Source organism: Aequorivita todarodis, from assembly GCF_028561335.1.
Classification (GTDB): Bacteria; Bacteroidota; Bacteroidia; order Flavobacteriales; family Flavobacteriaceae; genus Aequorivita; species Aequorivita todarodis.
The window spans coordinates 1-54,014 of the sequence record NZ_JAQQTG010000008.1 but is presented as its reverse complement, the minus strand read 5'-3'; the positions used below and the strand labels follow the sequence as shown (position 1 = coordinate 54,014).

44 protein-coding genes and 5 tRNA genes are annotated in these 54,014 nt (G+C 41.6%); 42 read left to right on the top strand and 7 right to left on the bottom strand.

What is annotated here, in order from left to right:
• Positions 1-180: 180 nt before the first annotated feature.
• Together POV26_RS03905 and POV26_RS03900 are read left to right on the top strand one after the other, a co-directional pair.
• Positions 181-1,290 carry a glycosyltransferase gene (locus POV26_RS03905; RefSeq protein WP_272855177.1) on the top strand — a complete coding sequence of 370 codons (1,110 nt, stop codon included), beginning with the start codon at positions 181-183 and terminating at the stop codon, positions 1,288-1,290.
• Positions 1,277-1,696, top strand: coding sequence for a sugar 3,4-ketoisomerase (locus tag POV26_RS03900; protein ID WP_272855175.1), 420 nt, complete (start codon positions 1,277-1,279; stop codon positions 1,694-1,696). Before POV26_RS03905 ends, POV26_RS03900 begins: the two co-directional genes overlap by 14 nt.
• Here POV26_RS03900 and POV26_RS03895 read toward each other — a convergent pair.
• The 3 genes from POV26_RS03895 to POV26_RS03885 are packed head-to-tail and all read right to left on the bottom strand — an operon-like array spanning position 1,679 to position 4,225.
• The gene (locus POV26_RS03895) at positions 1,679-2,611 is read right to left on the bottom strand and encodes a glycosyltransferase family 2 protein (protein ID WP_272855174.1); all 933 of its coding nucleotides are present in this window, start codon (positions 2,609-2,611) and stop codon (positions 1,679-1,681) included. The genes POV26_RS03900 and POV26_RS03895 overlap by 18 nt on opposite strands.
• Complete coding sequence (locus POV26_RS03890; protein WP_272855173.1) at positions 2,604-3,500, bottom strand: glycosyltransferase family 2 protein; 897 nt, start codon at positions 3,498-3,500, stop codon at positions 2,604-2,606. The genes POV26_RS03895 and POV26_RS03890 overlap by 8 nt, the downstream gene beginning before the upstream one ends.
• A complete protein-coding gene (locus POV26_RS03885) occupies positions 3,497-4,225 on the bottom strand; it encodes a methyltransferase domain-containing protein (RefSeq protein ID WP_272855172.1) in 729 nt (242 codons plus the stop codon). Before POV26_RS03885 ends, POV26_RS03890 begins: the two co-directional genes overlap by 4 nt.
• A gap of 65 nt (positions 4,226-4,290) precedes the next feature.
• Here POV26_RS03885 and POV26_RS03880 point away from each other — a divergent pair, with 65 nt between their 5' ends.
• Positions 4,291-5,979 (top strand): S8 family peptidase, encoded by a 1,689-nt coding sequence (locus POV26_RS03880; RefSeq protein WP_272855171.1) that lies wholly within the window; start codon positions 4,291-4,293, stop codon positions 5,977-5,979.
• Positions 5,980-6,131: 152 nt separating this feature from the next.
• On the opposite strand, the gene POV26_RS03875 is transcribed toward POV26_RS03880, so the two are convergent.
• Complete coding sequence (locus POV26_RS03875) at positions 6,132-6,815, bottom strand: cell division ATP-binding protein FtsE (protein ID WP_272855170.1); 684 nt, start codon at positions 6,813-6,815, stop codon at positions 6,132-6,134.
• Positions 6,816-6,893: 78 nt separating this feature from the next.
• A complete protein-coding gene (locus POV26_RS03870; protein ID WP_272855169.1) occupies positions 6,894-7,364 on the bottom strand; it encodes a tail fiber protein in 471 nt (156 codons plus the stop codon).
• 418 nt (positions 7,365-7,782) lie between these two features.
• Between POV26_RS03870 and POV26_RS03865 the strand changes: the two genes are divergently transcribed.
• The 7 genes from POV26_RS03865 to POV26_RS03835 all read left to right on the top strand — a co-directional run bounded on the left by POV26_RS03865 (position 7,783) and on the right by POV26_RS03835 (position 16,132).
• Entirely contained in the window at positions 7,783-10,797 is a 3,015-nt protein-coding gene (locus tag POV26_RS03865; protein WP_272855168.1) for a tetratricopeptide repeat protein, read from the top strand.
• Positions 10,798-10,899: 102 nt separating this feature from the next.
• A complete protein-coding gene (locus tag POV26_RS03860; protein ID WP_272855167.1) occupies positions 10,900-12,726 on the top strand; it encodes a porin family protein in 1,827 nt (608 codons plus the stop codon).
• Positions 12,727-12,768: 42 nt separating this feature from the next.
• Positions 12,769-12,999 carry a type II toxin-antitoxin system VapB15 family antitoxin gene (gene vap15 / locus POV26_RS03855; protein WP_272855166.1) on the top strand — a complete coding sequence of 77 codons (231 nt, stop codon included), beginning with the start codon at positions 12,769-12,771 and terminating at the stop codon, positions 12,997-12,999.
• Positions 12,980-13,405, top strand: a complete 426-nt coding sequence (locus POV26_RS03850; RefSeq protein WP_272855165.1) for a putative toxin-antitoxin system toxin component, PIN family — start codon at positions 12,980-12,982, stop codon at positions 13,403-13,405. The genes vap15 and POV26_RS03850 overlap by 20 nt, the downstream gene beginning before the upstream one ends.
• A 112-nt stretch (positions 13,406-13,517) precedes the next feature.
• On the top strand, positions 13,518-13,700 hold the full coding sequence (locus POV26_RS03845; protein ID WP_045081559.1) for a hypothetical protein: 183 nt from the start codon (positions 13,518-13,520) through the stop codon (positions 13,698-13,700).
• Between the two features lie 223 nt (positions 13,701-13,923).
• On the top strand, positions 13,924-15,564 hold the full coding sequence (locus POV26_RS03840; protein WP_272855164.1) for an amidohydrolase: 1,641 nt from the start codon (positions 13,924-13,926) through the stop codon (positions 15,562-15,564).
• Between the two features lie 76 nt (positions 15,565-15,640).
• The gene (locus POV26_RS03835; RefSeq protein WP_272855163.1) at positions 15,641-16,132 is read left to right on the top strand and encodes a YkgJ family cysteine cluster protein; all 492 of its coding nucleotides are present in this window, start codon (positions 15,641-15,643) and stop codon (positions 16,130-16,132) included.
• Between the two features lie 146 nt (positions 16,133-16,278).
• Here POV26_RS03835 and POV26_RS03830 read toward each other — a convergent pair whose 3' ends face one another.
• Positions 16,279-17,520, bottom strand: coding sequence for an exo-beta-N-acetylmuramidase NamZ family protein (locus tag POV26_RS03830; protein WP_272855162.1), 1,242 nt, complete (start codon positions 17,518-17,520; stop codon positions 16,279-16,281).
• Between the two features lie 9 nt (positions 17,521-17,529).
• On the opposite strand from POV26_RS03830, the gene POV26_RS03825 reads away from it, so the two are divergent.
• From POV26_RS03825 to POV26_RS03675, 31 genes are all read left to right on the top strand, one after another.
• Positions 17,530-18,765: an ABC transporter permease gene (locus POV26_RS03825; protein WP_045081563.1), complete on the top strand. Its 1,236-nt coding sequence runs from the start codon at positions 17,530-17,532 to the stop codon at positions 18,763-18,765.
• Between the two features lie 139 nt (positions 18,766-18,904).
• The gene (locus POV26_RS03820) at positions 18,905-20,263 is read left to right on the top strand and encodes a pyridoxal-phosphate dependent enzyme (protein WP_272855161.1); all 1,359 of its coding nucleotides are present in this window, start codon (positions 18,905-18,907) and stop codon (positions 20,261-20,263) included.
• Positions 20,264-20,352: 89 nt separating this feature from the next.
• Complete coding sequence (locus POV26_RS03815) at positions 20,353-20,733, top strand: DUF202 domain-containing protein (protein WP_272855160.1); 381 nt, start codon at positions 20,353-20,355, stop codon at positions 20,731-20,733.
• A 55-nt stretch (positions 20,734-20,788) separates the two neighbouring features.
• Positions 20,789-22,093, top strand: a complete 1,305-nt coding sequence (locus POV26_RS03810; RefSeq protein WP_272855159.1) for a DUF2851 family protein — start codon at positions 20,789-20,791, stop codon at positions 22,091-22,093.
• A gap of 56 nt (positions 22,094-22,149) precedes the next feature.
• On the top strand, positions 22,150-22,380 hold the full coding sequence (locus POV26_RS03805) for a PspC domain-containing protein (protein WP_272855158.1): 231 nt from the start codon (positions 22,150-22,152) through the stop codon (positions 22,378-22,380).
• A complete protein-coding gene (locus tag POV26_RS03800) occupies positions 22,377-23,384 on the top strand; it encodes a potassium channel family protein (RefSeq protein ID WP_272855157.1) in 1,008 nt (335 codons plus the stop codon). Before POV26_RS03805 ends, POV26_RS03800 begins: the two co-directional genes overlap by 4 nt.
• Positions 23,385-23,486: 102 nt before the next feature.
• The gene (locus POV26_RS03795; protein WP_272855156.1) at positions 23,487-25,112 is read left to right on the top strand and encodes an alanine/glycine:cation symporter family protein; all 1,626 of its coding nucleotides are present in this window, start codon (positions 23,487-23,489) and stop codon (positions 25,110-25,112) included.
• A 12-nt stretch (positions 25,113-25,124) separates the two neighbouring features.
• On the top strand, positions 25,125-26,009 hold the full coding sequence (locus tag POV26_RS03790; protein ID WP_272855155.1) for a ComEA family DNA-binding protein: 885 nt from the start codon (positions 25,125-25,127) through the stop codon (positions 26,007-26,009).
• A gap of 47 nt (positions 26,010-26,056) precedes the next feature.
• Positions 26,057-27,223, top strand: coding sequence for an acyl-CoA dehydrogenase family protein (locus POV26_RS03785; protein WP_272855154.1), 1,167 nt, complete (start codon positions 26,057-26,059; stop codon positions 27,221-27,223).
• Between the two features lie 26 nt (positions 27,224-27,249).
• Complete coding sequence (locus tag POV26_RS03780; protein WP_272855153.1) at positions 27,250-28,668, top strand: carboxypeptidase-like regulatory domain-containing protein; 1,419 nt, start codon at positions 27,250-27,252, stop codon at positions 28,666-28,668.
• A gap of 120 nt (positions 28,669-28,788) precedes the next feature.
• Positions 28,789-31,377, top strand: coding sequence for a response regulator (locus POV26_RS03775; protein ID WP_272855152.1), 2,589 nt, complete (start codon positions 28,789-28,791; stop codon positions 31,375-31,377).
• 180 nt (positions 31,378-31,557) lie between these two features.
• Entirely contained in the window at positions 31,558-31,782 is a 225-nt protein-coding gene (locus POV26_RS03770; RefSeq protein ID WP_272855151.1) for a hypothetical protein, read from the top strand.
• Complete coding sequence (locus POV26_RS03765) at positions 31,779-33,410, top strand: ELWxxDGT repeat protein (RefSeq protein ID WP_272855150.1); 1,632 nt, start codon at positions 31,779-31,781, stop codon at positions 33,408-33,410. The genes POV26_RS03770 and POV26_RS03765 overlap by 4 nt, the downstream gene beginning before the upstream one ends.
• Positions 33,411-33,828: 418 nt before the next feature.
• Entirely contained in the window at positions 33,829-34,023 is a 195-nt protein-coding gene (rpsU, locus tag POV26_RS03760; protein ID WP_062622795.1) for a 30S ribosomal protein S21, read from the top strand.
• Between the two features lie 151 nt (positions 34,024-34,174).
• Entirely contained in the window at positions 34,175-35,059 is an 885-nt protein-coding gene (locus tag POV26_RS03755) for a tyrosine-type recombinase/integrase (protein WP_272855149.1), read from the top strand.
• A gap of 64 nt (positions 35,060-35,123) precedes the next feature.
• Entirely contained in the window at positions 35,124-35,426 is a 303-nt protein-coding gene (gene hpf, locus POV26_RS03750; RefSeq protein WP_272855148.1) for a ribosome hibernation-promoting factor, HPF/YfiA family, read from the top strand.
• Positions 35,427-35,539: 113 nt separating this feature from the next.
• A tRNA-Thr gene (locus tag POV26_RS03745) sits at positions 35,540-35,613 on the top strand.
• Positions 35,614-35,698: 85 nt separating this feature from the next.
• Positions 35,699-35,780 (top strand) — tRNA-Tyr (locus POV26_RS03740).
• A gap of 267 nt (positions 35,781-36,047) precedes the next feature.
• Positions 36,048-36,120: transfer RNA gene (locus tag POV26_RS03735), tRNA-Gly, on the top strand.
• 104 nt (positions 36,121-36,224) lie between these two features.
• A tRNA-Thr gene (locus tag POV26_RS03730) sits at positions 36,225-36,296 on the top strand.
• A gap of 135 nt (positions 36,297-36,431) precedes the next feature.
• Positions 36,432-37,619 carry an elongation factor Tu gene (gene tuf, locus POV26_RS03725; protein ID WP_272855147.1) on the top strand — a complete coding sequence of 396 codons (1,188 nt, stop codon included), beginning with the start codon at positions 36,432-36,434 and terminating at the stop codon, positions 37,617-37,619.
• Positions 37,620-37,830: 211 nt separating this feature from the next.
• A tRNA-Trp gene (locus POV26_RS03720) sits at positions 37,831-37,903 on the top strand.
• Positions 37,904-38,011: 108 nt separating this feature from the next.
• Entirely contained in the window at positions 38,012-38,200 is a 189-nt protein-coding gene (gene secE, locus POV26_RS03715) for a preprotein translocase subunit SecE (RefSeq protein WP_272855146.1), read from the top strand.
• 3 nt (positions 38,201-38,203) lie between these two features.
• A complete protein-coding gene (gene nusG, locus POV26_RS03710; RefSeq protein ID WP_068761369.1) occupies positions 38,204-38,758 on the top strand; it encodes a transcription termination/antitermination protein NusG in 555 nt (184 codons plus the stop codon).
• A 64-nt stretch (positions 38,759-38,822) separates the two neighbouring features.
• On the top strand, positions 38,823-39,260 hold the full coding sequence (gene rplK / locus POV26_RS03705; protein WP_272855145.1) for a 50S ribosomal protein L11: 438 nt from the start codon (positions 38,823-38,825) through the stop codon (positions 39,258-39,260).
• 21 nt (positions 39,261-39,281) lie between these two features.
• On the top strand, positions 39,282-39,980 hold the full coding sequence (rplA, locus tag POV26_RS03700; protein ID WP_272855144.1) for a 50S ribosomal protein L1: 699 nt from the start codon (positions 39,282-39,284) through the stop codon (positions 39,978-39,980).
• A gap of 12 nt (positions 39,981-39,992) precedes the next feature.
• Entirely contained in the window at positions 39,993-40,514 is a 522-nt protein-coding gene (rplJ, locus tag POV26_RS03695) for a 50S ribosomal protein L10 (RefSeq protein ID WP_272855143.1), read from the top strand.
• A gap of 96 nt (positions 40,515-40,610) precedes the next feature.
• Entirely contained in the window at positions 40,611-40,988 is a 378-nt protein-coding gene (gene rplL, locus POV26_RS03690; RefSeq protein WP_272855142.1) for a 50S ribosomal protein L7/L12, read from the top strand.
• 134 nt (positions 40,989-41,122) lie between these two features.
• The gene (rpoB, locus tag POV26_RS03685; protein WP_272855141.1) at positions 41,123-44,935 is read left to right on the top strand and encodes a DNA-directed RNA polymerase subunit beta; all 3,813 of its coding nucleotides are present in this window, start codon (positions 41,123-41,125) and stop codon (positions 44,933-44,935) included.
• Positions 44,936-45,013: 78 nt separating this feature from the next.
• Complete coding sequence (rpoC, locus tag POV26_RS03680) at positions 45,014-49,312, top strand: DNA-directed RNA polymerase subunit beta' (protein ID WP_272855176.1); 4,299 nt, start codon at positions 45,014-45,016, stop codon at positions 49,310-49,312.
• An 88-nt stretch (positions 49,313-49,400) separates the two neighbouring features.
• The gene (locus tag POV26_RS03675) at positions 49,401-49,721 is read left to right on the top strand and encodes a DUF3467 domain-containing protein (protein WP_272855140.1); all 321 of its coding nucleotides are present in this window, start codon (positions 49,401-49,403) and stop codon (positions 49,719-49,721) included.
• Between the two features lie 114 nt (positions 49,722-49,835).
• On the opposite strand, the gene POV26_RS03670 is transcribed toward POV26_RS03675, so the two are convergent.
• Positions 49,836-51,449: a peptide chain release factor 3 gene (locus POV26_RS03670; RefSeq protein WP_272855139.1), complete on the bottom strand. Its 1,614-nt coding sequence runs from the start codon at positions 51,447-51,449 to the stop codon at positions 49,836-49,838.
• Between the two features lie 482 nt (positions 51,450-51,931).
• Here POV26_RS03670 and POV26_RS03665 point away from each other — a divergent pair.
• Positions 51,932-54,014: SprB repeat-containing protein (locus tag POV26_RS03665; protein WP_272855138.1), on the top strand; the 2,083-nt coding region annotated here is incomplete at its 3' end.

Below are 54,014 nucleotides of genomic sequence, written 5' to 3'. Positions count from 1 at the left end.
CTTCCAATATTCTTTCGTAATTTGCACTTAAGTTGTTCATATATAATGTTTTATGGCTAAAACAAGATACTGATTATCAGTAATATGGACAACTTTTTTCTTTTAAATCATAATGCACAACGGGTTACTCTTATAAAGTTATCTTTGCCAAGTTCGTTCAAAAATACACAATAATAATTGATGACTTCCCAAAGGAAATTTAAAGTATGCCTGGTTTCCATTTCGCTTGCAAAAGGCGGTTTGGAGCGGTCGTGCGCTATGCTTTCGCAGATGTTGGAGGCGAAGGGCCACGAGGTGCATTTGGTAATTTTGAACGATGAGGTAGATTACCCTTTTAGCGGTAAAATGCTGAATTTGGGAAAATTGAAGACCGAAAACGATTCGATGGTGAGGCGATTGCTGCGCTTTCGGAAATTTCGAAATTATTTAAAAAAGGAAAACTTTGATGTAATTATCGATCATCGTCCGAAAAATAATTTTGAGCGCGAGCTGTTCTATTCCAAATTTATATATCGCGAGCTGAAGAAAATTTATGTAGTGCACAGTTCCAAAAAGACGGAGTATCTCACGGAAAATCCATCGGCATTTTCAAAAATCTGTCAAAAAAACCTGTTGAACGTGGCGGTTTCCGAATATATTGAAGCTGAAATTTTAAGGAAAGAAGGCATTTCTAATTCAGTAACCATCCACAACGCTTTCGACCCTGCTTGGGCTGAACAAAATGGCGAGTTTCCCGAAATACTCCAAAACAAAAAATACATACTTTCCTACGGCAGGCTGGACGATTCCATAAAGGATTTTTCGTTTTTGATGGAAGCTTTTTCGCGATCCAAAGTTTGGGATAACGATGTGCACCTCGTCATTTTGGGGGACGGAACGGATAGGGAAAAGCTTCAAAAACGGGCTGCTTCCAAGGAGGGTGCGCGGCAAATTATATTTCTCCCCTTCACCAAAAATCCTTTCGAAATTATTAAAAATGCCCGTTGCGTTACGCTCACCAGCAAATACGAAGGCTTCCCGATGGTGCTTGTGGAATCGCTCTCCTTGGGAACACCCGTGGTTTCGTTGGACATAGTTTCGGGCCCTTCGGAAATCGTACAGCACCAAAAAAATGGTTTGCTGATTGCCGAAAGAAGTTTACCTTTATTTGCGGAAGCGCTGCGGAATTTATGCTTTGATAATAAACTTTATGAAACGCTGAAAAAGCACGCAAAATCTTCCGTAGCAAAATTTTCAATGCAGGCCATTTCTGAAAAATGGAACCAAACTTTACACAATGCAATACGTTGATTTGGATAAAATAGAACTTAAGGAAATCCCGAAAATTAGCGATCCGGACGGTCGCGGAAACCTTTCGGTGGTGGAAAAGGATTTTTTGCCCTTTACCATAAAACGGGTGTATTATCTGTACGATGTTCCTAGTTCCTCCACCCGTGGCGGCCACGCCCACAAAGAACTGCAGCAGTTTTTAATTGCGCTAAGTGGCAGTTTTGACGTTGTTTTGGACAATGGCAAAACACGCAGGACCATAACGTTGAACAAACCCGATAGGGGTTTGCTGATTCCCAATGGGGTTTGGCGGGAATTGGAAGATTTTTCTTCGGGCGCCGTTTGCCTTTCCTTGGTAAGTGCAGAATACAACGAAGACGATTACATCCGTGAGTACGATGAATTTAAGCTATTTAAAGGTGCCTAATCGCAGGCCGAGCTTTTCCAGATTATTTTTTGTCTTTGACAAATACTTCAAAATGGTTTTGTTTTGGCGGAGCAAAAACTGTTGTTTTTTGCTGAGATTTTCGGGGTCTATTTTTTGAAAATTTTTCTGAAAAGCTTCTTTGTTTCCTTCTATTTTGGCCAGTATGCAAAGCGAATACCTGTTTAAATCCAAAAACTTTTTAAGGGCGGGATTGTCTTTTTCAAATGGTTCGTAATTTTCAAATGAAGCTTTTTGCGATACTTTTAATGTTGAATTGGAAAGACTTGCTATCGCATATCGGTAAATTGCGCAAGATTTATTCAAAAAAACAACGGGATATTTTAGGCCTATTCGAATCCACAAATCTGTATCCTGCCCGCTTTTTATGGATGGATCGTAGTACCCTACTTTTGAAAACACATTTTTGTGAAGAACGGTACTGCTGCTGGTAAGTATTGAATTTAAAAAACTCGCTGAAAAAAAGTTGACAATATGAATCGCGTTTGGTTGTAAATTTCGCACTGAATATTCAGAAGGATAAATTTTACCTTTTTTTTCAATTTTGATTGCCGTAGCAAAAACAGATTCGTTGGGAAATTCGGCAATCAGCCTTGCTTGTTCTTCCAAATAGAAAGGCAATAAAAAATCATCTGCGTCCAATAGTGCTATATAGTCATATTTTGCTTCATTAATAACAAAATTTCGCGCCGCACCGGCACCTTGGTTTTCCTTTGAAAAATACCGGATACGGGGATCGTCAAACTTTAAGATTTCAGCCTCGCTATTGTCCGTTGAGCCATCATTCAGAATTACTACTTCAAAATCCGTAAAGGTCTGCGCCAATACACTTTTTAAGGTGTCAGCAATGTATTTTTCTTTGTTGAAGACCGATATGACGACGGAAAATTTAGGCATCTTTTGGTTTTAGACAACTAAGATACCCCAAGCGGTACAAATCAAAAAGGAAAAGTGAAGGTTTTGGGGAATGTAGGTTTTTAAGTAGGGGTCTTTCAAAAATTTTAAAAAATCCGCGCACCGCAAACAACATGTTCCATTTTTTTAATTTTGAATGGGTTTTTAAAATTTTTACGGTTTCACTATCAATAGCACCGGTTTTGTAAAAATTCATCAAATTTTGAAGTGCCAACTTTGATTTTTTTATGAAAACTTCATTTGTTTCCAGATTCAAATGCACCACGGGATTATCGATATGCAGCAATGGAACGTTGTTTTTTTGAAGTCCATACCCAAAAACGGAATCCTCATAGCCATAACCGGCAAGCTTTTCGTTGAATTTTATGTTTTGGAAAACTTCCCTTTTTATGGCAAAGCCCATCGTTATAAAGCTCCGGTACGGATTTTTTCGGCGTTCGGCAAGCGACAGGCTTTCGCGTTCGGTGCCGTATTTATAGCGCAAACTGAAATTTTTAACATTGTTTTCTGGATATTTTATTCCCCCAAAAACCACGGAACTTCCTTCCGAAAAGGCCGCCAAATAGTCCGCTATAAATTCGGCGTTGGAAGGATAAACGTCAGCATCCAAAAAAAGCAACCAATCATACTTTGCCTTTTCAGCCAAAAGATTCCTTATTTTACTTCTGCCGATATTTTCGTCCAAAACCTGAAACCTGCAATTTTGAAATGTATTTATTTTTGAATTTTCCTCAACTAAGCTATTTTCGGTTGAAGCATCGTCAAAAACCAATATTTCATAGGCAATAGCTGCGCTTTTGCATTGTTTATTGAGGTTTTCAACCAATGAAACTACACTGTAATTGTATGTTGGGATGAGGATTGAAATCATTTTTTGCCGATCAGTACAGTTTCTTCCATAAACCCGTAACGCCTATTTGCCGGAAAAGTTTTGATTTCCACCTTCTGAAAACCGTTTTCTTTCAATCTTTGCCGCAATCCTTCCACCGAATAGATGCGCACATGGTCTTCCTGCCCGAAGGCTTCCAAGCGTTCTTCGGGAGTTTTTTTTGAAAAATCTTCGTAGATACTACCTTCTTTAAAAGGAGTTTGAATGATGCAAGTTCCATTAGGTTTTAAAACTCGGTACAATTCCTCCATTGCTTTTTTATCGTCTTCAATATGCTCTAAAATATGATAGCAAATTATCAGGTCGAAAAAATCGTTCTTTAAAGGAATCTGGGTAATGTCGTACCTATAATCCGCAAGAAATTCATCTTCAAAATCGGTGCTGAAATAGGTAATGTTCGGGTTTTTCTTCAGCAATCTGTAAACACTTCGCGAAGGTGAAAAGTGCAGCACTTTTCCGTGGATTAAATTATTTTCATTGAGAAAGGAATAAAGTCTTCTTGTTCGCGATCGGCTACCACAAAAGGGACAGAGCAGGTCGCCATCGGGTATTTCGATAAACCTCTTAATTCCGTTGCCGCAAACCTTGCATTCGTATTCTTTTCCGCGAAGGTAGAATGAAAAAACAGACCTAAAAAAAACCTCATTTTTAAAAAGGATTTTTTTGGGAATCACGGAAAGCGCTACTTTTTTCAGGCTTTGGTACATGTTGCTAAAATACAGGAAAGTTTTTGGATGCGGGAAATTTGTGTTTCTATTTGATTTAAAAAAATATGGATCATTCACTAATTTCAAAAAAGATGTATCTTGTAAAAAAAGTATCAGCCGTGCGGACTTCCTTCATTTTAGCTTTTGTTGTTTTTTCTACCTTTTCTGTGTACGCCCAAGAGGAGGCTTGGTTTTACCTTCGTGCACGTGATACTTCCTTTGTGCCGAAATTCATAAAGAATGGAGACTATCTGAACTATACTGGGGATGATGCAAGGTTAGAAGCAGCTTTGAAAAATTATAAAATCAAAATCTTCAAAAAAACTTGGAAACACGCCAAAAAACAAAACTTAAAAAAAACCTTTTTCGTGATTGCCGATAAAGAAACAATGATGACGGATTTGCTACAGAATGCTTCCCATCTCTTTGAGTTTGGCGAATTGATAGCTGAGGAAGACAAAAAAATTTTTGAACCTAATGATTACGGATTGACCAGTACGGTTGGTGATAATTTGGGAGCGCAAGTAAATCTGGACTATCTTGATGTAATGGAGGTCCCAAAAGCTTGGTACTATACAACAGGCTCACGTGATATTATTGTTGGAATTTCGGATGGTTCCATAAAAACTGACGATAAGGAGTTTGCTGGAAAAAGTAAGATTATTAGGGAATCCTTTTTGGCAAAAGGTCATGGTTTTTCAGTAGCTGAATCTGCGGCGGGGCAAGGAGACAATGCATATGGTATTCCGGGAGTGTGTTATGATTGTAGCATTTATGCCACAAATTATAGACATCTAAATACTTTAGAGCAATTAGTGGAACTTTCTGAAATGGGAGTGAAAGTTATAAATTGTAGTTGGGGCACCTCTCGGTATTATGAAACTGCGCAACAAGCTGTTTATGAGATGATGGACAATGGCACTGTTGTGGTTGCGATAGGCCATAATCCAAACTTTACAATTACTAAAGGAAAGAAGCCTTATTATCCCGCATCTTATGACAAAGTGATTGCGGTTTCCTCTGCTTCTCATCGCTATCAGCATTTTACTGAAAATATTCAATATTTGGAAAAAGAGAAAATTTACTATGTTGAAAATGTTCGATACTATATAGGGCGTACTGCAGGATTCAAAAATAATGATACTACAACGGTGCCTTTTATTTATCCAGTAAGTATTAGAAACATAAATAGTGCAATAGACATTGTAGCTCCTTCAACCGGGATTTTTAGGTATGGTGAGCTTGCCTTGAATGGTTTTGTTGACGTTAGCCAATTCAACCAAACTTCGGGAGTGGCGCCATTGGTAACGGGCACTATCGGCCTCATGTTTTCACTTTATCCCTGTCTTCCCGCGGAAGAGGTTGAAACAATTATAAAATTCACTTCTACCAATATAGACGACGTAGAACCCAACAAACCCTATGCGGGAATGTACGGTGCGGGAATGCTGAATACAGGCCGGGCGGTAAAAATGGTTTTCGATATGTTTGCTGAAAGAGAACCTGTAAAAATTGAGAACCAACGGTTCAGTCGCTGGGATTTTAAACTGACTTCCATTTCTGAAGTCGTTATGCAAAATCAGAAATTTACTGAAGAAGCAACCTTAAATCTTACCTCAAAAAAGCGAATCGTAATTTCTGAAAATACGGTTCTGAAACCGAACGCGAAAGGAAAAATTCATCTTAGCATTGACCCAACGCTAAAAAAGGAATGCGAACTGCAACTGCGCGACCCGAGCATTTTGAATGATTGAAAATGAATTGGACGGTTTTGGACAATGACTTTTGGAACCAGAGTTTCTGTAAACTGCGACTGCGACTGAAAACTGCGACTGAAAACTGCGACTGAAAACTGCGACTGAAAACTGCGACTGAAAACTGCGACTGAAAACTGAACTACTTATTTTCAAACCGTTTTCTGTACGACTTCAAAAATTTGGTTTTCATCGCACTTCAATGTTTTTGAAGGGTATTTCAGCAATAATGCGTAATCGTGGGTTGCCATTAAAATGGTATTGCCGTTTTTATTTATCTCACGTAAAACTTCCATCACTTCCACACTCGTTTGGGGGTCTAGGTTTCCCGTGGGCTCATCTGCGAGAATAAGTTCGGGATCATTCAAAAGCGCGCGGGCAATGGCAACACGCTGCTGCTCCCCGCCCGAAAGTTGGTAAGGGTATTTAAAGGCTTTGGTTTTCATATCTACCTTGTCCAATACCTCGTTTATCTTGCTTTCCATCGCGGCTTTGTCCTTCCATCCCGTTGCGGTAAGAACAAAACGCAGGTTATCGCTCACGGTTCGGTCGTTCAGCAGTTTAAAATCCTGAAAAACCACACCTAACTTTCGTCTTAAAAAAGGAATGTCGTTTTCTTTTAAGGTAGCCAAATCGTAGCCCACAATATTGCCCTCGCCTTCTTGAAGCGGAAGATCGCCGTAAAGCGTTTTCATGAAACTACTTTTTCCCGTTCCCGTTTTTCCGATTAAATAGACAAATTCGCCTTTTTCCACTGAAACGGAAACATCGGAAAGCACTAAGTTGTCGCCTTGATAAATGGAAGCATCTTTTAAAAATAATACGGTATCGGCCATTGGGATTATAGATTTACGATTTCGATTTCAAAAGTAATTTGAATTACTTCAAACTGCAACTGATTATTGCCAACATATTTATTTTTCTGAAATTTTTTCTTTCAATGCATCAATCTCCTTTTGCTGCTGAAGCGTGTAGAGCGTCAATTCCTCAATTTTTTGCAGCAAAATCAAGTTCATTTCTTTTAGTGAAATTCCCTCCGTCCGCATCGTTTCGGCAGAAGGTACATTTGGCAGATGGTTGTTTTCCTTTAAAAACGCTTCCAGTTCTTCCAAGGAAATCAAACTGTAATTTGGCATCATTTCGGAAAAACCGTTATAATAGGTTTCAAACACATAATCGGGCGCAACGGCACCGTCCATATCTACCAGAACTTCCTGGGTGTGTATTTTTCCTTTTACGGTCAACAGTTCGTCGGGATTTGTGGTGCCGATGCCTATTTTTCCATCTTTCTCCGAAAGGTTTTTGAATGGGTTGCGTTGGGCGGTGGCTGAAAAACAAAACAGCAGAACAATTGCAATTACGATTTTGGGTAACAATTTTTTCATGACAAATAATTTTTATAAAAATAGGGGTTATTTTTTGAATCAAACGGTTTTGATTTTTACCATCGCAAACGCAAACGCAAACGCAAACGCAAACAATAACAATAGGTGCAAATGGTTATAAAATAGGTACCGTTCCAACCGTAGTCCCACTATTGTGCGCGGATGGGTTCAATCTATATTTTCCCCTAAATTTCGCCACTTTTCAATTGACATTCAAATCTTTGAAATGAAATTCTAATTCTTAAAAATAAAGAATATTTGCATAAAAATCTGAAATGTAATTTATTGCCATTTGTAGCGTTATATTCCTAAGAAAATCCACCAAAAAATCATTCGTTAATTAAACCTTAAAAATTTACAGTATCGCCAAAAGCTACATTTAAAGTTAAATATCTTTACGCCACAAAAACTGTAAATAATGATAAAGAATTTTCTTGTTTTTTCACTTTTCCTATTCCTTTCATTTTCGTCCTTTTCACAGCAAACAGCGGTCTTTACAAATGACCTTGCCGATTTCAACCAAGCGCTGGAACTCTACAATAACGGGCAGTTTTTGGCCGCGCAAAGTCTTTTCGACAAAATAAAAAACAGCAGCGAGGACGAAACCGTGCAGAGCGATTGTGCCTATTATATTGCGAATGCGGCGGTGAGGCTCAACCAGCAAAATGCAGATCAATTAATGGAGGAATTTGTGGAGAAATATCCCACGAGTTTAAAGCGGAATTCTGCATTTATAGATGTGGCGAATTTTTACTTCGAAAACGGAAAATATTCGCACGCCCAAAAGTGGTACGATAAGGTTGATACTTCAAATTTAAGTCGAAGTGAGCAGGAACGTTTCAATTTCAATAACGGATACGTCTATTTTAAGGCGAAGCGATATGACGAGGCGAAAAGTTATTTCAACAAGGTTTCCACTTCGCAGAAATATGGCTCGCAGGCAAAGTATTATCTGGGTTTTATCGCTTACGAAGGCGACGATTATGAAGAAGCCAACAAAAATTTTGAGGAAGTAAAAGGCGAGGAGCGCTATTCCGAAGACCTCAGTTATTACCAAGCCGATATGAATTTCAAGCTTGGAAATTTCGAAAAAGCAATCACGATGGGGAAGGAGCAGTTTGATAAATCCAGCCCCGCTGAAAAAAGCCAACTTTCAAAAATTATTGGCGAAAGCTATTTCAATCTTGAAAAATATGCCGAAGCAATTCCATATTTAAAGGAATACAAAGGTTTTCGCGGCAAATGGAACAATACCGATTACTACCAATTGGGCTATGCCTATTACAAACAGGGCAATTACGAAAGCGCCATTGGCGAGTTCAACAAAATTGTGGACGGAAGAAACGCCGTGGCCCAAAACGCCTATTACCATTTGGCGGAAAGTTATCTGAAACTCGACAAAAAACAGGAAGCGTTAAACGCTTTTAAAAATGCTTCGGAAATGGATTTGAGTACCGAAATTCAGGAAGATGCTTATTTGAATTATGCCAAACTGAGCTACGAGATTGGCAACAGCTACAAAAGCACACCGCAGGTTTTGCTTTCGTTTATTGAAAAATATCCCGAAAATCCAAACAATGATGAACTGAAAAGATTGTTGATCGACAGTTACATCACTTCAAAAAATTATAAGGAAGCGTTGGATTTGCTCGAAAACAACAAAAACTTTGCTGATGAAGCCGCCTATCAAAAAGTTGCTTTTTACCGCGGCATTGAATTGTACAATGAAGCCGATTACAACGAAGCGATTTCGTTTTTTGAAAAAAGCCTGAAATATCCCAAAAACCAGGATTTTAATGCGCGCGCGACCTATTGGAAGGCCGAGAGCGACTACCAACTTTCCAATTTTGAAAAATCGTTGGCGGGCTATAAAAAGTTTGTGCAAATGCCGGGTGCACAGAACACTTCGGAATATAAAAATTTGAAATACAATTTGGCCTACAACCAATTCAAACTTAAAAATTATAACGAAGCCATTTCAAATTTCAAAAGTTACGTAGGTTCTTCTTCCGCAGAAAAAGTGCGCAAAAAGGATGCGTATCTGCGTTTGGGCGACAGCTATTTTGTGACCAGCCAGTATTGGCCGGCAATGGAAAACTACAACGCCGCAATCGATTTAGGCGGCGATAACGATTACGCGCAGTTCCAAAAGGCAATCAGCTATGGTTTTGTGGACCGCAGCGAAAAGAAAATTGAGGAACTGATTGCCTTCATAAAAAAATATCCAAAATCCGTTTACCGCGACGATGCGCTGTACGAATTGGGAAATACCTACGTGGCGCAAAACAAAACAAACGAAGCTATTTCGGCTTACGATCAATTGGTCCGCGATATTCCAAACAGCAGTTTCGTTTCAAAAGCATTACTAAAAAAAGCGTTGATTTATGACAACACCGGAAAGAGCAACGATGCGTTGGCAATTTTTAAACGGGTCGCGAAGGATTTTCCTTCAACGCCCGAAGCGTTGCAGGCTGTTTCTTCCGCAAAAATAATTTACATAGACCAAGGAAATGTTGACGAATACGCCCGTTGGATAAAAACATTGGATTACGTACAAGTGGGCGATACCGAACTTGACGATGCCACATATTTGGCGGCGGAACAACCGTATTTGGAGAATAACCAGAGTCAAGCCAAAGGCAGATTTGAGGATTATTTAAAACAATTCCCGAATGGGCAGCACGCTTTAAACGCACATTTTTATTTGGGTCAGATTTATTTCGCTGACGGAAAAAACGATCAAGCCATTCCGCATTTTGAATATGTTGTGAACCGTGAGCGAAGTGAATTTACTGAACAAGCTTTGGCGCGGGTTTCAGAATTGTATTTAGGCAAGAAAGATTATCAAAATGCTCTAAAATATTTGACACGTTTGGAAACCGAAGCAGATTTCCCGCAGAATATCATCTTCGCGCAGACCAACAGTATGAAGGCTTCATATGAATTGAAACAATATGCCGAAGCTGTAAACTATGCCGAAAAAGTGCTTCAGAATTCTAAAATAGACAATTCAATTAAAAGTGATGCGCAGGTAATAATTGCCCGTTCGGCCATGAAAACCAATAATGAAGCAAAAGCCAAAACCGCTTATGCCGAAGTTCAGAAAATCGCAACCGGCGCCCTTGCCGCCGAAGCGCTTTATTACGATGCCTATTTCAAAAATAAGGAAGGAAATTTTGAAGGCTCAAATGCTTCCGTACAGAAATTGGCGAAGGATTATTCGGGCTACAAATTATACGGCGCCAAAGGTTTGGTGCTGATGGCGAAGAATTTTTACGCTTTGAAGGATGCTTACCAAGCAACTTACATTTTGGAAAGTGTGACCAAAAACTTTACCGATTTCCCAGAGGTAGTTGAAGAAGCAAAAGCCGAGCTTGCAGTAATCAAAAACGCAGAGGCAAAAACCAATTCTTCCGTTGAAACCGGAAACTAACCCAAAACCTTTGCGCTCTCTGCGGCTTTGCGGTAAAATATTCCACCGCAGAGGCGCAGAGGACACAGAGAAAACTATAAAAAAGACTCAAAAATAAAAACTATGTTCAAGACCCTTAAAACAGGATTTTCATCAGACATAAAAAACATCCCACCCCAGCCCTCACTTCAAAGGGAGGGAGCTACTTCCCCCTTTGAAGGGGGATTGAGGGGGATGTTCTTCCTCATTGCCTTATTTGCTGTGGGTTTTTCCGTAACCGCCCAAGAAAAGGAACTGGATCCCGAAGTAGTAAACATCGTAAAACCATATACGCCCACAATTTCGGACGCCTTTAAAGTAAAGGAAACCCCTGAATTGAACGATTCCATTTCAACCACAAAAAAGGAGGTGAAGTACAGTATTTTCTCGGTTCCGGTGGCTTCTACTTTTACACCTGCGAAAGGCAAGGCTACTACGGTTGAAAAGACAAAACCCATAAAATTATACGATAATTACGCAACGCTGGGCTTCGGAAACTACACTTCCATTTTGGGCGAATTTTACAGCAATTTTGAAATCAGCCGAACTGATAACGCTGGTTTTTTCTTTCGGCACAATTCTTCGCAGGGCGATATAAAAGATGTGAAATTGGACAATAAATATTACGATACCAGCCTTGATGCGAATTATACAAGCAGACAAAAAGATGCAACCTACAGGCTTGATGCTGGCGTGGAGCATCAAATATACAACTGGTACGGTTTGCCCGAAGATTACGTAACGTATCCCGATAACGTGATTGCTGATATTGATCCGTTGCAAATGTATTTCAGCGGTTACGCGGGCGGAAGTATTGCGTTGGACGATTCGTTTTTTGAAAAGGCGGCTTTGAACATTCGCTATTTGGGCGATGCGTTTTCTTCTTCGGAATTTAATGCTACTTTGAAGCCTGAGTTTTCATTTCCGTTGGAAAATTTGACTTTTAATATTGACGGCGATATCGATTATTTAAGTGGAAGTTTTGACAGAAATTACACAAACACTTCAGAAATTAAATACAATTATTTAAACGCAGGCTTGGCACCGTCTATTACTTTTATAAATAATGATCTATCGGTTTCATTGGGCGTTGCGGCAAACGTGAGTTTGGATTCCGAAAACAGCGACACGGACTTTTCGCTATACCCCAGGTTGAATACATCGTATCGTTTATTGGACGAAACCGTGATTGTTTACGGAGGGGCAGAAGGTGGGCTTCAACAAAATTCCTACTATAATTTTAAGGAAGAAAACCCATTTGTTTCGCCTACCTTAAATATTGCTCCAACTAAAAAACTCTACGAAGGTTTCGGCGGAATTAAAGGGAAAATCTCTAATTCTGTGGCCTACAATGTTCGGGCTTCTTACGGAAAAGATGAAAACCGTGCGCTTTTTCAAATGAATCCTTTAAAGATTTACAACGCAAGTTTTGAAGGATATGAATACGGAAATTCCTTCAACGTGGTTTATGACGATGTGAATACACTTGCTTTCTTCGCGGAGCTGAAAGTGGAGGTTTCAAATACATTCACATTGGGAATAAACGGAACGTATAATAGTTACAGTACAGATTTGCAAAACGAAGCGTGGAACTTGCCCGATTTAAAGGCTTCGGTGTTTTCAGATTTCAACATTACCGAAAAATTATACGGTGGCGCTTCCTTGTTTTATGTGGGCGAGCGTAAGGATTTGGTTTATAATAATGATCCTTTCGGGAATTCCGTAGGTCAAGAGGTAACTTTGGATGGCTACGTTGATGCCAATCTTCACTTTGGGTATAGATTCACGGATAGACTTTCAGCATTTGTGAAGGTTAGCAATCTTTTTAGTGATAATTATGAAAAATGGCTTAATTACCCTGTTCAAGGAATTCAAGGATTGGCGGGGGTTACCTATAAGTTTGATTGGTAATTAGTTGTCAAAATTTTCAGTAACTTTGAAAAAAAGCAGAAAATGAAAGCCGCACTTCAAATAGAAATAACCTTCGAGCAAATTCTTGCTTTGATAAAAAGTTTGCCAAAAAGGGAAAGAATTAAACTTTCAAAGGAATTGGAAAGGGAGATTATAGATTCAAAATTGTCAAAATTGCTTGAAACCTTTAAAACCGATGAGCTTTCACTTGAAACTATAGATGCCGAGGTGGAAAAAGTTAGACAAGATATCTATGACGAACAAAAACGTTAAGGTTATTTTCGACACCAATGTTTGGATAAGTTTTTTAATAGGAAAAAGACTTGGAAATATAAAGAGTCTCATTGTAAATGGCAACATCCGGATTGTTTATACTGCACAATTAATTGAAGAAATAGAACGAGTAACCAAAAGGCCAGCACTTCAAAAATATTTTCCCGAAGAGAAGGTGTCTGAATTAATTGAATTTCTTGAAGCAATTGGAACAAACGTTCAAATAAGGCCAATCCATTTCATAAATCGCGACCCAAAGGATAATTTTTTATTGGATTTGATAAACTTTTCCAAAGCGGATTATTTAGTAACGGGAGATAAGGATTTGTTACTACATAACCCGTTCGAAACTGCAAAAATTTTATCCCCAGCTGAATTTGAAAAAGTAATTGCGGAAATTGATTAATTATTAAAAATGGCTGCAATATTCGATTCAGGGAATTCAAGGATTGGCGAGGTTACCTATAAGTTTGACCGGTAAGTTTTTCAGTTGTATCTTCGTTTTAAATATTTGCAATATGTTGACCAAAAAGATAGTACAATCACATTTATCTAAATTACCTGACGAATTTTCCATTGATGATTTAGTGGAAAGACTTATTCTTATTGAGAAAATTGAAAAAGGAATTTCACAGTCTAATAATGACGAAGTAATTTCGGACGCGCAATTGGATATCGAACTGGAAAAATGGTTCAAATAAATTAGACAAAACAATCCAAGGATGATTTAAAGGACATTCTTGATTATATTTCCAAGGATTCAGTAAAAGGAAATTATAGAATTATTTACAGGATAGTTTCCAAAAAACGTATCGATATTCTGACGGTCCATCATTCTTCCCGCAATCTATCAAAGCGAAAAATATATTAAAACATCCGTCTTTGGCGGATGTTTTCTATTTTTACACCTCAATAAAATCAACCATGAAAAAATTATTACTCTTATTACTGACTACGACAGCTATTGCATCCTGTGCCCCAGATAAACTTCCGGCAGACTTATTGATTAAAAATGCAACAATTTATACGGTCGATAAAGATTTCAGCACGGCAAATGCACTTGTGGTAAAAGATGGAAAAATCCTCGAAATAGGCCTAAAACCCGAACTCGAACTGAAATATAATATTAAGGAAACTTACGACGCCAAAGGCAATACCGTGGTTCCCGGGCTGATTGATGCCCACGCCCATTTGTATGGCCTTGGCCTCGGCCTGCAGAATGTGGATTTGGTCGGCACTACCAGTTATGAAGAAATTTTGGGGCGAGTGGTGGCATTTCAGGAAGAAAAGAATATGCCCTATATCATTGGCCGCGGGTGGGACCAAAACGATTGGGAGGATAAAAATTTCCCCACTAAAAAAGAGCTAGATTCCCTCTTTCCCGAAACCCCGGTGGCGTTACAACGGGTTGATGGCCACGCGTATTTGGTAAATTCAAAAGCATTGGAACTTGCCGGAATTACTGCCAAGACGAAAGTGGCCGGAGGCGAAGTTGTTTTGGAAAACGGCGAACCCACGGGCGTAATCATCGATGCCCCAATGGCTTTGGTGAGAGAAACTTTTCCCGAAATTACCAGTGAAGTTTCAGCCGAAGCCCTTTTGGAAGCCGAAAAAATCTGCCTGCAATATGGTTTGACAACGGTAGATGACGCTGGCTTGGGAAGAATTATTATCGAATTGATCGATACGCTTCAAAAACAGGGAAAATTCAAGCTCCGGATGTATGCGATGGTCAGCAACAATCCAAAAAATCGCGACTATTATTTGAACAAAGGCATCTATAAAACCGACAGATTGAACGTCCGTTCCTTTAAAGTGTATGCCGATGGCGCGCTGGGTTCCCGCGGTGCCGCGATGCGCGAGCCGTACAGCGATATGCCCCATCATTTTGGGGCGATGATTACTACGGCAGATAGCTTGAATTATTTAGCTGAAAAAATTGCCGCATCCGAATTTCAGATGAACACCCACGCCATTGGCGATTCCGCGAATATTGCCGTGCTTCGAGCGTATAAAAAAGCGTTGGAAGGCCAGACCGATAGACGTTGGCGCGTGGAGCATGCGCAGATTATCTCAGCGACGGATTTCGATTATTTTAACGACAACAATAACATTCTTCCGTCGGTACAGCCCACGCACGCCACCAGCGATATGTATTGGGCCGAGGATAGAGTGGGGGCCGAACGGATGAAGGGCGCCTATGCCTATAAAAAATTGCTCGATGAAGCAGGAATGGTTGCCTTGGGAACCGATTTTCCGGTGGAACACGTTAACCCGATGTACACCTTTTACGCCGCCGTTGCCCGAAAGGATTTAAAAAATTACCCCGAAAACGGTTTTCAAATGAAGGATGCCTTAACTCGCGAGGAAGCCTTAAAAGGAATGACCATTTGGGCGGCTTTCGCCAATTTTGAAGAGAATGAAAAGGGAAGTATCGAAGTAGGAAAGTTTGCTGATTTCACCATTCTCGATAAGGACATTATGAAGGTAGAAGAAGCCGAATTGCCCAAAACGAAAGTAGTGGCAACATTCATTAACGGCGAATTGGTTTACGAAGCCAAATAAATAAACTCTGTGTCCTCTGTGCCTCCATGGTTATTTTTTACCACAGAGCCACAGAGAGCACAGGGAAAAATCAAAGATGGAAAACATCCTAAAACAACTTCCCCAAAAAGCAAAGGAAGCCGAAGCAGAAAACAAAAAGTTTTTCGCAAAGCTGAAGAAAAAACCGCCCAAACACCTCGACAGTTTGATGCGGGAGTTGCACGAAGCAGAATTTAAAAGAACAGATTGTCTCACCTGCGCCAATTGCTGTAAAACTACCGGGCCGCTTTTCACGGATAAGGACATTGAGCGGATTTCAAAACATTTCCGGATGAAGCCGCAGCAATTCATCGAAACCTATTTGCGGATTGACGAAGATAAAGATTACGTGCTGCAAAGCGTTCCCTGTACTTTTTTGGGAGCCGATAATTACTGTAGCATTTACGACGTACGCCCGAAAGCTTGTCGCGAATTTCCACATACAGACAGAAAAAAGTTTCAACAGATTTCAAACCTAACGATGAAAAATGTCGCCATTTGCCCAGCGGCTTATAATATTGTGGAGGAGATGAAACGAATAATTAAGTAGGCAGTCGCAGTCGCAGTTTTCAGTTGCGGGGAATTCTGCGACTGAGGGTAAATTCCAAATAACGAATTCCAAATTCCAAAAAAAATCAATTAGTTACTTTGGAATTTGGAATTTGAGATTTGGTGCTTTGTCGAAATTTTAATTTTTTACTCATAGAGCAAATATTTTACTCGAATCTTTTTAAAATTCGCCAAGCCTTCCTTCCAAGAATCCCGAATTTCTTCCGCAGATAAACCTTGCTCAATTTGTTTTTGCAATTTGTCAGTTCCGGCGAGTTTCACAAAAAACGAATTGAAAAAATCTTTTTTTCCTGTCTTGCCGGCAGGCAGGTTCCCGTTGGCGTTGTAAGCATCGATCAACCATTCCAAATTGATTTTGCTCAAGCGCGGTTCGTTTCTAAGATCTTTTCCGTTGCAAAGCTGCCCTTTAAATTTTGGGTTTTTTGCTCCTTCATTTGCTTGGGGCGTGTATTCAAAAGTATATTTTGAAGCAGGCAAACTGGGCGCCCCAAAAACCTGAAATTGCATATCCGTGCCGCGGCCGGCGTTTATAAATGTACCTTCAAAAAAGCATAGGCTGGGGTAGAGGTTTATGGATTGGGCGTTCGGCAAGTTGGGCGATGGTTTTATGGGAAGTGCATAAGGTGTTTCGTGCGTGTAGTTTTGCATTTCAACCACAGTCAATTTGCATTTTATTTTATCTTTTAACCAGCCTTCGCCATTTATCATCTGTGCATATTCGCCAATAGTCATTCCATGAACTACTGGAATTGGATGCATTCCTACAAAACTTTCGTTTTCAGGTTCCATAATTGGACCGTCAATATAATGTCCGTTGGGGTTTGGGCGGTCCAAAACAATAACGGGAATTCCAGCTTCCGCGCAGGCTTCCATTACGTAATGTAGTGTAGAAATATATGTGTAAAATCGCGCGCCCACATCCTGTATATCAAAAACCACGACGTCAATTCCCTTTAACTGTTCCTGCGATGGTTTTTTGTTGTTTCCATACAATGAAATCAACGGAACGCCAGTTTTAGAATCCACGCCATCCTTCACGTGCTCGCCGGCATCGGCAGTGCCTCGAAAACCGTGCTCTGGCGCAAAAACTTTTTTTACCGAAACTTTTTTCGAAATTAGGAAATCTACTAAATGTTGCTTTTCATTTTCTAAAAATGAAGTTTGGTTCGCAACCACACCCACATTTTTACCCTCTAACAATTCAGAGTAAAGTTGAAATTGTTCCGCGCCAACAACAATTTCCTTTTCGCCATCTTTCATTGTGTTTTTAACCTCATTTTCCCCATTGGGGGTTAGGGGGCCATTTCCGCACGAAATAATTGTCAAAACAACCAATAAAACTGTATTTTTGAAAAAAGTTAAGCCCATAAAATCGTAGTGAATTTCGAATTTTTCATCGCTCGGCGCATCATTGCTTCCAAGGACTATAAAAGTAGTATTTCGGCGCCGATTATAAAAATTGCAATCACTGCAATTGCACTCGGCATTATTATGATGCTCGTTTCCATTGCCACGGGCGTGGGGCTCCAAAAAAAGATTCGCGAAAAGGTTTCTGCCTTTAATGGCGATATAATTATTACGAATTTCGACACCAATTTTTCCAACGATTCCCAAAACCCAATTTCGAAAAACCAGGATTTTTATCCAACTTTCAAAAATATTGAAGGAATAAAACACGTGCAAGTTACCGCTTCAAAAGGCGGCGTAATCCGCACCGAGACCGATTTTGAGGGCGTGGTGGTAAAAGGCGTTGGCGACGATTATGATTGGGAATATTTCAAGGATTATTTGGTTGAGGGAAAACTGCCCGATTTTAAAGGCGATTTAAATGAGGACATCCTGATTTCGGAATATTTGGCGAATAGGCTACATCTGAAACTGGGCGATAAAGTAACTACTTTTTTTCTGAACGATGAAGTTTCCAAAACTCCTCGCAGCCGTGGTTTTGATATTGTGGGAATTTACAACAGCGGCTTTCAACAGTTTGACGAACAATTTATAATAACGGACATTCGCCACATTCAGCGACTGAACAAATGGGAAGCCGACCAAATCGGCGCCTTTGAGGTTTTTGTGGATGATTTTGATGAAATAGTCCCAATTGGCAACGAAGTTTACAACGAAACCGGGAGCACGCTCGACACCCAGACCATCCGCCAAAAATATGCCTCTATCTTTGAGTGGCTCGATCTTTTCGACTTCAACATTATAATGATTATTGGAATAATGATTTTGGTGGCGGGCATCAATATGATTACCGCTTTGTTGGTTTTGATTTTGGAGCGAACTCAAATGATTGGAATTCTAAAAGCCTTAGGCAGCAGCGATTGGAGCGTGCGGAAAGTGTTTCTTTATAACGCGATGTATTTGATTGGTGTGGGGCTTTTTTGGGGAAATATTATAGGGATTGGTTTACTTTTAATTCAGAAATACGGTAAAATTTTCAAACTAAACCCAGATACTTATTACGTAAACGAAGCCCCAGTTTATTTGCATTGGGACTATATTTTAATATTGAACGCAGGTACATTTTTGCTTTGCCTTTTGATGCTTTTGATACCTTCTTTTATTATTTCAAAAATTTCTCCGGTGAAGGCCATTCGGTTTGAGTAACGAACTTAGACCCCAAAGGTCTCAAAAATCTTTGGGGTTTTTTTTTTAATCGATAATTTATCAAGCTCATAAAAATCTCCCTTCCTTTGGAGGGGCTGGGGGAGGACTTTTTTATACCTTTGCACTTCTAAAATTTGTTATGGAATACGCAGAAAATATATTGGGAACCATCGGCAATACGCCCATGGTAAAAATCAACAAGATAATTGGGGATATTCCCGCTTTGGTGCTCGCCAAATACGAAACTTTCAACCCGGGAAATTCGGTAAAGGATAGAATGGCCGTAAAGATGATTGAAGACGCCGAGGCCGACGGAAGATTGAAACCCGGCGGAACAATCATCGAGGGAACCTCCGGAAATACGGGAATGGGCCTTGCGCTCGCCGCAATCGTAAAAGGCTACAAAATGGTCTGCGTAATTAGCGATAAGCAGAGCAAGGAAAAGATTGATATTCTAAAAGCCGTGGGCAGCAAAGTGGTGGTTTGCCCAACCAACGTGGCCCCCGAGGACCCGCGCAGTTATTACTCCACTTCAAAAAGGTTGGCGGAGGAGACGCCCAACAGTTGGTACGTAAACCAATACGACAATCTCAGCAACACCAAGGCACATTACGAAAGCACGGGCCCTGAAATCTGGAAGCAGACCGACGGAAAAGTAACCCATTTTGTGGTAGGTGTTGGTACCGGGGGAACAATTAGCGGCGTAGGGAAATATTTAAAGGAACAGAACCCAAATGTAAAAATCTGGGGAATTGATACCTACGGAAGTGTTTTCAAAAAATACCACGAAACGGGGATTTTTGACGAAAACGAAATCTATCCCTACATCACCGAAGGAATTGGCGAAGATATCCTTCCGAAGAACGTGGATTTCAGTGTGATTGACGGTTTTGTAAAAGTAACCGATAAAGACGCAGCTATTTATACCCAAAAACTCGCCAAGATGGAAGGTTTCTTTTTGGGGAATTCAGCGGGAGCGGCAATAAAAGGCTTGCTTCAACTGAAGGATAAATTCACGAAAGATGATGTGGTAGTCGTTCTTTTCCACGACCACGGAAGCCGCTACGTTGGCAAAATGTACAACGATGAGTGGATGCGCGAGCGCGGCTTTGTGGAGGACGAGGCAAAAAACGCTTCCGATTTGATCAAGGAGCACGAGGACAAACCGTTGATTACCGTAAAGACCGAGGAATTGGTGGGCCACGCCATTGAGCGCATGAAAAAATACCACATCAGCCAGATTCCCGTGGAAGACACGACAGGCTTTGTGGGCGCTTTGGACGAGGCCGATCTGCTTCGGAAATATCTGGAAAACAAAAACGTGGCAAATCTTCCTATAAAAGAAGTAATGCACAAACCTTTCCCAATTGTAAAAAAGAGCACCTCAATTGAAGAAATTTCAAAATTGATCCATAAAGAGAACAATGCCGTTTTGGTCGATTTGGGCGATGGAAAATACAATATAATCACAAAGCACGATATAATAAGCGCCTTGTAATTTTTCACCACGAATTCACGAATTATATATAATTATTCGTGAATTTGTGGTTACAATCTCCAATAAATAATTCGTATTTTTATGCTACTATGAAAAACGAAGCCAAAAAATTATTTCGATTTCTTCGCACCAAGCCAGTACCCGCAAATACCAATGAAATATTGGCACTTGAGCGTACCAAACTGGCCAACGAGCGCACGCTGCTGTCCTATATCCGATCCTCGCTTTATTTGCTTTTGGGCGGTATTGCCATACTTCAGCTCAAGGATTTTAGGGATATTCATTGGTTGGGTTACATCGCATTGGTGGTTTGCGTTATTTTTTTGGTGGTCGGCATTTTTCGCTACGTGCTGCTATCGCGCAGACTTTACAAATGGAACCGTATTCTTTTTGTGGATACCATTTCGGAAAAAGTTCAAAAACAGGCAGATACGAAGGAAAAATTGCAAAAGGAAGAGGTCGAGGCATAATATTTTTTGCTATATTTATCTCACGGTTTAAGACTCCCCACTAAAATAGTTTCAAATGAAAGAGGATTTTCTGCACTACGTGTGGAAATTTCAGAAGTTTGACGTGGGCGGTCTTTACACTTCAAATGGCGAAATTTTACACATCAAAAACCCCGGGAGCCATAACCAGAACTCTGGCCCTGATTTTTTTAATGCCCAGATTGAGTTGGACAGCCAACTGTGGGCCGGCAATGTTGAAATTCACTTAAAGTCTTCCGATTGGTATGCCCATGCCCACGAAACCGACTCGGCGTATGACAATGTAATCCTCCACGTAGTATGGGAACACGATGCTGAAATTTACAGAAAGGACGGCTCCGCGATTCCCACTTTTATTTTGAAAAAACACGTTCCGAAAACCACCCAGGAGCGGTACCAAAAGCTGTTTTCACAGGAAAAAAAATGGATCAACTGCGAAAATGATTTTGCTTCAATAGACGAGTTTACTGCGGAAAATTGGTTGGAAAGACTGTATCTGGAACGGCTTCAAAGAAAAGAAAAGATACTTCTGAAGGAGTTGAAAGAAACTCAAAACCACTGGGAAAGTCTGCTCTTCAGAATGCTTTGTAAAAATTTTGGGTTGAAAGTAAATGGCGATTCCTTTTTCAGCGTTGCCAAATCGATTGATTTTTCGGTAGTAAAAAAATGTAGCCAGGAACGGCAGGATCTGGAAGCGCTGTTGATGGGACAAGCTGGATTGCTGGAAGGCGATACGGAGGATTGGTATTTCAAAACGCTGAAAACCCGTTATGGATATTTAAAGCATAAATTCCAACTGGAAAATTCAAATGTAATTGCCCCGAAGTTTTTCAGGCTGCGTCCACCGAACTTTCCCACGGTGCGCCTGGCACAATTTGCGATGCTCTATTTTGAGCAGGAAAACCTGTTTTCCAAAGTAATTGCCGCACAAAATGTGAATGCGCTTTATAAGCTTTTCGCAGTATGCGGAAGTGAGTATTGGGATACCCATTATAACTTCGGAATTGGTTCGCTACAGCGAAAAAAGCGCATCAGTAAAAGCTTTATGGACCTTTTGGTAATCAATACGATTATCCCCCTAAAATTTTGCTATGCAGTGCAGCAGGGCAAGGATATTTCTGAACAAATATTGAGGCTGGCCTCTGAAATTTCTTCCGAAGAAAACACGATTGTGAAGAAATATAATTCTTTAAAAAATATTTCGAAAAACGCGTGCAATAGTCAGGCCTTGCTTCAACTAAAAAGTGAATACTGCGATAAAAACAGGTGTTTGCAATGTGCGATCGGAAATTCCATTATCGGTTCCGAACGAAAAACAGCAAAGGTCCAACAACTTCAATAATGATTTTTCTATTTGTGAACGTACAGATTTATACCGAAAAAGTGTAATTTGCAGCTATGTTGCAAGCTGTATATTCATTGCGCCACTATCTTGAAAAACGGGGCTTTTACGTGTCCTCCCGCTTTGCCGAAAGGCTGGGGATGCGCGCCAAGAGCGTCCGCCTGTTTTTCATTTATGTTTCCTTCGCCACCTTTGGGATAGGCTTTGCCATTTATCTTACCCTGGCTTTCCTATTGAAGCTGAAGGATCTTGTGAACACCAAACGAACCTCGGTCTTTGATTTATGAAGCAACTCTTCAGCTCCAAAATAACGGTCGCGATTCTTCTTTTGCTCCTGGTGTTTATGACCGGAGTGGTGGGCTTTCATTTTTTCTCCGATTACTCGTGGATAGACGCTTTTTACATGACGGTAATTACGGTTACCACTGTGGGCTATGGCGAAGTGATGCCCTTGAGCCCGCAGGAAAAAATATTTGTGTCGCTTCTTATCATTTCCAGTATCTTTATCGTTGGTTATGCCATTTCGGTTATCACGGAATATATTTTAAGTAAGAACATTGGAAGTTTAAGACAGAAAAAAGTGCAGAAAAAATTGGAATCCATGCACGGCCACATCATAGTTTGCGGCTATGGCAGAAACGGAAAACAGGCGGTCCAAAAATTGGCGGCCTACAATCGGCCATTCGTTATTATTGAAAAGGACGAGGAGATTATCGAGCGGTTTTCCGATGAGAAGAATCTTTTCATCCTCGGCAATGCCATTGAGGACGAGGTCCTGCTAAAAGCCGGCATAGAGAGAGCGGCAACGCTTATCTGCGCCACCCCGAACGATGCCGACAATCTTTTTATCGTGCTCTCGGCCCGGCAGATGAACAAAAATCTTAAAATTATAAGTCGCGCCAGCGAAGAGACCAGCTATAAAAAACTGAAACTCGGCGGTGCGGATAATGTAATAATGCCCGATAAAATTGGCGGCGACCATATGGCTTCCCTGGTGGTAGTGCCAGATCTGGTTGAGTTCTTGGATAACTTGACCGTTTCTGGGCAACAGGACAGCATCAATGTAGAGCAGATCCCTTTTGAAAAAATGTGCCCGCACGGAAGGGAACAGGCCATAAAGGATTTGGACGTCCGTAAAAAAACAGGTTGCTCCATCATAGGTTATCGTGGCCCAAAGGGAGAATACATCGTGAACCCCGAACCTTCGCTCATCCTTCAAAAAAACTCAAAACTTATTTTGATTGGGCGCCCCGAACAAATAGAAAGCCTGAAAAGGGAATACGGTGTTTAAGGAAACGTTAACAAATTTCCTTTTAATTTTTTGAAATTGTAGTTTTTTTTAAGCATCTTGCTTCGTTTTATTTTTTAAAACGTTAAATCTTAAAATTCCACTATGAAGAAATATCTTCTTTCGCTAATCACTTTTTTAATTCCAATTTTCACTTTTGCACAGGAAACCACCGCTTCCGAAAAAGTTGATGCAATATTCCAAAAATATACAGGTTGGTTTGTCAACTTGATTTTTTATGAAATTCCGTTTTCGGAATCTTTCCAGATACCGTGGGTGCTCATAGTATTGATTGGAGGTGCGCTGTATTTCACCTTTTATTTCAAACTTATAAATATCACGGGTTTTGGCACTGCCCTTCGTGTAGTAAGAGGGAAATACGAAGATATTGAAAAACACGGTGCCGATACGCTATACGGCGATGTAACGCCCAACGAACAGGAAAATTTGATCGAGACCATCCGCGATGACAGTGCCGATGGGGAAGTTTCGCATTTTCAGGCTTTAACGGCGGCACTTTCCGCAACGGTAGGTTTGGGAAATATTGCCGGGGTTGCCGTAGCCCTTTCCATTGGGGGGCCCGGAGCTACCTTTTGGATGATTCTTGCAGGTATTCTGGGGATGGCATCAAAATTTGCCGAATGTACTTTGGGGGTAAAATTCCGTGATGTTGGTCCCGATGGAACTGTTTACGGGGGCCCGATGTATTATCTTAAAAAAGGCCTTGGCCAAAAAGGAATGGGCGGTCTGGGTAAAGTACTCGCTATTCTGTTTGCCATATTTGTAATCGGCGGCTCTTTCGGCGGCGGAAATATGTTTCAGGCAAACCAGGCCGCAGCCCAGTTTGTGCAGCTTTTTGAATTGCAGGGTACCAGTGCCTCAATTTGGTTTGGTATTATTATGGCAATTATTGTTGCAGTGGTAATTATTGGAGGTATTAAGCGTATTGCCAAAGTGACCGAAAAAATAGTGCCTTTTATGGCCGGTATCTATGTTTTGGGAGCGCTTGTTATTTTGGTTGCCAACTATCACCACATAGGCGATGCCTTCGCCTTGATTTTTGAGGGAGCTTTCAGCGGTCTCGGAATTGCCGGCGGTTTGGTTGGAGTAATGATACAAGGAATTCGCCGTGGGGCATTTTCAAACGAAGCCGGGGTTGGTTCCGCAGCTATTGCCCACTCGGCAGTGCGCACCAAATATCCCGCTTCCGAAGGAATTGTGGCGCTTTTGGAACCTTTTATTGACACGGTAGTGATTTGTACAATGACGGCTTTGGTTATTGTAATAACTAATTTCGACAATAATATCATCCAATATGGAGTAGAAGTCAAGGAAGGGGTAGAACTTACCGCAACGGCATTTGATAGCGTGATTCCGCATTTCTCGATAGTACTTACGGTAGCTGTTATCCTCTTTGCCTTTTCAACCATGATTTCGTGGTCCTATTACGGAATGCAGGGCTGGGTCTATCTCTTCGGAAGAGGAAAGGTTACCGAGCTTATTTATAAACTGTTATTTTGTATCTTTATATGGGTTGGATCGGTTATCAGTCTGGGTTCGGTCATCAACTTCTCCGATGCCATGATTTTTGCAATGGTCGTGCCTAATATTATTGGGGTTGTATTATTGACGCCAGTTGTAAGAAAGGAATTGAACCGCTATATGAATGCGATCCGCACCAAACACGATGCGATTGACGACGGTTTGGAAGATATGCAGAAACATATGTAAAAACGAAACAATATGGAATTAAAATCCCACTTCACGTTCAGCAGGCAACAACGGAGTGGGGTTTTGCTTTTGTTGCTGCTCGTCATTTCATTGTTATGTGTTTATTGGTTCGTTGATTTTTCTGAAAAGGATACTTTCGATGTTTCTTCCGCGGAAATTGTCTCGATGCAAAAAGAACTGGATTCACTTCGGCTTGTTGAAATTGAAAACAGAAAGCCAAAAAAATATCCTTTCAACCCAAATTTCATAACAGATTACAAAGGTTATGTTTTGGGAATGACAAACGAGGAAATTGACCGTTTGCTCCAATACCGAAAAGAAGGCAAATGGATCAACTCAGCGGAAGATTTTAAAAGGGTTACCGGAGTTTCAGATTCGTTGTTGAATGCATTGAGTCCGTACTTCAAATTTCCCGATTGGGTTACCAATCCGAAACCAAAAAGCAATTTCAAAGATTATAAAAACGATAAAGGTTTTGCGGAAAAGCCCTTTGGGCAAAAGATAGACTTGAACAAAGCCACCGAAGAGCAATTGCAGCAAGTGAGCGGCATTGGCGAAGCATTGAGCAAGCGGATCCTTTCCTATCGCGAAAAGTTGGGCGGCTTTTCAGATGATATTCAACTTTACAATGTTTATGGATTGGAACCTTCAGTTGTGCAACGCACCTTAAATATGTTCACTGTGAAAACGCCGAAAGTAATTTCAAAAATAAATATCAATACAGCTTCGGCCTCCGATATTTCTACCATTCCCGGCATCTCTTTTGAAATGGCAAAGAAAATTTGGGAATACCGAAGACTTCACGAAAAAGTAAACAACATTCAAGAATTGGACAAAATTGAGGGAATGACGGAAAGAAAGTTACAGCTAATTCAGTTATATTTGTCCGTTGAGTAAATTAAAAAAATTGCCGAAAGGCCTATAAATATTAGTATCAGAGCAGCATGAGTAAAATGTATTTTACAGAGGAACACGAATTTTTCAGAAAGAGTTTTCAGGATTTTCTTCAAAAGGAAGTAGTGCCACATATTGAAAAGTGGGAAAAAACGGGACATATTGAACGTTTCATTTGGGAGAAGTTTGGCCAGATGGGCTACTTCGGAATCTATCAGCCCGAGAAATATGGCGGCTTGGACCTCGATCTTTTTTACACCGTGATTTTTTTGGAAGAGCTCCAAAAAATAAACAGTGGCGGTTTTGCCGCGGCAATGTGGGCACACGCCTATTTGGCGATGACGCATCTTAAAAAGGAGGCAAACCACGAGCAAAAGGAAAAGTATTTGGCACCAAGCATTACCGGTGAAAAAATAGGCTGTCTTTGCATCACGGAACCATTTGGCGGCAGCGATGTTTCCGGAATGCGCAGTACTGCCGTAAAAAAAGGCGATAGTTATATTTTAAATGGTTCCAAGACATTTATCACCAACGGAATTTACAGCGATTATCTGATTGTTGCCGCAAAAACAGCTCCCGAATTGGGCAACAAAGGCATCAGCATTTTTGTGGTGGACCGCGAGGCCAAAGGCGTTTCCGCAACCAAACTCGATAAATTGGGCTGGCGCGCCAGCGATACGGGGGAGATAGCCTTTGACAATGTGGAAATTCCCGCAGAAAATTTGATGGGCGAGGAGAACAAAGGTTTTCCGTACATTATGCAACATTTCGCTTTGGAACGCTTGATTATGGGTATCAACGCCCACGCCCGCAGCGAGTTTGCTTTGGAATATACCATTCAATATATGAAGGATCGTTTTGCCTTTGGCAAGAGTATTTCAAAATTTCAGGCCTTGCGTCATCGCGTGGCACAGCTTGCCAGCGAAATTGAGGTCTGCAAAACCTTTAATTACGTTACCGCAAAACGCTTGAACGACGGCGAATATGTAGTGAAGGAAGCCACGATGAGCAAACTCATTTCCACCAAAGTTGCCGATGAGGTAATGACCGAATGCCTCCAGTTTTTGGGCGGCTATGGCTATATGGAAGATTATCCGTTGGCGCGTTTGTTGCGAGATAGCAGGCTTGGGCCCATCGGTGGTGGAACTTCCGAGATTTTACGTGAGATAATTGCGAAGATGGTTATTGAGGGCAAGGAGTATAAGCCGGCTACATAATTTATTCATAATTCTAATTTCAGGAAATGAAGCATTTCACTTTAAAAAGTTTTTTCACCTTATTTATTTTTTTCATCACCGCAACCACCTTCGCCCAAACCGAGCTAAAAGGTAAAGTAGCCGATTTCCTGACCTTCCAGCCCATTGAAAGCGCCAGTGTTTATATTGAAAACACAACTATCGGCTCCATAACCAATGCCGATGGCAATTTCGTTTTGAAAGTGCCGCAGCAACATCTGCAGGATACGTTGGTAATTTCTTCCATCGGGTATAAAAGCTTTAAGGTTGTCATTAGCGAATTTGAAAACGGATCCGATATTTTTTTGGAAGAAGACGTCGCTTCCCTCGATGAGGTGGTGATAGTTGCAGATCCGCGGCCCACGACCGGAAATGGCATTGTTGAGAAAGCCATTGAAAAACTTCCGAAAAACCTTCCCGAACAACCCTATCTGCAAAAAGGGTTTCTTCGCCACAAAGAGCGCAACAAAAAGGAATATAAATGGCTTATTGAAAGCGCCATCACCTTATACGATTCCAGCTATGCTTCCGGAGCCAAAAACAACTTAAAAATAAATGTGGACGAAACTCGAAAGAGTTACGATCTACGGGATATCGACAGCGTTTTTACCTTTGCGGCATTTCTTAAAAGCAAAGGGATAAAGACTGAAACCATAAACAGGAATTTAGTAAAAACTTCGTCATTGATTGAAGCCATAAAATGGAACGACAGCCGCGTGAACGGTTTGGAAAATCTTTTTAAGGGAAAACTCAATTTGGTCCGCAATTCAAATGTTACGGGCGCTTTGTTGGGAAAAAATATGTTGGAAAAACATCAGTTTGAACTCGACACTATTTTGGTCGACAACGGAAGGAAGCTCTATAAAATTAAAATTGAAAAAGGTGCTGATTTTGTTGGGCTGAACACGCCAAACATTTACAACGAGGGTTTTGAGCCAAAGGGCTGGATCTATATTTATTATGACAACTACGCCATCAAAAAAGTGGAATACGAATTGGTTGCTGCGTCCGATGTTCAGAAAAAGCGCAGCAAGAGCCTTTTTGATACGCAGACCATCCACAAGCTCGTGATGACCTATAAAGATTACGACGGAAAAATGTACCCGAACTATATCTATTACGAAACACCAAAACTCGTAAACACGGGCGACCGCTCTTCCGATAGGATAAAGACCGAAGCAGAACCGGGTTTTGACAAGGATGAGCAGTATTACTACACCATTCAGGAAATTTTATTCAGCGACATCATCCAGGATCCGGAACTCGTAAAACAGGAACTGGAACAAAACGATTGGTCCGCAGATATTTTTTCGAGCAAGCCTTACAATGAAGCTTTTTGGAAAAACTACAACGTGTTGCTGGAAAGCAAAGAGGAGGAAAAGCTTATTTTGGATTTGAGCAAACGGGCAACCTTGTTCAGGGAATAACCTTCATATCCGCGAGATTTCTACTTAATAAACTATTGAAGCAATACCCATAAAATCCCTATCTTTAAGGGTATGGATGCCGGGAGTTTCAATTTCATCAGGATTGGTACAGAACCTTCGATGCCTTTTTTGGAGTCGCAAAAGGTAAGGCTGGCCAATCTCTATACGCTACTGTCCGTTTTCACGGCCTTGCACTATTTGTTTTTTTTCATTGGCAAACCTTTTTACGGTTTTGGTATTGCCCTTTCTTTTGTATTTCTGTTTCCCCTTTGTTGGCTCTTTAATCATCTGGGATATCCAAAACTGGCCCGAGGCTGGCTTTATGTATTGTCTGTTTTGTTTCTCTTCTGGCTCGCCTCATCTTTGGGCAAGGATGCCGGGATACAACTGATACTGGTTTTGGTGCTGGTAAGCGGTATCTTGATGTTTGAATTGGAAGAAAAAGGTGCCCTTGTCTTGTTGATCGTTTTAGGCACTTCTGCCTTTGTAGGGCTGGAACTTACTGACTATTCGCTGTTTCCACAGACCTTTTCCAAGGGACAATTGCACTATTTCCATTTTGTAAACATCTTCATAACATTGCTTGGCAGTATTGTCCTGGGTGTTTTTTATGCATCCCGATTATCAAGGCATTTAAAGCGGGAAAGGCTGGCCGTGGAAGAGGCTGCCGAAATTGAGGATACCATACACTACTTTTCAAATTCCCTTTTTGGGAAGAATACCGTGGACGAGATTCTCTGGGACGTTACCAAAAACTGCATTGGCCGTTTGGGTTTTGTGGACTGCGTAATCTACCTGATTGACGAAAAGAAGCAGGTGCTTGTCCAAAAAGCGGCCTATGGCACAAAAAACCCACGGGAATTTGAAATTTTCAAACCTATTGACATCCCCATAGGCGCGGGCATCGTGGGGCACGTTGCGCAGACCGCGATCCCGGAAATTGTGGCGGACACCTCCCGTGATCCGCGCTACATCGCAGACGACGCCAACCGTCTTTCTGAAATCGCCGTGCCACTGGTTTTCCGCGGAAAGGTGCTGGGAGTAATAGATTCCGAGCATCCCCAAAAAGGGTTCTATACCGCACGGCACTTGGGCGTGTTGAAAACCATCTCTTCTATATGTGCGAACAAGATTGCGGCGGCACAGGCCGAGGAAGAAAAGGAAAAGGCATTGAAAATGCGCATCCAGTCCGAAAAGATAAAGGCCTTCGATGAGCTGAAAACAAAGCTGTTCGCCAATATCTCGCACGAGCTCCGCACACCGCTCACATTAATAAACAGTACCGTTGAAAAATATTCGGCCGCCGAAAGAAATGCCGATTGGCATCTCGTAAAACAGCAGACGGACCGGCTGTTGCGGCTCATAAACCAAATCCTGGACCTTACCAAACTGGAATCGGGCTATTTTGGGCTCAACAAACGGCCAGATTATATTTTCAGGGCGTTACGGGCGCAGGTCTCCATTTTTTCCTCTATGGCAGCAAGCAAGCAAATAACCATAAACAGCCAAATGCCGAGCGAGGATGTGCAGGTGCTTTTTGATGCCGATGCCCTTGAGAAAATAGTTTCCAATCTGCTGTCCAATGCCATCAAGTTTTCCGACGAAAATACCGCTATCCACCTTGCTGCTTCCTATACCGATGGAATGCTCCACGTTTCGATAAAAGACCACGGAAAGGGCATTTCCGCGGAAGATATAGGAAATATTTTTGATCGATATTACCAAGGCGAAGGGGCGCCCATAACGGGTACGGGCATCGGCCTTTCACTAACCAAGGAGTTGGTAGAACTGCACGGTGGCACCATTAGTGCCGAAAATAATCCGGGAAAAGGGAGCACTTTTACGTTTACGATGAGGATGGAAAGGGCTACGGAAAGGGAAGATGCAGCAAATGATAGTGGGAAATCAAAATCTTCAATTTCCAAAATCCCCCCGCCATCTAATGAGAAAAATAAAGTTGGTGCAAAATCGGTACTTTTGGTAGAAGACCAAGCCGAACTTGCCGAAATTATTACTGAAAAGCTCGATCCATTTTATAATGTGCAATATGCCATGGATGGCAAAGTGGCCCTTGAGATAGCAAAAAAATCGCTTCCGGACTTAATAATCAGTGATGTAATGATGCCCGGAATAGATGGGTTGGAACTATGCCGAATTCTTAAGGAAACCGAGACTACCAGCCATATTCCCGTAGTATTGCTTACCGCGCGCGCCGATATGGAAACCAAACTGAAAGGCTTAAAGACAGGGGCGGACGACTATATTACCAAACCTTTCCATACCGAGGAATTGTTGTTGCGGTTGTCGAACCTTTTGGAGCAAAAGGAAAGGCTCAAAAAAAGATACCTGGAAATAAGCGGGCAGGACGTTTCCGAAATAGTCATCACAGGCCCCGAGGAAGTTTTTATGAAAAAACTGATACAGGCCGTGGAGGACAATCTGGAGGACAACCAATTTACCGTTGCCCAGCTATGTGCCGAAGTGGGCACCAGCAGGATGCAGTTGCACCGCAAGCTCAATGCCCTTACCGGCAAGGGTACCACGGCATTTATACGCCATAGGCGGTTGTTACGGGCGGCCAAATTGTTGGCTTCTGGTCTCGACGTTTCCCAAGCAGCATACTCGGTGGGTTTTTCCAGTCTTTCCTATTTCAGCAAATGTTTCAAAAAATACTACGGGGTCCTTCCATCCGAGTACAGTTCGAGATAGGTTTTTTCAACAAAAAGAACTTATTTTCCATCTTTCATATAGCAGTGTTACATAACAGCAAAAACTTGGTACATCTGTGATAACCGCAAGTTGGTATTTTTCAGAATTTTAAAGTGTAAAATTGCTTTCCTTCCCAATTGCTTGTGTTTTCCCGCAATGTTTAAGTTAAAACCTTGTAGTATGAAAAAATCAGCAATCATTTTAGTCACACTTGTTATTTGCCTTTCTGCTTCTTCGCAAGCGGAACAGGACACATCAGACATCAGCAAAACCATGGGAGCCCGCCCGCATAAATGCTTTGGGCAATTTCAAAAAACAGGACGGCCAATGGAAAATCATCAACCATTTGATAGACCAAGGGTAACCGAAAAAATAAACGTTCAATTCAAAACAAAGAACCTATGAAAGTCAAATACGTAATAATACCGTTACTTGCCATCGTGCTTTCCTTTCAAGCATTTTCACAAGAACCACAACTGGTAAAGGATATCAATCCCGGAGGTCAAAGCAGTACGCCGCAGGAGCTAACCGTCATCAATGAGCAACTTTTTTTTATTGCCCTGACCAATTCCGAAGGAAGGGAGATCCATATTTCAGACGGCACCACTGCTGGCACCCAATTGTTAAAGGATATAAATTTAGGAGGCGCGCACAGCAACCCAGACGACCTTATCGCTTTCAACGGTGCCCTTTACTTTCAGGCCGATGACGGCACCAATGGCAATGAGCTATGGAAATCGGAAGGCGCAACCGCCACAACCATTTTGTTGAAGGACATCCGTCCGAGCAGCTCAAGCAACCCAACCGAATTTGCCATTTATAACAACCTACTCTTTTTTCAGGCCAATGACGGTACAAATGGCTTGGAGCTTTGGCATACCGATGGCACCACCGCCGGCACGCAACTGTTCAAGGACCTTCGCGCTGGTGCTGGTAGCAGCAACCCCCGTAACCTTGCTGCTGCAGCTGGATTTCTGTATTTTGCGGCATCAGGCATCTCAGAAGGCAACGAACCCTGGGTAAGCGACGGCACCGTGGCAGGAACACAACGGCTAAAGAACATCAACCCGGGCGGCAACCATTCGCATCCACGTCATTTCATTGGTTTTGGCAACAATGCTATTTTTTATGCCGCACAGAGCGGTGTAGGCTATGAGCCCCAAATAACCGATGGTACGGAAGCAGGGACACAACGCATCATAGACCTTTATCCGGGAACCCAAAGTGGTATAGGTGAGAACATTGGTGACCGATTTGTGCCCTTCAACGGAAAACTGTATTTCAATGGCAATAATGGCACTTCTGGCTTTGAGCTTTTCAGTACCGATGGCACCGAGGCTGGCACCACCTTGGTAAAGGACATCAATGTTGGTGGAACCGGAAGCTACAGCAACCCCAGCAATTTCTTTGTGCATAACGGAATGCTCTATTTTAAGGCAGACGATGGCACAAACGGCAGGGAGTTGTGGGTTTCCGATGGCACAGCGACGGGAACACAGTTGCTCGCCGATTTGAACACTGGGCCAAACAGCAGCGATCCGGAGCTGTTTACGGCCTATAACAATAAGGTCTATTTTGTGGCACAGGGTTCCGAAAACGGATCGGACCTATATGTAACCGACGGGACAACGGTCGGCACACAAAGAGTATCAAGTGCCACCTCGCCTGCAAACCCAATGGGCAATACGGACAGCATGGTGGTTATGGGCAATAAACTTTACTTCGCCGGCAATTTCACGGCAGGATTGGGCACTGAACTTTACAGTTATATTGACCCAGAATTGTCCGTGGGAACCTTTGTCGCTTCCGAAATTGAGATATATCCAAATCCCGTGGCTGCAGAATTTTTTATCCATTCGGAAAATGCAATTGATGCAATTGAAATCTATGACTTCCTTGGGAAATTGGTGTTGCAACTGGAGGAAATTTCAGAAAAAGAAAGTATCGATATTCAAAAACTTAAAGCAGGAATGTATATAGTAAAGCTTTTTTCTGAAGGGAAAACCGAAAGCATTAAAATCATTAAAGAATGAAGCTATTGAAAAATTTCACCAGGAATATTAATGTTCTTTTCGAGCAAAAATCCAACGGAAACAAAGGAAACAAGTACAATAGCTCAAACGGTTTTGACCGAGTGGCAACTGTGAAAAAATCGATTCCATGCCAATCGTGTATCGATCGTGGCAATACCTTCACTTGGAAACCTTCCCGGTTCAAGGCATTCAAGTTCCATAAATAAATAGAAAACCGTTAGCCTTTTGTAGTATTATGAGGAATTTTTCACGGATGTTTGAATGAAAATTCCCAATCCATAGCTAAGGAGAGAAGTTAAAAGCTTATTCTACTGACTACTTCCAAATTGTTGCCGATGAAAAAAATCTAAAATCTAATGGCTGAAATCTAAAATCTTTTTCTATTTTTGCCGTCCTAAAGAAAGGAGGTGATGACACTATGTTAATTATACCAGTTAAAGACGGAGAAAATATAGACCGCGCGCTGAAACGTTTCAAGCGTAAATTTGACCGTACGGGCACGATGCGCCAGTTGCGCTCGCGACAAGCTTTTACTAAGCCTTCGGTTAAGAAAAGAGCACAGCTTCAAAAAGCACAATATATCCAGAACTTAAGAGATCAGGAAGATATTTAATATATTCTATTTGAATCTTAAACATATAAATCCGTTGGAAACTTTTCCAGCGGATTTTTTTTATTTCAACTGGCTTAACCTATCAATATTAATTTCGCTAAATTTAACTCATAACTCATAACTCATAACTCATAACTCATAACTTAAAGAAATGTCCTTTCAAGCCTTCACGGATTACCTTCAACTCGAAAAAAAATATTCGGTACATACAGTGACTGCTTATTTGAAGGATTTGGAAGATTTTCAAAAGTTTGCTTCGGAAGAATATCAGTATTCGGAAATTGTTACCGTAAATTATTCCATCGTGCGAAGCTGGATAGTTTCGCTTGTGGATTCGGGCATTTCAAACCGGACGGTAAACCGAAAGATTTCTTCATTAAAAACATACTATAAATTTCTTTTGAAGACGGAACAGATTGAAATCAACCCTTTGGCAAAGCACAAAGCCTTAAAGACTTCAAAAAAGATCCAAGTTCCTTTTTCCGAAATGGAAATTGAAAACGTGATGGAGCTATTGGAGCAGGAAGATTCTTTTGAAGCCCTTCGCGACCGTTTGATCGTCGAGCTTTTTTATTCCACGGGAATACGCAGGGCGGAGCTTATAAACATAAAACTCAATGACGTTTCCTTCGCGCAGAAAACCATTAAGGTTTTGGGAAAAAGAAACAAGGAACGGATTATTCCGCTGCTGCCCGCCGTACTCAACACATTTGATTCTTATTTATCATTTCGGACGCAGCTTGAAACTATTAAAGACTCCGATTATTTATTTCTCACCAATAAAGGGGTTAAAATTTATGAAACCCTTGTCTATCGGATTATTAATTCATACTTTAGTAAAACATCAGAAAAAGTAAAGAAAAGCCCGCATATATTGCGGCATTCTTTTGCAACGCATCTCTTAAATGAAGGCGCAGATATTAATGCGGTGAAAGAACTTTTGGGGCATTCCAGTTTGGCCTCAACCCAGGTTTACACCCAAAATAGTATTGCAAAACTGAAGGAGGTATATAAAAACGCCCATCCGCGTAACTAATGGATTCAAAATAGACTTTATGGGATAAAATTACATATTACATTAACTTTAAAAATAATATAGTATGAAGGTAAACATTCAAACTCCCAACTTTGCGGCCAAAGATGAGCTATTGGCATTTGTTGAAAACAGATTGTCTAAACTTGAACAATTTTATGATAGAATCGTCTTTGCGGATGTATTTTTAAAAGTGCAAAAAACAAGCGAAAAGGAAAACAAAATCGTGGAGGTATTGTTGAGTATCCCCGGAGATGATATAATGGTAAAGAAAGAAGCAAAAAGCTTTGAAGAGGCTATAGACGATGTAGTGAAAGCGCTCGAAAGGCAACTGAAAAAACACAAGCAAAAACAAAAAGCATATTTGTAATAGAATTTTTTAGAAAAAGTTTTGTAGAAAAAATAATTTCTCTACATTTGCAGTCCGTTAGAAATAGCGGACTTTTTTATGGTTAAAAAATGGCCTTAAAAAGTGATCAAAAAGCCGATGTAGCTCAGCTGGCTAGAGCAGCTGATTTGTAATCAGCAGGTCGTGGGTTCGAGTCCCTCTATCGGCTCTGAATTCCTGCAAGGACAGGAATCTTGAAATTTTGGAATTTGGAATTTCTCCCGATAGCTATCGGGATTGGGATTTTCAGAAAAGGGGAGATACTCAAGCGGCCAACGAGGGCAGACTGTAAATCTGCTGACTACGTCTTCGCAGGTTCGAATCCTGCTCTCCCCACAATTTAAAAATTCCAATTTTCAAGCACCAAATTCCAACAAGATTTGGGCTTAGAATTGGAAATGTTCTTAAAAATTTTGGAATTTGGAATTTCTTTTTTTTGGAATTTCAATAAATTGCGGGAGTAGCTCTCCCGATAGCTATCGGGATGGTAGAGCGTCCTTGATAAAATAATAGTTCATTAAAATATTGAAAACGTTTTGATTAGGTTCTAAGATAGGTTTTAAGTCCTTTGGGATTTGGTTTTTGGAATTTATTCGAAGAATTGCGGGAGTAGCTCAGTTGGTAGAGCGTCAGCCTTCCAAGCTGAATGTCGCCGGTTCGAACCCGGTCTCCCGCTCTAAAGAGTTAATGGTTAATAGTTAATGGTTAATAGGAATAACTTGAAACTTGCAACTTTGAACTGTCACCCTGAGCGCAGTCGAAGGGCTGAAACCCATTAACGCCGGTGTAGCTCAGGGGTAGAGCGTTTCCTTGGTAAGGAAGAGGTCATGGGTTCAATTCCCATCATTGGCTCAAAGAAATTGTCAGTGCCTATTTAATTTATTATTTAGGTCGTGGGTTCTCCCGAAGCGTCGGGACCATCATTGGCTCAAATTTGATTACAAGTAACACTAATATATTTATAACTAAGATTAAAATTAATACAAAATGGCAAAAGAAACATTCGATCGGTCAAAACCACACTTAAATGTTGGTACAATTGGACACGTAGATCACGGTAAAACAACGTTAACCGCAGCTATTACCAAAGTAATGGCCGATGCGGGTTATTCGGAAGCCAGATCATTCGACCAAATTGATAACGCTCCAGAGGAGAAAGAAAGAGGTATCACAATTAACTCTTCACACGTAGAGTACCAAACAGCTAACCGTCACTACGCACACGTTGACTGTCCTGGTCACGCGGATTACGTGAAGAACATGGTTACTGGTGCTGCCCAAATGGACGGTGCTATTCTAGTTGTAGCTGCTACAGACGGACCCATGCCACAAACACGTGAGCACATCCTTCTTGGCCGCCAGGTAGGTATTCCGCGTATCGTTGTATTCATGAACAAAGTGGATATGGTTGATGACGAGGAATTGCTTGAGCTAGTTGAAATGGAAATCCGTGACCTTCTTAACTTCTACGAGTATGATGGGGATAACGGACCTGTAATTGCTGGTTCTGCTCTTGGCGCACTTAACGGAGAGCAAAAATGGGTTGATACAGTACTTCAGTTAATGGAGGCTGTTGATAACTGGATTGAACTTCCAACACGTGATGTTGATAAGCCTTTCCTAATGCCTATTGAAGACGTATTCTCTATTACTGGTCGTGGTACTGTTGCCACAGGACGTATCGAAACAGGAGTAGCAAACACGGGTGATGTCGTTGACATTATCGGTATGGGTGCTGAAAAATTGACTTCTACAATTACTGGAGTTGAAATGTTCCGTAAAATCCTTGATAGAGGTGAAGCCGGAGATAACGTAGGTATCCTTTTGAGAGGTATTGAAAAGAACGACATCCGTCGTGGTATGGTTATCTGTAAAAAAGGTTCTGTAACTCCACACGCTAAATTCAAAGCTGAGGTTTATATCCTTAAAAAAGAAGAAGGTGGACGTCACACTCCATTCCACAACAACTACCGTCCACAGTTCTACGTTCGTACAACTGACGTAACCGGAACAATCATGCTTCCTGATGGTGTTGAAATGGTAATGCCTGGTGATAACTTAACTATCCACGTTGAGTTGCTTCAACCAATTGCAATGAACGTAGGTCTTCGTTTCGCTATCCGTGAAGGTGGACGTACCGTTGGTGCAGGTCAGGTAACTGAAATTTTAGATTAATTATCATATAATCAAAAGTTCTGGGTGTCCCGAATTTACTTCGGGATACCTTGACTTTTATAGCGGGTTTAACCAATCTGTTGATTTTTAAATCTGAATAATATTTCATAATTCTGAATTCATAATTCTGAATTATTGAAACGGGTTTAGCTCTCCCGATAGCTATCGGGATGGTAGAGCACGAAAGGAGATAAATAAAAATAATTTATCTACGGGTTTAGCTCAGTTGGTAGAGCACTGGTCTCCAAAACCAGGTGTCGTGAGTTCGAGTCTCGCAACCCGTGCTAAATTCCCACAGTCAGGAATTTCAATCCACAAGGAGTAGTAACCAAATTCCTGCAAGAGCAAGAATCTTTTCCTTATGAAAGGAATAAATTTAAAACGGCTACAAAATGACAAACTATATTACAGAATCATACAAGGAGCTTAAAAATCACGTTTCTTGGCCTACTTGGGCAGAAGCACAGAAGTTAACTGTTATCGTGGCAGTGTTTTCTGTTGTTTTGGCCTTGGCCGTTTGGGGAATAGATACAGTATTCCACTGGTTGGTGGATCAATATTTCATTTGGATCAAGTCGTAAGAAATGACCGAAACAACAAGTACAAAAAAGTGGTATGTAGTCCGTTCAGTAAGTGGACAGGAGAACAAGATCAAATCGTATATCGAAACTGAGATAAAACGATTGGAACTTGAGGATTATATTGACCAGGTGCTAGTACCCACTGAAAAAGTAATACAGATTCGTAACGGCAAAAAAGTGAACAAAGAACGCGTTTACTTTCCCGGTTACATCATGATACAGGCAAATTTGGGAGGTGAAATCCCCCACATCATAAAATCTATAAACGGCGTAATCGGCTTTTTGGGCGAAACCAAAGGCGGAGACCCCGTGCCACTTAGACAGTCTGAAGTAAACAGGATGTTAGGAAAGGTTGATGAGCTTTCAGTGAAAGATGACAGCGTAAACATCCCTTTCACTATTGGCGAAACCGTAAAAGTAATAGACGGGCCGTTCAACGGATTCAACGGTACCGTAGAAAAAATAAATGAAGAAAAACGCAAGCTCGAAGTAATGGTGAAGATTTTCGGAAGAAAAACACCTTTGGAATTGAGCTATATGCAAGTTGAAAAAGTTTAATTGTTACGCTTAATAGGTTTTTCGGAGGCTTCCACTTTTGAATGACCACATTTAAAAATTAGAAATGGCAAAAGAAATCAGTAAAGTAGTTAAGTTGCAAGTTCGTGGAGGTGCTGCCAATCCATCACCCCCAGTTGGACCTGCTCTTGGTGCTGCCGGTGTTAACATCATGGAGTTCTGTAAGCAATTCAACGCTAGAACCCAGGATAAGCAAGGGAAAGTATTGCCAGTAGCGATCACGGTTTATAAAGACAAGTCTTTTGACTTCGTTATTAAAACCCCACCCGCTGCCGTACAAATACTTGAAGCTGCCAAAGCAAAAAAAGGCTCCGGTGAACCACACGCAAAAAAAGTAGCCACAATCTCTTGGGACCAAATTAAAACGATCGCGGAAGACAAAATGCCCGATCTTAATGCATTTACCGTTGAGTCTGCTATGAAAATGGTAGCTGGTACTGCACGTTCTATGGGAGTTAAAGTAAAAGGTGACGCACCTTTTTAATCTGAAAAAAGAATCTATAAAATGGCACGATTAACTAAAAAGCAAAAGGAAGCCGCTTCAAAAATAGAGCCTAACAAGGCCTATTCAGTAGCTGAGGCTTCTGCTTTAATAAAAGAAATCACCAGCGTAAAGTTTGATGCTTCCGTTGACCTTGCGGTACGTCTTAACGTGGATCCACGTAAAGCGAACCAAATGGTCCGTGGCGTTGTTACCCTTCCGCACGGAACCGGTAAGGACGTAAAAGTATTGGCATTGGTAACTCCAGACAAGGAAGCCGAAGCCAAGGAAGCAGGAGCAGACTACGTAGGTCTTGATGAGTACCTCGACAAAATTAAAGGAGGATGGACAGATGTTGACGTAATTGTAACTATGCCAAGCGTTATGGGTAAATTAGGTCCTTTAGGACGTGTGTTAGGTCCCCGTGGCCTTATGCCAAACCCAAAAACAGGTACAGTAACCATGGACGTTGCTAAAGCAGTTTCAGATGTAAAAGCTGGTAAAATTGACTTCAAAGTTGATAAGACCGGGATTGTACACGCCGCAATCGGGAAGGCTTCTTTTGATGCCGAAAAAATTGCAGGAAACGCAAGAGAATTATTAACAACCCTCGTTAAACTGAAACCTCAGGCCGCCAAAGGTGTGTACATTAAGAGCATCTTCATGTCCAGCACCATGAGCCCGGGCGTACAGGTTGACACTAAAAGGTTTACTGAGCAGTAAAAACTGGAAATTATGACAAGAGAAGAAAAATCACAAGTAATTGAAACGTTGACTGCCCAGTTGGCTGATAATGCAAATATCTATTTGGCAGACATTTCAGGCCTTGATGCAGGGAATACTTCCAACCTTCGCCGTGCTTGTTTCAAAGCAGGTGTTCAGTTGGCAGTTGTTAAGAACACATTGCTTAAAAAAGCAATGGAGAGTTCCGATAAAGACTTTGGTGAATTAACCGGAATACTTAAAGGAAACACTTCTTTAATGTTTTCTGAAACAGGTAATGCACCTGCTAAAGTTATCAAAGAATTCAGAAAAAAATCTGATAAGCCGCTTTTGAAAGGCGCCTACATCCAAGAGTCAATCTACGTTGGCGACAATCAATTGGATAGTCTGGTTGACCTTAAATCTAAAGACGAACTTGTTGGAGAAATCATCGGGTTGTTGCAATCGCCTGCTAAAAATGTTATTTCAGCGCTTAAATCAAGCGGTGGAAAACTTGCGGGAATTGTTAAGACCTTATCCGAAAAAGAAGGATAAAAATCATCCACTTGGCATCCCCTTTAGGGGACCGAGGGGTACAAACATTGCACTAATTAATTTATATAAACACAATTATTTTTAAAAACGATAGAAATGGCAGATTTGAAAGATTTCGCAGAAAAATTGGTTAACCTAACAGTAAAAGAAGTTAATGAGTTAGCTACAATATTAAAAGACGAGTATGGCATTGAGCCTGCTGCTGCAGCTGTTGCTGTTGCCGCTGGTGGTGGTGCTGCAGGTGGCGAAGCCGCTGAAGAGCAATCAGAATTCACAGTAATGTTGAAGGCTGCTGGTGCATCTAAACTTGCAGTTGTAAAACTAGTTAAGGAATTAACTGGTGCTGGTCTTAAAGAAGCAAAAGAAATGGTAGATAACGCTCCTTCTCCAATTAAAGAAGGCGTTTCTAAAGACGAAGCTGAAGCTTTGAAAGCTCAATTAGAAGAAGCTGGAGCTGAGGTTGAGCTTAAGTAAGCTCCTTACGTTCCAAACCTTAAGGTTTAGGTCTTCCGCTTCGGTGGAAAGACCTAAACCATTTTGCGTATATAATGGTTAATGCCTTTTTATACGACTTTTCATTTTCATTTTAATTAAAATTCCGTCCATAGATGTCAGCAACGCAAACTGAAAGATTGAATTTTTCCTCTGTAAAAAATAAGCCGGACTATCCCGACTTTTTGGACATTCAGATTAAATCCTTTCAGGATTTTTTCCAGTTGGAAACCAAATCAGAAGAAAGAGGCCAAGAAGGATTGTATAAAACCTTTTTGGAAAATTTCCCGATTACCGATACCCGCAACCAATTCGTTTTAGAGTTTTTAGACTATTTCGTGGATCCCCCAAGATATTCCATTCAGGAATGTATTGAGCGCGGTCTTACCTATAGCGTGCCTCTAAAAGCGCGATTGAAACTGTATTGTACAGATGCCGAGCACGAAGATTTTGAAACCATCGTGCAGGATGTTTACTTAGGTACCATTCCATACATGACCCCGAGCGGAACTTTCTGCATCAACGGGGCCGAGCGTGTAGTTGTTTCGCAGCTTCACCGTTCGCCAGGGGTGTTCTTTGGCCAGTCGTTCCACGCAAACGGAACCAAACTTTACTCTGCCCGTGTAATTCCTTTCAAGGGTTCATGGATTGAGTTTGCCACAGACATCAACAGCGTAATGTACGCGTACATTGACCGTAAGAAAAAGTTACCTGTAACTACACTTTTCCGTGCCATTGGTTTTGAAAGGGATAAGGATATTCTTGAAATATTTGACCTTGCGGAAGAAGTGAAAGCTTCAAAAACAGGACTTAAAAAATACATAGGCCGTAAGCTGGCCGCCCGTGTGCTAAAAACTTGGCACGAGGATTTTGTAGATGAAGATACTGGTGAAGTAGTTTCCATCGAGCGTAACGAGATTATTTTGGATCGTGATACCGTTCTTGAAAAAGAGCACATAGACGAAATCTTGGATTCCGGAACAAAAACAATCTTGTTGCACAAAGAGGATAACCTTTTGGCAGATTATGCCATTATCCACAATACCTTGCAAAAAGATCCTACCAACTCTGAAAAAGAAGCGGTAGAACACATATATAGACAACTTCGTAACGCCGAGCCGCCCGATGAGGAAACAGCCCGTGGAATCATCCACAAACTTTTCTTCAGCGACCAGAGATATAACCTTGGTGAGGTAGGGCGTTACAGAATGAACAAGAAACTGGGTCTTGATATCCCAATGGACAAGCAAGTGCTTACCAAGGAAGATATCATTACCATCGTTAAATATCTTATCGAGCTTATCAACTCCAAAGCTGAGATTGATGATATTGACCACCTTAGCAACCGTCGTGTACGTACTGTAGGTGAGCAATTGTCGCAACAGTTTGGCGTTGGTCTTGCCCGTATGGCGCGTACCATTCGCGAACGTATGAACGTTCGTGACAACGAGGTATTTACGCCTATCGATTTGATTAATGCGAAAACACTTTCATCGGTAATCAACTCGTTCTTTGGTACCAACCAGCTTTCACAGTTTATGGACCAGACCAACCCACTGGCGGAGATTACGCACAAGCGTCGTCTTTCGGCTCTTGGGCCAGGGGGTCTTTCCCGTGAAAGAGCAGGTTTTGAGGTTCGTGACGTTCACTATACACACTACGGACGTCTCTGCCCGATTGAAACTCCGGAAGGACCAAACATTGGTCTTATCTCTTCACTCGCAGTTTATGCGAAAGTGAACAATCTTGGTTTCATTGAAACGCCATATCGTAAGGTTACCGATGGAAAAATTGACTTGAAGCATGAGCCGGTTTATCTTTCTGCTGAAGAAGAAGAAGAAAAACACATTGCACAGGCAAACATTCCACTTTCAGACAAAGGTGTAATTGAAACCGATAAGGTAATTGCACGTATGGAAGGTGACTTCCCTCTTGTGGAACCAACGGTTGTAAATTATGCCGACGTTGCGCCAAACCAGATTGCATCTATTTCAGCATCGTTGATTCCATTCTTGGAGCACGATGACGCGAACCGTGCACTGATGGGCTCAAACATGATGCGCCAGGCGGTACCATTGTTAATTGCAGATTCACCAATCGTGGGAACAGGTCTTGAAAGACAGGTTGCTTCCGATAGCCGTGTATTGATAAATGCAGAAGGAGACGGTGTGGTAGAATATGTTGATGCTAATGAAATCACAATCAAATACGACCGTACCGAGAACGAACGTATGGTAAGTTTTGATTCTGATGAAAAAACATATCAACTGGTAAAATTCAGAAAGACAAACCAGAGTACTTCCATTAACTTGAAGCCTATTGTTCGCAAAGGCGACAGAGTGAAAAAAGGACAGGTGCTTTGTCAAGGATATGCTACTGAAAAAGGAGAATTGGCCTTAGGCCGAAACATGAAGGTTGCCTTCATGCCTTGGAAAGGGTATAACTTTGAGGATGCGATCGTAATTTCTGAAAAAGTAGTTCGCGAAGATATTTTCACTTCCATACATATAGATGAATACTCTTTGGAGGTTCGCGATACCAAATTGGGTAACGAGGAATTGACAAACGATATTCCAAACGTATCTGAAGAAGCTACAAAAGATTTGGATGAATTCGGTATGATCCGAATTGGCGCCGAGGTAAAACCTGGCGATATCCTTATCGGGAAAATTACGCCAAAAGGAGAAAGCGACCCAACGCCAGAGGAAAAACTGCTTCGCGCCATTTTTGGCGACAAAGCCGGTGATGTTAAGGATGCTTCGTTAAAAGCTTCGCCATCGTTGAACGGGGTGGTAATAGACAAGAAATTGTTTGCCCGTGCCGTAAAGGATAAGCGCAAGCGCGCGAAGGACAAAGAGGACATTGCAGAACTTGAGGCAAAATACTACGCTAAGTTTGATGATCTTCAAGCTGTTTTGGTTGAAAAACTTTTCGCTATTGTAGGTGGAAAAACTGCACAAGGTGTAAATAATGACCTTGGTGAAGTAGTTTTCCCTAAAGGTAAAAAGTTCACATTAAAAATGCTTCACGCGGTTGATGATTATACCCACTTAACGGGAGGTACATGGACGACTGATGATGAAACCAACGTGTTGGTGGCAGATTTAATGCACAACTATAAAATTAAGGAAAACGACCTTCAAGGTAACTTGCGTCGTGAGAAGTTTACAATCTCCGTTGGGGATGAGCTTCCTTCCGGAATTTTGAAACTTGCCAAAGTTTACATCGCTAAAAAGCGTAAACTGAAAGTAGGGGACAAGATGGCGGGACGCCACGGTAACAAAGGTATTGTTGCGCGTATTGTACGTGAGGAAGATATGCCTTTCCTTGAAGACGGAACTCCTGTAGATATCGTGTTGAACCCACTTGGGGTACCATCGCGTATGAACATTGGGCAGATTTATGAAACCGTTCTTGGATGGGCCGGGCAAAAGTTAGGTCGCAAATATGCAACCCCAATTTTTGACGGAGCAACCATTGACCAAATAAATGAATTGACCGATGAAGCTGGAATTCCAAGATTTGGACACACCTATCTATTTGATGGTGGAACCGGAAAGCGTTTTGACCAACCTGCAACCGTAGGTATAATCTATATGCTGAAATTGGGCCACATGGTAGATGACAAAATGCACGCGCGTTCCATCGGTCCGTACTCACTTATTACGCAACAACCCCTTGGTGGTAAAGCACAATTTGGTGGCCAGCGTTTTGGGGAGATGGAAGTTTGGGCCTTGGAAGCATACGGTGCATCCAGCACACTTAGAGAAATATTGACTGTTAAATCTGATGATGTTATTGGAAGGGCGAAAACCTACGAGGCGATCGTAAAAGGGGAAACCATGCCAGAACCAGGATTACCGGAATCTTTCAACGTACTTATGCACGAATTGAAAGGATTGGGTCTTGACATTAGATTAGAGGAATAGCCCACGGGGTCATTCCGATACCGTAGGCGCGCGATTAATCGCGCGCCTACAAACAAAAATTAATTTTTTTTCAACATGATGAACAGAAATAAAGAAAACACAGTACAGAAATTCGACAAGATTTCTATTGGTTTGGCTTCCCCTGAATCCATTTTGGCGGAATCGCGCGGCGAAGTACTAAAGCCCGAAACAATCAACTACCGTACGCACAAGCCTGAGCGTGACGGTCTTTTCTGTGAGCGCATCTTTGGTCCGGTAAAGGATTATGAGTGCGCCTGTGGTAAATATAAAAGAATCCGCTACAAGGGTATCGTTTGCGATCGTTGCGGGGTAGAAGTAACGGAGAAGAAAGTACGTCGCGACCGTGTGGGGCATATCAATTTGGTGGTTCCCGTGGCGCATATTTGGTACTTCCGTAGCCTTCCTAACAAGATTGGTTACCTTCTTGGATTACCTTCCAAGAAATTGGATATGATCATTTACTACGAACGTTATGTAGTAATTCAGCCAGGTATTGCAAAATACGAAGGTGGTGAGAATGTGAAGAAAATGGATTTCCTTACCGAAGAAGAATATCTTGCAATCCTTGATTCCCTTCCACAGGAAAACCAATATTTGGAAGAAACAGATCCAAATAAATTCATTGCGAAAATGGGAGCAGAGTGCTTGATCGATCTTTTACAGCGAATCGATTTGGACACACTTTCTTACAACCTTCGCCATAAAGCAAACAACGAAACTTCAAAACAACGTAAAACCGAAGCGTTAAAGCGTCTTCAGGTTGTGGAGGCACTTCGCGATGCGAACAAAAACCGCGAGAACAAGGCTGAGTGGATGATTATGAAAGTAATCCCAGTAATTCCGCCGGAATTGCGTCCGTTGGTGCCACTTGATGGTGGTCGTTTCGCAACTTCAGATTTGAACGATCTGTACCGCCGTGTAATTATCCGTAACAACCGTTTGAAGCGATTGATGGAGATTAAAGCTCCGGAAGTGATCCTTCGTAACGAAAAGCGTATGCTTCAGGAATCGGTAGATTCGTTGTTTGACAACACACGTAAATCTTCCGCAGTAAAAACGGATAGCAACCGTCCATTGAAATCCCTTTCAGATTCCTTGAAAGGTAAACAAGGGCGTTTCCGTCAAAACCTGCTTGGTAAGCGTGTGGATTATTCGGCACGTTCGGTAATCGTCGTGGGGCCGGAATTGAAATTGTTCGAGTGCGGTCTTCCAAAAGATATGGCTGCCGAGCTTTACAAGCCTTTCGTAATCCGTAAATTGATTGAAAGAGGGATTGTAAAAACCGTAAAATCTGCAAAGAAAATTATAGATAAAAAGGAGCCCGTAGTTTGGGATATTCTTGAAAATGTATTGAAGGGCCACCCCGTTATGCTTAACCGGGCCCCAACTTTGCACAGATTGGGTATTCAAGCGTTCCAGCCTAAATTGATTGAAGGAAAAGCGATTCAGCTTCACCCATTGGTTTGTACTGCATTTAATGCGGATTTCGATGGTGACCAGATGGCTGTTCACCTTCCATTGGGGCCAGAGGCTATTTTGGAATGCCAGCTTTTGATGCTTGCTTCACACAACATTTTGAACCCTGCAAACGGTAGTCCGGTTGCGGTTCCTTCACAGGATATGGTTTTGGGTCTTTATTATATGACCAAACTAAAGAAAACCATGGACGATGTGGTTGTGAAAGGAGAAGGCCTAACTTTCTATTCCGCCGAAGAAGCTATCATTGCCTACAACGAAGGGCAAGTAGATCTTAATGCCGAAATAAAAATCAGAACCAAGGATTTCAATGAAAATGGTGAGTTGGTAAACCAAATTATCACCACCACTTTGGGAAGGGTAATCTTTAACGAGAAAGTGCCTGAGGAAGCTGGTTTCATCAATGAAGTATTGACCAAAAAGTCGCTTCGTGATATTATCGGAAAAATCCTAAAGGTGACCGATGTACCGACCACTTCTGCTTTCCTTGATGAAATTAAGACCCTCGGATATAAGTTCGCTTTTGAAGGTGGATTGTCCTTCAGCTTGGGGGATATTATTATTCCTGCTGAAAAGAAATCGCTTATTGAAAGTGCCAACGAACAGGTTGACGGCATTATCAATAGCTACAATATGGGGCTTATTACCAACAACGAACGTTACAACCAGGTAATTGATATCTGGACCGCGACGAATGCCGAACTTACCGAGCTTTCCATGAAGCGTATCCGCGAGGACCAGCAAGGTTTCAACTCGGTGTATATGATGCTTGATTCTGGGGCGAGGGGTTCAAAGGAACAAATCCGCCAGTTAACAGGTATGCGTGGCTTGATGGCGAAACCGAAAAAATCAAACTCCGGTGGAGGCGAGATTATCGAGAACCCGATTCTTTCCAACTTTAAGGAAGGTCTTTCCATTCTTGAGTACTTTATCTCTACCCACGGGGCGCGTAAAGGTCTTGCCGATACCGCTCTTAAAACGGCGGATGCGGGTTACTTGACACGTCGTTTGGTAGATGTTTCACAAGATGTTATCATCAATATTGAAGATTGTTACACGCTTCGTGGTATTGAGGTTTCGGCCTTAAAGAAAAACGAGGAAGTGGTTGAAACACTATCCGCAAGGATTGTTGGGCGTACAGCGCTTAACGATGTTGTAAACCCACTTACCAAAGAATTATTGGTAGCTTCTGGCGATCATATTACTGAGGAAATAGCCGAGGCAATCGAAAAATCCCCGTTGGAAAGCGTGGAAGTTCGTTCTGCCCTTACCTGCGAGGCAAAACAGGGAATTTGTTCACAATGCTACGGCCGTAACCTTGCTACCAATAAAATGGTGCAACGTGGCGAAGCTGTGGGGGTTGTGGCAGCACAATCCATTGGGGAGCCTGGTACCCAGCTTACGCTTCGTACGTTCCACGTGGGTGGTATTGCCGGTAACATTTCCGAAGAAAATAAATTGATTGTTAGATTTGACGGTAAAGCCGAGATTGAAGATCTCAAAACCGTTAAAGGAGAAGATAACCAAGGGAAAGCTGTTGATATTGTTATTTCCCGTACATCAGAATTAAAGCTGGTTGACAAGAAAACAGGAATTACACTCAGCACCAACAACATTCCTTACGGTTCCACACTGTATGTGAAGGATGGCGACAGCCTGAATGCCGGTGATGTGGTGTGTTCTTGGGATCCATATAACGGGGTTATTATTTCAGAATTTGCTGGAAAGATTAAATACGAAAACATTGTTCAAGGTTTGACCTATCAGGTAGAAATTGATGAACAAACTGGTTTTCAAGAGAAGGTAATTTCTGAATCAAGAGATAAAAAACGTATTCCAACCCTTCAGATTTTAGGGAAGAAAGACGAAGTTATCCGTAGCTATAACTTGCCCGTTGGCGCCCACTTGATGGTGGACGATGGCGACAAGATCAAGATCGGTAAAATTTTGGTGAAAATTCCACGTAAATCTGCAAAAGCGGGTGATATTACGGGAGGTCTTCCACGAGTTACCGAACTTTTTGAAGCGCGTAACCCTTCAAACCCAGCGGTAGTTAGCGAGATTGATGGGGTAATTTCCTTCGGAAAAATTAAGCGTGGTAACCGCGAAATTATCGTTGAGTCCAAATTGGGCGAAGTGAAAAAGTATTTGGTAAAACTTTCAAACCAGATACTTGTTCAGGAAAACGATTACGTACGTGCAGGTATGCCGCTTTCTGATGGTTCCATTACACCGGAAGATATCCTTCGCATTAAAGGCCCATCGGCAGTACAGCAATATCTTGTGAACGAAGTTCAGGAGGTGTACCGTCTGCAAGGGGTGAAGATAAACGACAAGCACTTTGAAGTTGTGGTTCGCCAGATGATGCGCAAGGTACAGATCCAGGATCCGGGAGATACTACTTTCCTTGAGGACCAATTGGCCCATAAAGATGATTTCATTGAAGAAAACGATAAGATTTTCGGGATGAAGGTTGTTACCAACGCCGGCGATTCCGAAAACCTGAAGGAAGGCCAGATCCTTTCGCCACGAACCCTTCGCGATGAAAACTCTTTATTGAGAAGAAACGATAAAGTACTTGCAGAAGCGCGCGATGTGGTTCCTGCAACGGCTACTCCGGTACTTCAGGGTATCACGAGAGCGTCGTTACAGACCAAGTCGTTCATCTCTGCGGCTTCCTTCCAGGAAACCACCAAAGTATTGAACGAAGCAGCGGTTGCTGGTAAGGTCGATACCTTGGAAGGCTTGAAGGAGAACGTAATTGTAGGACATAAAATACCAGCCGGAACCGGTATGCGTAGGTATGATACCATAATTGTAGGTTCCAAGGAAGAGCTGGAGGAAATGAACCGCGCGAAGCAAGAGGTAAATTATAATTAATATATATGGCCGTAGAGACGCACGGCCGTGCGTCTTTACACGGCCGTGCGTCTCTACGCGGACGGAATAATAATGATATTTAAAAATTATGGCAGATCAAAAAAACCAACCCCCAAAACAAGGACAGATAAACATAGAACTGGACGAAACCGTGGCACAGGGCATTTACAGCAACTTGGCCATTATCAACCATTCGGTTTCTGAATTTGTGGTGGATTTTGTAACCATTATGCCGGGAATCCCAAAAAGCAAAGTGAAGTCCAGAATTATCTTGACGCCACAGCATGCAAAAAGGTTTTTGAAAGCGTTGGGAGATAATGTGAAACGATTTGAAAATGCCCACGGCGAAATAAAGGACTATGAGCAACCGCCCATACCTTTGAATTTTGGCCCAACGGGCGAAGCATAAGAACATAAAAAAGCCCTGAGAATTTCGGGGCTTTTTTATGTTCAAATTCCAATTTTTCAAATCCCAAATTCCAAAAAAAAATGTAGGCGCGCGATGAATCGCGCGCCTACATTTTTATTTTCCCCCTTTGGGGTTTAGGGGGCTAAACTCGCTCACAAAATGCAATTTCACATTCGGATATTTTGATTGTGTCATTTGCAGCGTAAATGCAGAATCTGCAAAAAAGACCAATTGGCCGCGTTTATCCCTCGCCAAAAACTTTGCCTTTACTCTTTTGAAGTCGGCAAATTCCTCACTTTTAGGATCCTTTGCTTCCACCCAGCAGGCTTTGTGTACGTTTAGGTTTTCATAGCTACATTTGGCGCCATATTCGTGTTCCAACCGGTATTGGATTACTTCAAACTGCAGGGCGCCGACGGTACCAATTACTTTTCGGTTATTTAACTCCAAGGTGAAAAGCTGCGCCACGCCTTCATCCATCAACTGGTCAATGCCCTTTTCCAGCTGCTTGCTCTTCATCGGATCGGCATTGTTGATATATTTAAAGTGTTCCGGGGAAAAGCTTGGAATGCCCCTATACTGCATTTCTTCTCCTTCCGTCAAGGTATCGCCTATCTTGAAGTTTCCCGTATCGTGCAGGCCCACGATATCGCCGGGATAGGAAATATCCACAATCTGTTTCTTTTCGGCAAAAAAGGCGTTCGGACTGCTGAATTTCAGTTTTTTCCCGTGGCGCACATGTAAATAAGGAGAATTCCGTTCAAAAGTTCCCGAAACAATTTTTACAAAAGCCAAACGATCGCGATGTTTCGGGTCCATGTTTGCATGTATTTTAAAAACGAAACCCGAAAACTCCTTTTCCTCCGGTTTTACCAAACGTGTGTTGCTTTCCTTTGGACGTGGGGTAGGAGCTATTTCAACAAAGCAATCCAATAATTCCCGAACTCCAAAATTATTCAAGGCGGAACCGAAAAATACGGGTTGCAGTTTTCCCTCCAAATATTCTTCACGGTCAAAATCTGGATAAACCTCATAGACCAATTCCAGTTCCTCGCGAAGTGTTTTAGCAGCTTTATCGCCGACCAATTTTTCAAGTTCAGTGCTGCTTATGTCTTCAATTTCAATAGTTTCTTCAATATTTTTTCTGCTATCCCCGCTGAAAAGGTTTACATTCTTTTCCCACACATTATAGATTCCCTTAAAATCATAGCCCATCCCTATTGGGAAGCTAAGCGGGGTTACGCGAAGGTTCAGTTTTTGTTCAATTTCATCGAGCAACTCAAAAGCGTCCTTACCCTCGCGGTCCATTTTATTGATGAAAACGATCATGGGGATATTTCGCATACGGCAGACTTCAACCAATTTCTCGGTCTGTTCCTCAACCCCTTTGGCTACGTCGATTACAACTATAACGCTATCTACCGCGGTAAGGGTTCTGAAAGTATCTTCGGCAAAATCCTTGTGGCCGGGGGTATCGAGAATGTTGATTTTTATGCCTTCATATTCAAAAGCTAAAACGGAAGTGGAAACGGAAATTCCACGCTGGCGTTCTATTTCCATAAAGTCACTGGTGGCACCTTTTTTAATTTTGTTGCTTTTTACCGCGCCGGCTTCTTGAATTGCACCCCCGAAGAGCAATAGTTTTTCCGTTAGGGTGGTTTTTCCGGCATCAGGGTGACTTATGATTCCAAAAGTTCTTCTGCGTTTTATTTCTTTTGTTAAAGACATTTGTTTTTCGCTATTTTGGGTGCAAAGATAAAGTTTGTTAGTGTAGTTTTAAACTGAAGCGGACTATAATATTATCGAAATTTTTATGGAGCCATTACACATTTTGAAGGTGTCTTTCTTCCTACACTTTATTCAAATGTGAAGAGTTCAAAATATACTGTTTTAGAGCTGTATTTGCTGGTTTAATTTGTGGAAATAAAATGGGCAACGTATTAAAAAGCTATTTTTTTCTTACCTATACACGCTTCAAAAGCCTTATATTTAGAGAATATACGTACTAACACGTATATCTTTTTCCTACAAAAAAACACTCGTTTTTATTCGTTTTGGGTCGTTTGCCGACTATTTTTTACAGTTCAACTAATACTTGTTTGTTAGTATTTTCTTAACACTTATTCCACTGTATATTTGACTATTAATTGATTTGAAATTTTCAATTATTGCATTGTCAAAAGATATCGGTACTAATAAAATTCTAACTTATGTTTAAAATAATTACTAAATTATTTACTTCTGATAAGAGGTTTTTAATAGGTCTCATTTTAATAGTCTGCTTGAGCAGTCAAGGATATTCTCAGGTAAAAAGTTCTGTGGATGGGGGAGAAGTGATATTACCTTATACGCAAGAGTATTTGGATCAATATAATGCTGCTCTTGATAAAAAAGCATCACAGTATAATGAAACGTTTCGTTCCAGATCTAAAGCTGAAGCTTTCAATAACAGCGTTAAGGGTAATATTACAGGAGCGTGTAATTTAATTACTTGCGGTTCTTTCGAGCGTTCAGATCTTTATAATACGGGAACATTTCGTACCGCTGTAGGAGGCGTTAACGGTCAATATTGGGCGAGTACAAGTGCGGGTGCCCCCTATAAATGTTGGGGTACAAGTGGTACGGTAGATTGGTCTGAAGGACAGTACGTGTCTTATTCAAATTCAAATTCCAATACGCAATATCCAGCAATTATACAGCCATCTACCTACGATGGAGGCGGGTTTGCTATATTTTCATATCGAAATGAAGCCATAAGCCAAACCCTAAGTGTTTTGCCAAATACAATATACACCGTATGTTTTGAGATTGCCGTAATACCACGTTATAACACGGTAAACCAGAACAACAATCAAGGGGGCTCCATAATAGAATATAGTCCAAATTTGGATTTTGGTGTAAGAAATGGCGCTGTTCAAATTAGCGATCCACTTACCTATAATGAAAACGATCTTATTCAACATACAAATAGTGATTTTCCTTCAAGATTATCTTTTGCAACTAGTGGAAATGGCGGGCACCAAAATCCTGGTGGATGGACTGAAATAAATCCATACTGGGAAAATAGATGTATTACTTTTAAATCAGGAAGTAGTGCGACCACAGTTGAAGTTTTTTATAAAACTGGAAACCCGGGAAGATCGGTCGTTTTAGTAGATGGCTTAAGATTGTCTGTTGAAGGCTATGCAAATTCTCCAGAACTTTCTGTAACCGATAAAACATATTGTGCGCCAACACAGGTGCAACTGGATACTTTTGTAACTTCAACCACACCAACAGGTGCGACGCTAAGATGGTCCCCAAACGTAGATTTAAGCTCTCCGTTGCCAATTAATCCAACAGTAACAACTCCTGGAGTTTGGTATGCGTTTTACGTAAACACGGCTTTGGGCTGTACTTCGCCTTCGAGGAAACTTACACTTAGAACTACGGACTTGGACTCAAGTTATACACAACAAAATATAACATGTTTTGGAGGGAATAACGGTTCTATTGATTTAACCGTTACTGGAGGATCATCTTCCTATACCTATTTATGGACAACTAGTGATGGAAGCGGATTAAACCCGACAGCGCAAGACCAATCTGGTTTAACGGCGGGTACTTATAATGTAACTGTTGATGATGGTACTTGTACTACACAGGAAACTATTGTTATTACGCAACCGAATCAAATAAATGTTGATGCGGGCAGTTACGGTCCACTTTGCGACAGTATGGGCCCAATTACTCTAACGGGAACCCCTACTAATTCCAATGGAATTTGGAGTGGAACGGGTGTTACCAATAACGGCAATGGAACGGCAAGCTTCAATCCCGCAGGTCTTAGTGGCACGATCACCGTTACGTATAGCTATACAAATGGCAGCGGTTGTTCAAACAGCGATACTGCGGACATAGTGGTAAACACCACGCCAACAGTTGACGATCCAGCGGACGTAACCTCCTGCGATAGCTACACCTTGCCCGCGCTTACCCATGGAAACTACTTCACCGGAAGCGGTGGGACCGGCACGCCATTGTTCGCCGGCAACAGCATCACCACCACCCAGACGATCTATGTGTACGCGGAGACTGGTACCACGCCGAACTGTTCCGCGGAGAACAGCTTCTTGGTAACGATAAACGCCACGCCTTTGGTTGACGATCCAGCGGACGTAACCTCTTGCGATAGCTACACCTTGCCCGCGCTTACCCATGGAAACTACTTCACCGGAAGCGGTGGGACCGGCACGCCATTGTTCGCCGGCAACAGCATCACCACCACCCAGACGATCTATGTGTACGCGGAGA

Bases quoted from the DNA above. Each gene is read 5' to 3' on its own strand.
- POV26_RS03905 (WP_272855177.1), top strand. From the start codon at position 181: ATGACTTCCCAAAGGAAATTTAAAGTATGCCTGGTTTCCATTTCGCTT.
- POV26_RS03900 (WP_272855175.1), top strand. From the start codon at position 1,277: ATGCAATACGTTGATTTGGATAAAATAGAACTTAAGGAAATCCCGAAA.
- POV26_RS03895 (WP_272855174.1), bottom strand. From the start codon at position 2,611: ATGCCTAAATTTTCCGTCGTCATATCGGTCTTCAACAAAGAAAAATAC.
- POV26_RS03890 (WP_272855173.1), bottom strand. From the start codon at position 3,500: ATGATTTCAATCCTCATCCCAACATACAATTACAGTGTAGTTTCATTG.
- POV26_RS03885 (WP_272855172.1), bottom strand. From the start codon at position 4,225: ATGTACCAAAGCCTGAAAAAAGTAGCGCTTTCCGTGATTCCCAAAAAA.
- POV26_RS03880 (WP_272855171.1), top strand. From the start codon at position 4,291: ATGGATCATTCACTAATTTCAAAAAAGATGTATCTTGTAAAAAAAGTA.
- POV26_RS03875 (WP_272855170.1), bottom strand. From the start codon at position 6,815: ATGGCCGATACCGTATTATTTTTAAAAGATGCTTCCATTTATCAAGGC.
- POV26_RS03870 (WP_272855169.1), bottom strand. From the start codon at position 7,364: ATGAAAAAATTGTTACCCAAAATCGTAATTGCAATTGTTCTGCTGTTT.
- POV26_RS03865 (WP_272855168.1), top strand. From the start codon at position 7,783: ATGATAAAGAATTTTCTTGTTTTTTCACTTTTCCTATTCCTTTCATTT.
- POV26_RS03860 (WP_272855167.1), top strand. From the start codon at position 10,900: ATGTTCAAGACCCTTAAAACAGGATTTTCATCAGACATAAAAAACATC.
- vap15 (WP_272855166.1), top strand. From the start codon at position 12,769: ATGAAAGCCGCACTTCAAATAGAAATAACCTTCGAGCAAATTCTTGCT.
- POV26_RS03850 (WP_272855165.1), top strand. From the start codon at position 12,980: ATGACGAACAAAAACGTTAAGGTTATTTTCGACACCAATGTTTGGATA.
- POV26_RS03845 (WP_045081559.1), top strand. From the start codon at position 13,518: ATGTTGACCAAAAAGATAGTACAATCACATTTATCTAAATTACCTGAC.
- POV26_RS03840 (WP_272855164.1), top strand. From the start codon at position 13,924: ATGAAAAAATTATTACTCTTATTACTGACTACGACAGCTATTGCATCC.
- POV26_RS03835 (WP_272855163.1), top strand. From the start codon at position 15,641: ATGGAAAACATCCTAAAACAACTTCCCCAAAAAGCAAAGGAAGCCGAA.
- POV26_RS03830 (WP_272855162.1), bottom strand. From the start codon at position 17,520: ATGGGCTTAACTTTTTTCAAAAATACAGTTTTATTGGTTGTTTTGACA.
- POV26_RS03820 (WP_272855161.1), top strand. From the start codon at position 18,905: ATGGAATACGCAGAAAATATATTGGGAACCATCGGCAATACGCCCATG.
- POV26_RS03815 (WP_272855160.1), top strand. From the start codon at position 20,353: ATGAAAAACGAAGCCAAAAAATTATTTCGATTTCTTCGCACCAAGCCA.
- POV26_RS03810 (WP_272855159.1), top strand. From the start codon at position 20,789: ATGAAAGAGGATTTTCTGCACTACGTGTGGAAATTTCAGAAGTTTGAC.
- POV26_RS03805 (WP_272855158.1), top strand. From the start codon at position 22,150: ATGTTGCAAGCTGTATATTCATTGCGCCACTATCTTGAAAAACGGGGC.
- POV26_RS03800 (WP_272855157.1), top strand. From the start codon at position 22,377: ATGAAGCAACTCTTCAGCTCCAAAATAACGGTCGCGATTCTTCTTTTG.
- POV26_RS03795 (WP_272855156.1), top strand. From the start codon at position 23,487: ATGAAGAAATATCTTCTTTCGCTAATCACTTTTTTAATTCCAATTTTC.
- POV26_RS03790 (WP_272855155.1), top strand. From the start codon at position 25,125: ATGGAATTAAAATCCCACTTCACGTTCAGCAGGCAACAACGGAGTGGG.
- POV26_RS03785 (WP_272855154.1), top strand. From the start codon at position 26,057: ATGAGTAAAATGTATTTTACAGAGGAACACGAATTTTTCAGAAAGAGT.
- POV26_RS03780 (WP_272855153.1), top strand. From the start codon at position 27,250: ATGAAGCATTTCACTTTAAAAAGTTTTTTCACCTTATTTATTTTTTTC.
- POV26_RS03775 (WP_272855152.1), top strand. From the start codon at position 28,789: ATGCCTTTTTTGGAGTCGCAAAAGGTAAGGCTGGCCAATCTCTATACG.
- POV26_RS03770 (WP_272855151.1), top strand. From the start codon at position 31,558: ATGAAAAAATCAGCAATCATTTTAGTCACACTTGTTATTTGCCTTTCT.
- POV26_RS03765 (WP_272855150.1), top strand. From the start codon at position 31,779: ATGAAAGTCAAATACGTAATAATACCGTTACTTGCCATCGTGCTTTCC.
- rpsU (WP_062622795.1), top strand. From the start codon at position 33,829: ATGTTAATTATACCAGTTAAAGACGGAGAAAATATAGACCGCGCGCTG.
- POV26_RS03755 (WP_272855149.1), top strand. From the start codon at position 34,175: ATGTCCTTTCAAGCCTTCACGGATTACCTTCAACTCGAAAAAAAATAT.
- hpf (WP_272855148.1), top strand. From the start codon at position 35,124: ATGAAGGTAAACATTCAAACTCCCAACTTTGCGGCCAAAGATGAGCTA.
- tuf (WP_272855147.1), top strand. From the start codon at position 36,432: ATGGCAAAAGAAACATTCGATCGGTCAAAACCACACTTAAATGTTGGT.
- secE (WP_272855146.1), top strand. From the start codon at position 38,012: ATGACAAACTATATTACAGAATCATACAAGGAGCTTAAAAATCACGTT.
- nusG (WP_068761369.1), top strand. From the start codon at position 38,204: ATGACCGAAACAACAAGTACAAAAAAGTGGTATGTAGTCCGTTCAGTA.
- rplK (WP_272855145.1), top strand. From the start codon at position 38,823: ATGGCAAAAGAAATCAGTAAAGTAGTTAAGTTGCAAGTTCGTGGAGGT.
- rplA (WP_272855144.1), top strand. From the start codon at position 39,282: ATGGCACGATTAACTAAAAAGCAAAAGGAAGCCGCTTCAAAAATAGAG.
- rplJ (WP_272855143.1), top strand. From the start codon at position 39,993: ATGACAAGAGAAGAAAAATCACAAGTAATTGAAACGTTGACTGCCCAG.
- rplL (WP_272855142.1), top strand. From the start codon at position 40,611: ATGGCAGATTTGAAAGATTTCGCAGAAAAATTGGTTAACCTAACAGTA.
- rpoB (WP_272855141.1), top strand. From the start codon at position 41,123: ATGTCAGCAACGCAAACTGAAAGATTGAATTTTTCCTCTGTAAAAAAT.
- rpoC (WP_272855176.1), top strand. From the start codon at position 45,014: ATGAACAGAAATAAAGAAAACACAGTACAGAAATTCGACAAGATTTCT.
- POV26_RS03675 (WP_272855140.1), top strand. From the start codon at position 49,401: ATGGCAGATCAAAAAAACCAACCCCCAAAACAAGGACAGATAAACATA.
- POV26_RS03670 (WP_272855139.1), bottom strand. From the start codon at position 51,449: ATGTCTTTAACAAAAGAAATAAAACGCAGAAGAACTTTTGGAATCATA.